Raw genomic sequence first — 50694 nt, 5'->3', positions numbered from 1 at the left:
ACTTCAGGCGTTCCTGAATGATCAATGAACCAAGTGCCAAACGAACCGAAAAGGCCTTGTGTCCTTGCCTGACGTCTCCCAGTGACTTGACATATTCTTTTTCAGCTTTTGACCAGGGGATGAGGTTAGACAAGACCACCCAACGGTTATTGGGATTTAATTGTCCACCAAACGGCAGGAAAAATTCATGTGGCAGGATGAGTTGATCGGCATGATGTTCGTACAAAGTTAGTCCCTCCAAGTGCAAGGTTTTTGATGAGTTTCCGAATCATACCCTTGCATATAAATTCGACAAAAAAGTGAAAAACCCTTGTTAAATCAACATTTTTTTGTTATTCAGTAGACCCTAATTATTGAAGATGACAAGAGCATCGGGGAATTGGAACGCGATTATTTGGAAATTGAAGGCTTCGTGGTTGAAACGGAAACGGACGGGCTTTTGGGGCTGTCCAAGGCCCAATCGGAACCTTTTGACCTCATCATCCTTGATGTGATGCTGCCGGGCATCAATGGGTTTGAACTATGCAAAAATATTCGCCAAACGAAAGATATTCCGATTTTTTTGGTCACAGCAAAGCATGAAGATATTGATAAAATACGCGGCTTAGGGTTAGGCGCAGATGACTATATTACTAAACCCTTCAGTCCCAGTGAATTAGTGGCGAGAGTCAAAGCTCATTTGGCAAGGTATGAACGACTCACAAGTAAACCGTCACAAAAGGATATCATCCATATTCGCGGGCTCCGTATCAATAAAACTTCCCGCCAAGTTTTTCTTGGTGACCGTGAAATTGTATTAACAACAAAGGAATTTGACTTGCTCACTTTCCTAGCTGAACATCCAAACCAAGTCTTCAGTAAAGATCACCTGTTTGAACGCATCTGGGGCTATGACTCTGTCGGCGATACGACCACTGTAACAGTTCACATCCGAAAAATAAGGGAAAAAATCGAAAGCAACCCCGCCGAGCCTCATTATATCGAAACGGTATGGGGTGCCGGGTATCGCTTCAGGGGTTCTTTTTAGCTGTACGGTTCATTTTAGGAAAACTCAGAAACGGCAACAAAACTGTTTAATAAAGAGCCATATTATGTTTAATTTAATCTATCCGGAATGAAGATTGGCTGCTGGTATCAGTCAATCTTTTATTTTTTTTTTTGAGGCATCCATGTGGTGTCCGTGAATGACTGAATGAATTAAGAAAGTTTTAAGGTTTCCTTAAGGGGCAGTTTAGATCTTAGGGTTAGACTGAAAACAGTCAGGAGGTGAGGATTTGAAGCTGTCACTCAAGGCGAAAAGAGGGTTATTGGTTATTCACTGTATATTTGCCGCAATTATGCTCGGAAATATGGTCGTCTTTTTGATTTTTAGCTTTACGATTTCCGCATCGAACCAGCAAACGATCATTGAGGCATGTCAGCAGAGCATGCATCTATTATCGAGAACTTCGGTAAAAGCTTCAACGATTGGAACGACCGTCACAGGCATTTTGCTATCAGTTTGGTCAAAATGGGGACTGTTTAAGTTCTATTGGATTATTGCCAAAGAAGGTCTCACGGTACTCTGTATAGCCATAAATTTTTGGGGCATGTATGCATGGACGCTCGCATCGTTGCAACAGAAATCGGCAGACGAACTTTTTATCGTTCATGCGGAATTATGGACGGGCATCATCATTCAAATCCTATCCCTTGTCCTCATGTATGTTCTATCCGTTTTTAAACCGTGGGGAAGACGGGTCGCCTGAACATCCATTGAGGAGGTGAAGCTGTCAAAGCCTCATCTTGTGTATTAACACCGTTTGTAAATCAATTATTTTAAGGAGTTGAAAAGACATGCATCATTGGGTTTTCTTTCCGTTCTGCGGGATATTTTTCTTTTTGCTGTTAATGGGGTTACTCGTCGCTAATATTGTGTCGTGGAGAAGAAATAGGTGGCGCGGTTACTCAAGCTCACATACTAATACGCCGGAGCTAATTTTGGATAAGAGACTGGCATCTGGCGAAATCACCATTGACGAATATCGAGCTTTAAAAGCCGCGTTACTCGAAAGAAAATAGTCATGGGAGAGGTTGGTCCTTGTGATCAACCTCTTTTAACTGTTTATCAATGTTATTCAGCAAAGTAAGATTGTGTCCAAATACCTTCCTTTCAACACCATTCCAGCACCGAGTACATTAGTCATCCACTTGTAAAAAAAGCTGCCTCGCACAGCCCAATCATACAGGCTTGTGAGGCAGCGTTTTTGTGAATCCTTTATACCCCGCCTGTTGGTCCAACAGGCGGATTTGGGAGATGAAACGTGCGTTAACCTTTCATGCCAGTATAAATGTGTATGGCATCTCTGAAAAACTCGGTTGTCCCTGGCCGGCCTTCGTCGTAATAGGCTTTAAACCTTTCATCTTCGACATACATATCGGCCAGTCTGGCGTGAGCTTCTTTGCTATAATCGTTCCAAAAAAACGTGAGCCACTGCCTGTGCAAATCGGCTGCTTTTTGAGCGAGATCGCCGCTAGGGTCTCCTTCAGCAAACGCCGCAGCTAGCGTTTCCTTAATCTCCTTATCCAGGCGGGTCACCTTTTCATAGTCTTCCCTAGACATGTTTTTAAAGTTGGCATTGGAACGATCAACGACATCATCCCCGTATTTTTCCCGAATTTCCTTTCCGTAACGCGCTTCATTTTCGTTAATGAGCTTTTCCTTAAAAGCCTCAAATTTTTCTTCGTCAGACATCTCTTGACCTCCTGTCTTGGCGGCAATCGTCTTTTCCACATTTAACAAAAGCAAATCGATTTGACGCCGTTTTTCGAGGAGTTTTTGGCGATGGTCTTTCAGCGCTTCGATCTCATTGAAAGTATCCGATGACATGATTTTCTTAATGACTTCCAAACCGATGCCCAATTCCTTGTAAAAAATGATTTGTTGAAGCCGATCGACTTCCCTCGGGCCATAAATGCGATATCCTGACGAATTGATCCTTACCGGCTTAAGGAGTCCGATTTCGTCGTAATATCTAAGGGTTCGGGGACTCACCCTGACAGTTTGGCAAGTTTCTGGACGGTGTACTCCATCACGTTTTCCTCCTCGTAACTCGACCATACACCTTAACGTAACGTAAAGGTCAAGGGCAAAAAAAATTTCTTTTTGTGATCCCAATTTTAAACCTTGGCAGGATTTAATCCTTCATGTACATGTTTTTCTTAACACCCTATGTTCCTTAGTAAATTGTAACAAAAGCTTGTATGCTCTTTGACCCGCGCGATACTTAGTGGTAAATGGATTCATCTTCCACTTTTTTTAATATATTTTCGAATAGGGAATTAAACTGAGAAACAGCAGAAAAAGCCTTTGATTTTCAAACATATTTGTGATTTCAGTCATACGAATACCATGGGTAGCTCATGTATAATGGAGCGAGGGATATGGTGCTATGGTTATTCATAGAGGGATTTCTTTTTTGAAAACGATTTTCTACAGGAAGGTCAAACCTGAAGCGCGGCCGTTTGTGTGTATGCCGATTCTAACAGGAAGGTATTCCGTTATTTTTCATAGGCCGTTCCGATCTCAAGTTTTCCATCATGTGTTTTGACTTCAGCGAAATCAGCTTTTTCGGTCATAGAACGTTTCGTTAATACCCATATTAACAGTAAAGATTCGGTTGCCGTTGACACTATTTTTCAAACATTCCCACTTTGCGTTTTTTGACAGATATCATTAGTATGTCACGAAAAATAGGAGTATACTTACAGATAGTGAGCCATACCTTACGTGCGGCGGCTACATCGAACAAGGGTGTGAAGCGGAATATAGCCTTTTTGCGGGAATGATTGTAAAATTCTTCACAATCTCTATCTTTTAAAATGTGGCCACCTTAAAATTTTGAAAAGGAGAATCCGTATGTCAGAAGAAAAAACTTTACAGGCGGAAACCCAGACGCTTGACAAGCATGACGTCATCGATCAACTGTTGAAACCGGAAGTTCAAGATTCCATCAACCAACTGGTGGATCAACTCCCGAAATTAACCGAACTTATGACCTTATTAACCAAAGCATACGACTTTATGCAATCGGTGGCAACCGATGAAGTATTAAAAAATGACACGGTCGGCGCGGTAAAAGAAGTCGCCACCCCCGTCATCGAATCCGTGAAAACAATGGCGCAGAACGTCATTGAAGCCAAAGAACGCGCCGAAAATAGCCATGAAGTCATCGGTTTGTTCGGCCTTTTGAGAATGCTCAAAGACCCGCAAGCCCAAAAATTATTCCGTTTTCTCAATGCCTTGCTCCAAGTCATTAACGAAAAAGAAAAGAATCAATAATTTGGATAAGGATGGTCGATAAACAATGTCAAAACATATAGTGATCCTTGGCGCCGGCTATGGCGGCGTTTTGGCAGCACAGACCGTGCGCAAATACTTAGACCGCGACCAAGCTTATGTGACGGTCGTCAACCAAACCCCAACACATCAAATCATTACCGAACTTCACCGCTTGTCCGCGGGTAACGTGGAAGAAAGAGCCGTCAGCATTCCTCTGGATAAGCTGTTTAAAGGCTTGGACATTGACATCAAAGTTGCCAAAGTCGAATCTTTTAACGTCGACAAAAAAGAAGTCGTGCTTTCCGACCGTTCAACGCTGACATATGATGCCCTTGTTGTTGGCTTAGGTAGCGTGACGAATTACTTTGGCATTCCCGGTCTTGAAGAAAACAGCTTAGTTTTAAAATCGGTTGACGACGCCAACCGAATTCGCCAACATATCCAAAGCCACTTAAAAGCCTACGCCCAAACCAAAAACAAAGCGGATGCCACCATCGTCATCGGCGGCGGCGGCTTAACCGGCGTGGAACTTGTCGGTGAGATCGTTGATGAAATGCCTGGATGGGTGAAAAAATACGGCATTGCCCGTGAAGACATTCAAATTAAACTTGTCGAAGCTGGCCCGAAAATTTTACCGGTATTGCCCGACAACTTAATTGAACGCGCAACAAAAAGCCTTGAAGAGCGCGGCGTTGAATTTTTGACCGGGCTGCCTGTCACAAAAGTCGAAGGCAATGTCATCGAATTGAAAGACGGACAAAAGATTGAAGCCAATACCTTCATTTGGACCGGCGGCGTTGCTGGTCATCCACTTGTCGGTCAATCCGGCCTTGCCGTAGACCGCGGCCGTGCAACTGTCAATGAACATTTACAATCCACATCCCATCCGGATGTCTTTGTTGTCGGTGACAGCGCTGTGGCCTTCCCACCTGAAGGCGGCCGTCCATACCCGCCGACAGCGCAAAACGCATGGCAAATGGGTGAACTCGTTGGCTATAACCTGTTCGCATACTTAGAAAACAAAGCGATGTTGAACTTCAGCCCGACCGACTCTGGTACATTAGCCAGCTTGGGTCGCAGAGACGCCGTTGCTAAAATCGGCGCCAACGAAACACCGCTCTTGGGCATGCCAGCCTCATTGATGAAACGGGCAAGCAACTTGCGCTATCTCTCACACATTCATGCCCTCTCGACACTGGCTTACTAAGAGAATAATAAAAGAGGTCGTCACATCATGGTGACGGCCTCTTTTTTTAGGACATGGGGACAGGTTTCTTGTCCCATTTAGAAATGGAGTAGTTATTAAATACTGCGTACTCTGCATTAACCACTAAAGATATACACACTACTTAAACTTTTGGAATCCTCATTTTTTATACCTCCAACAAGATTATCGATGTTTGATGGCCGTAGGTTCTGCTATTTACCAAAAAATCATTAATAATATAACACTTATCCAAAAGCAACGAGTTGAGTGTCCATTTAACTTCATTGTCTTTATGAAACAAATAAAGGATCGAATGTCAACAATAAAGGCGGGGGCAAAATCATTTAATTAATGTTAATCTTTAACCTTTATACAACAGATGTCCCCATTCAGCTTTTTCTGAACAAAAAACAATCGTTATCTAACCAGTTTAGAAAGTTTTTTCTTTGCTCTAGGGTATAAAGTATGACAAGAGCTAGTAAATATATAGGTCTTAAGTATCAATTTTAAATATTATGAATATTATATTGCGTATTTTCCGTATATCCCATATAATGGTTCTTGAGGTACAAAATACTTTGGGGGGAATTATTATGAAGAGGAGAATACGTTTCACAGGTTTCTTGTTTATCTTATTCTTTTCCATGATTTTACCGAGCAATTTTGCAAACGCTAAGGGTTCTACTGAGGATCCGGTTGATAATCCGAAAACAGCTTTGAATTTAACTTCGGAGCAAATTAAAAATCTTGAATCATTAGGTTTTACAGAAGATGAAATAAAAAATATGAGTCAAGACGAGTTTGACTTAAATAAGAATTTAAAAGGTGAAATTAATTCCAAAACCACTAAATATTATAAAGTTATTGAAACAGTTACTTCTCCTAGTGATAATCTCATGTTTTCTTCAAATTCAAATCAGGCATATACTGCAAAAGAAGTGGAATTAACTCGAGAAGAATATTATAATGAGCTTTCAAGGATTGGTGCTAATGACCAAAAATCACCGTTATTACTTTCTGCATCATCATCAAAAAGTACTTCGTATAAAACCATGACTACAACGGTATCTAAACTGTCAAGTGAACAATACAGAGTCAAATGTTCGGTGAATTGGGATAAGAAAATGCCGATAAACCGCAAAATTGATGTCCTTGGTGTTGGAATCAATAATGCTATATGGAGACCTGCACACGGTGAATACGGTAAGCAAACTTGGAAGATTTTTAACACAAGTACGCGTCAAAACACTACAGGCAGTGCGACCTATACTAGTTCAAGTACCAAATGGAAATACGGCAAGGATGCCTATGCATTAAGAATGAACTTAAAGAACGATCCAAGTGGGCATGAATATGTAACAAATATTCAGCTATACATGTATTATACAGTTACACCGGTATCCAGCCTACCAACTTGGTTGGATGCCTACGGAGAATACAGCCATCAAGAAACGCAGGTTGAAATATCACCAACAATCAATTTCGATGGAACAGGTGGATTTACTATCACGAATAGTACGAAATTCACTTATTCCTATGTAACAGCTTCATTAAAAACAAAGTAAGATTAATCCAACCGTGTGATGTCGATCTGCAATTACCCAGGCATCCTTGTTATCGGTACTGTCCATCTCGGTATAAACTTTTTTGGAATTTCTAACCAGATTTGGATTCAGGGTGAACACCTCTGCCTGACACAGTTTCAGACCATTATCCGGGAACATAACAAAGCGCCCATGTCCGAAACTTTGTATTCACTTGTCAATGTTCAAAAATGAACTGGAATTTGACATCAACTTTGTATTTGAAACTTATTATACGAGGGGAATGATAATGAGAAAAATCTTACTTCCATTACTCGCGATATGTTTAATCAGCGGCTTCCTGTATTTTAATCATGAAGGAAAAGCTAAGGGTTTGACAAACACGACCAATTTAAAAGGAAAAATTGAACGCTTTAGCGCGCTGAGTGAAGCCGACCAAGTGAAAGTGAATACGATCGAAAAAAGGGTAAGATTCAATAAGAATATGGAAGCCATACTTTTCACAGGTCGCTCGAAAGGCATAGGGTATGCGGTATTAAGAGAAGGTAAACCGGTATCTGTCGTTTATCAAGATACGATGCAGGGCTACGATCAATTTAAAAGCTATTCAATTATATTCGGGAAAAAGCCAAGGGCTGGTGACACTCATTTAAATCTAATCATTAACACGGACGCCAACCATAAAGACATCCGAAAAACTATCAAGCTTGGTAGTGGAGACTTTTACCTTATCGTTCAAAAGCTTCCTGCAAATATTAAACGAACCAAAGTTTCAATGAACAATTATACATTTAAGTAAATGGGACGCGAGAACAGGTTCCTTGTCCCATTTAAAGCGGAATTACTTTAGAAATGAGCAATAACAGCATTTATGCGCATTACTCAGCAGGAATAAGCACGAAAATGAGCACACGCCCCAGATAATGGAAAATCAGGCACTAAAAATGTAAAATGCTGGAGTATATGCGCACTTTTATGGCAGTACGGCCATCGAAATGCGCAAGAAACGAATTTATGCGCATTTTTCAGCAGAGAAAGACACGAAATTGAGCACACGCTCCATAATATGGAAAAACATAAACTAATAATGTAAAAATCTATGTCTCGATAAGCTGCCTCTTTGCTCCATCAATAAGATCCATTGGCAGCACGCCGTAATGAGACAGTACCTTCGCTTGTTCTTCCCCCGCTTTCACATGTAGAAAGCTCGCGGAAATGAGGGCGTCAAGAGGCGAAGCACCCTGTGCAATAAAACTCGCAATCATTCCCGTCAGCACATCGCCGCTGCCGCCCTTTCCGAGGGCATCGTGCCCCAACGGATTGATGTAAACCGAGCCATCGGGTGCGGCAATAACGGAGCGATGGCCTTTCAAAAGCAAAAACACATTGTAATTCCGGGCAAATTCCGTTGCCGTACCGATGCGGTCCGATTCAATTTCTTTCACCGTTTTATTAAGCAAATGGGCCATTTCACCCGGATGCGGCGTAAAAATGACAGGCCCTGAATATTCATTGACCAAATCCAAGTCGTTTCGCAAAAGATATAACGCATCGGCATCCACAACAAGTGGTATGTCTTCTTTTATATCTTTTATGAAGGATGTCATCCAGCGTTCGCCATTTGGAAACCGGCCCATGCCTGGTCCAATAGCCACACAGTCAAATTTGGATAGTTCCGGGTTAAGGCATGCAAACGCTTCGTCCGCAAAATGGCCATCTTTTTCCGGTAAAGGAAAAAATAAGGATTCAGGGTTAAGACTTGCCGCGATGGGATACATCGTTTCGGGAACGGCGAGAGTCACAAGACCTGCCCCGAGATTCAGCGCCGCTTTTGCTGTAAAGACAGGAGCACCGACAAAATGCTTTGACCCGCCAATGACAAGGACATGGCCGAATGTTCCTTTATGCCCATGCGACAGCCGTTTCGGTATGGATGACTTGGCGAGAGACTCCGTCATTAATATCGGCAACTGAAAGCCTAATTCTTTTACAATACCCGGCGGAACGGAAATATCAACGGCTTTCCATTCCCCAATATATTGCGGGCCTTCATTGAGAAAAAAGCCCTTTTTCGGGAAAACAAAAGTGATGGTTCTTGAAGCTTTGACGGCCTCGCCCTCCACTTTTCCGGTCTCGTTATCCACTCCCGACGGGATGTCCACCGAAATGACGGGCTTGTCTTCAGCAAGCGCGTTCACTAGAGCAATCGCTTGAGCATAAGGATCCCGGACAGGGCCGTGCACGCCCGTACCCAAAATAGCATCAACGATGATGTCAGCGCGGCGGATTTCTACTTCCAATTCCGCAAACGTATGGTCTTTTAAATGATAGAGGGGAAGTTTTCGATTCTTATAAACATCAAAATGGATCTTGGCGTCCCCTCTGACCCGCGTCTCGTCGGCTAACAGCCAAACGGCCGCATCAACTCCCATATCAATGAGCCTCCGGGCGATGACAAACCCATCCCCGCCGTTATTGCCACCGCCAGCGAGGACGAGAACGCGTGACCGTTCAAGAGGATAATGTGCAGCCATTTCCTCCACAACTTTCGCTCCGGCATTTTCCATTAACACAACGCCCGGTAGCCCGAGCGTCTCCATGGTATAGCGGTCCATTTCCTGCATTTCCTTTTGTCCGGCTATGTACATCAACATCCCCCCTGAATGATCAGGATCATATCGTTCTTACCAAACCGCTGTGCAATTAAATTATAATTCAAGATAATCACGTGTTATTGAAAAAAGCCATCCCTTTTGCGGTTCGCAAGGAGGATTAGCGCTTGTTACCATTATTTTTTATGATCCACTTCACGGCTTCGAGCAAGTTTTCGGCTATGTAATCCGGTTCGACGTCTGCCCAAGTGTCGCGGTATTCATGACAAGAAGTTTTCCCCCAGCCGGTCAAAACTAATATTTTTTTTGCCCCGACGGCGTCGGCCGCGAGCATATCGGTTCCCCCAACATCGCCAATAAACACGGTCCTTTTCAAATCCAAGTGATGCTTTTTCGCTGCTTCAATGAGAAGCCCCGGTTTCGGTTTCCGGCAATCACAGCCGTCATCGGGACCGTGCGGACAAATGAAGGCATCGTCGAATCCAAAGGACTTAAATTCATTATAAAAATCATCCATGGTTGCCTGTCCCAGGCTTATTCTCCATTGATTTGTACAAGCAAACATTTTAATATTATGGCTCTTTAATAATTGGAAAGCTTCGCGGCTGAAGGGATAAAGTTGAAAATCTTTCGGGTGAATAAAATGTCCGGTCCCCCCAATCGTTCCATCCCTGTCAATAAATACGGCATCGAATTTACCCACGCATTTTCACCCTTCGTTATTTATCAATAATAATCCTACCATTTTTACATTATAGTCTTCCCAAGAAAAAGAAAAAGGAAGGTGCCGGTGAGCATCCTTCTCGTGATTCTTATGCCAACGCTTCTTCCACAATATACTTATCATGGTCGATATTGCAGGCGGAAAGGCAATTGCCGTCCGGATCTTTAAAACCGAATCCTCCCAAACTTTTCGGATTATCCTGATCCGCATTGTAAGTGCCGACTTCCACACTCTTCTCTTTAAGGTACTCATAAAATCCTTTTAAGTCGGGCGTATAAAAGTCAATGACGCTGTGGGTGATGCCGGTGTTGGTGTTTAAAAAGGAAAGCCTTCTGTTCTCATTGGTTTCCACCAGAAAAATTGTCGGACTGCCTTTTGTATGAAAAAGCAGCATCGCTTCTTTTTCGCCTTTGTAGTTCAATTTCAGTTTTAAAACATCCGTGTACCATTGGATGGAACGCTCCAAATTGGAAACGGGAATTTCCACGGTCGCTATTTTGGTAATCTGCGGTATGGCCATTTGATCATTCTCCTTTTTTATCCATTACTCCGGAAATGTGACAGCGCTTAGTTCATTGCCATCCGGATCATAAAATTCAAAGAAGCGCGTGTTATCATCTTCATGGATTTCACTCACTTTAACATTTTGCTCTTTCAGAAAATGGTGGTAGCCGTCGATATCTTCCGCGTAAAAATTAAACGACGGATGCCCATTTCTTTCCACTTTATCGGTTTTGTAAATACACAGCCCCGTTTGCAGCGGATGATGATCCTTAAAACTAAAACCGATATAACTGCCGTCAGCGCTTCGGAACGTGACTTTAAATGGGAACACCTTCAGATACCATTCTTCCGACCGCCTCAAATCGGTCACTGGAACAAAGACCGTGTCAATCCTTTTGATAAAAGCCATTTAATCCAACTCCTTTAAAATAGTCAGTTCACCCTATTAACGTTGAATAACTGAAAAAGGATACGGTCAATGCAAAAGAAATTTTAAGTTTTCGTCACAACTGTAAAAACATTGCCGTCCGGGTCCTCGAATTGGAAAGACACCGCACCGCGGCTTGCCACTCGCATCACATCCACACCATGGTGTTTGAGAGAATAGTAGGCTCGGCTCACCGCAACCGGGTCATGCCTCTGAAAAGCGGCAAGAAAAATATCAACCAGTTCCGGCACGCTTTTTAATTTCAAGCTTGAACGCACTTGACCTTCCTCTTGTTTTACTTGTTTCAAAGTCGTTCTCGCCCGGTGCAGCGCCGCCTTTAACGCGCCTTCTGTCATGTCCATCAATACTGAGGCCGAGCGGACATCAAATTCGAATACATCAATTAACAGAAGGATGGACAATTGGCGCGGTGGTAAATGGCATAACAATTCTTCCATGGCCTCGCGAATGTCAAACGCCAAGTTTTGTGTTTTTACGGCGTAATGCTCGTCTTCATATGTATCCAAAGAGTATTTGTTTTTCCGGCATTGATCAATCCAAGCATTCGTCGCAATCCTAAATAAATACGCTTTCGGCGCTGGGTGCTCGCCAAAAGATATTGATGCTTGGTAGGCCTTCATCAATGTTTCTTGATAGAGATCATCCGCATCCCAAGGCGTTCCTGTCATCATCCGACAATATCTGTACAAATCAGAGCTAAAAGGCTCAAGGGTTCTCATAAAACTATCATTAATATGGTTCATTTGAAATGGCTTTTTCGCTCCTTGTGAACAAGAAAATAAAAGTCTGAAATGTTTTTTCGGTGAACTACCACCACGAACATAACCTGTCACCTTTAACAAGTCCATAACAGCAAGCATTTCTACTCATTTTCTGGAACAAATGGAGATGTAAAACCGTACTCAAGCGCCGTACTCTTTTCGCAGATCAGCGACTAATTCGGAAATTAAGCCTTCCTGATAGCCCGCTCTCTTTGTTTTTTTCAACTCGGCTATAACAGGAGCCAACTCAGGGATCTGGATGCCCTCCAATTTTATCAGGCGGTCGGAGATGTCTTCATCGGAACGGGAGCGTTGGTAGGCGGCCACATCCATCCGCCAAAATCGGACGCGCCCCGCTGCCCGCCGATGCAAGCGAGCCGCCATCTGCAGCCCTTCTGGGTCAAGGTCGCCAGAGTAGTGCAATTCGACGTCAGATTCAAGGAGTCGATCGATAAGGATCCATGCCGCCGTGCGAAACTGACCGTGGGTGCAAATGATCGGCACACCAGGCACTTCATCCATTAAAGTTGAGCAAACACTTGAATTTTCGAGAATCCAAACTTTATTTCCCACCGCTGGTGAGATTCTTCGCAGCTTAACCAGTTCCCGCATCGGCACATTTAATGCCGCCCCATCTTCGAGAGCCGCTTGAAACACACGGGATGCGCCACTCGCTGTTTCTGCAATCAAACCGCAACAAGTCACAAAACTCCAAAGATCATCTTTAAGCAAACCATACTTCGCCAAAAGGTCGTTGATTTCTTCTGATGTCTTTGGCATGGTTTCAATGGCATCTTGTTGGAATTGACCGACATGCAGGCAATGTAGAAACAGTTTGCCTTCTGTTCGATCTTGGTCAAAATAATGGGGTTGACCCGTCACGCGTTGGCTAAATAATGGCAACCGCTCATACGCACCAGCCGCGGGAAGTGCTTGATACGCAGAAAAAACAGTCAAAAGCTTAGCCTTTAAAGCCTCGGCATCTTCGTGATATAAAGCCCAAATCCACCGCGCATCCGGTGCTTTCGAGCGAATATGCTCCCACCACCAACGACCTTCCGGACATTCCTCGACCAATTGCGCCCAAAACGCCGCTTCTTTTGTTTCGCTTTCCCGTATTTCTTCAGCTTTCGTGATGAGTTTTTCTCCGAGCACGGTTTCGATCAATTCCGGCAAGCGATATTGAGCAAAAGCCGTCTGCTTTAAGGCTTTTTCAAAGGCGATAAGCCCTACTTTGCCTTTTTCCGCCAGCTCCTCAGGTGGAATGGCTAAAAATCCAGCGATGGACTCCAGTTCCTGGCGGGTAAAGCCCGACAGTTTGACGGACCCGCCGAGGCGCCCGAGCGAGCGGTATTTTTCCTTAAATAAATTGAAAAGCTTGTAGAATCCCGGCTCTGTCCGAAAAAGATCCACGGTTTTATTCATGACTGACCAACTCCGGCTGTGCGGCATGCGATTCTTTTACTTGTGAATCAGACGTTTCCGTAGCCTCTGTGACCAACATGCGCTCACGGCCATTCCAGTGATAGCGAATGACGGTGACATAATCGGCATTTTTGGGACGGACAAGCTCACAGATCGAAAGCGATGAAATCGTATCATAATCGCCCCATAAAGCTTGCGAATTCATGATGTAATTAAAGCCGAGTTGCTCAACGACTTCAAACATATCACGGATGTTGTTTTCATCGACTCCGGCAAAAGCTTCGTCGAGTGAGATGATGTATGGGGCCATTTTGCCGGCTTCCCCATAACGGGAATAAGCGGCTGTAAACAGCGGGATGTACATGGCCATCGCTTTTTCCCCGCCGCTGAATTTGTAAAACGCCGTGTTCGTTAATTCCCGTTTCGGCTCGTTCACTCGCTGATAGGATAGGACGAACGCAAACCATTTCCGGTAGTCGAGCACTTCTTTTAAAACTTGGTGGAGGGTTGCGCCTTCACTTCGCAATTGAATGAGCTCTTTGGCCCGTTCTATTTTCGATTGAAAGTGTTTCGTAATTTTATTTAAATCTTCTTCACTTAAAAACTTGCTGTTGCGTTGCAGTAATTTCACAAGGTCTTTCGTATCGAGTTCTTCTTCCGTCTCGGCCGTGAGCGGCTTCCACGCAATGGAAAATGTCAACCCGCTTGAACTGTCGCGGCTCCTCATGATTTTGTCCATCTCTTGAACCCATTTTTCTGCGCGTTGTATGCGGCGCCTCAAAATGACACCGACAGAATTGACGACAATGTCTTCGTAAAGCCTCCGGTCTTGTTCATCAAGCCAAATTTTTTGGTCTTCGATTTCCTTTGCTAGTGTTGACTGGACAAAGTACGGGCTGACGCGTTGACCAAGGTATTCCATTTGGATTAGGCGACGGCTTTTCATCTGCTCCCATGCTCTTTTAAACGGGTCAAACTCGCCGCCATCATCTTCATCAAACCAATCCGGGCGCTCCGTATCAACGGCATATTCAAACATGCGGTATTCGGTTAAAAATTGTTGTTCATTGATGAAGGCCTTTGAAAGCTGTTCACTCACTTTGGCGCGATCGTATTTTTCCGCATGGCGAAGTTGGTTTAAAATGGCTTCCGGTTCAATGGCCTCAATTTCGATAAAGCCAAGTGCTGCTTCCGCCTTCACCATCTTCTCCCAAACATCGGCCATTCTTGACCAAAATTGGCATTTGACTTCCGCCAGAGCTTTTTTTTCTTCATGATTCCGCTTTTCGGTCATCTTTTCCGGAAGCGTGTGGTTGATCGCCTCCATTTGATGCTCCGCCTCATTCAACGCGCGTTGCACGTCCTGAATGCGCCGCCGCACGTCATCAATTCCTTGCAGTTTCAGCTGTTTTTCAATGGAGGCGACTTCTAATTGTGCTAGGCTGAGCTGATCGGTTTTTATGTTCGCATTGCCTTTGATTTCATCAAGATCGGCTTCAATTTCCCGCAGGCGGTGTCTGAGATCATCCAAGCGCCTTTTCGCAAATCGAAAAACTTGCGTCGCTGTTTCTAATTGATGGATATTTTTTCTGTAATGCTTAAAAGCCTTTTGGGCTAAACCAAGCGCCTCATCGGTCAATGTCAGATTCAAATGCCCGCCTTTCGCCTGAAGCTCAGAGCGCACAAGCCGGAACTGTTGGTGAACAGCCTTATACTCCTGATCTAAAGCCGTTAAAGTCTCTTGTAAATCTTTCATGCGTCGTGTCGTACTTTCGATTTGATAAAACAAGTCACTTAAATCCTTATCAGATGGCAGCGTTTGCCGTAAGCCGTCTGCTTCTTCCAGAGCAGCTTCAAGCTGAATAACCTCTTGATGGAGCGCTTCCCACTCTGCGCGCAAAGCTTCAAGTTGGGCGAGGCATTCATCTATTTTTTCCTTTTGATAGCGCTTGCGCGACGAGCGCCCGATATACTTCGATGACCCTTCAATCGGAGCATGTCCGCTGAGGCAACCAATGGTATAGCGGCCGTCAGCATCGATGTGGAATAGGCCGTCATCCGGGGTGAGTGGAATGCTGCGCAGGACCTCATCGATCACATCAGCGGATACCGGACTATCGCCATCGACATCGGGACGTAAAAAATCAGCTAGCGTCGGCTCAAGCAGCCGTGGTTTTCGGCCGATGACGCTGTCATGTTGCGGGATGACAGGCTCTGCTGTGATCAAGCTGTCCAGGATACCTGTTTTCTTTAGGGCCGCTTCTAGGCGTTCTTTTTGTTCGTCCGTGACATGATCTTGGAACTCTACCGCCGCATAAAATGGAAGATATGGGGTCGCCTTTTCTTCGAGTTCTTGACGAAAACGCTCGGTTTCTTCTGGACGTTCAGGCTGAGGAATCTTCAGCGTCCTCCAATAGTTAAGGTCCGCTTCGGCTGCCTGGATGGCTTCTTCTTTTGCCCGCTTTTCGTTTTCTTTTAAACGGATTTTCGTTTTTAATTCTGCCGTATAATCATTGATCGCATCAACCAACGGTCCCCGAACGTCGTCATAGCGGTGCGTGTCATATAAACCTTGCATGGCACGCATCACCTCTTGGAGGCGGTCTTGGGGGATCGTTAATTCGGGATGGTGTTTGATCCATTGAAAAATATTTTCCTCAAGCACCTGCTTTTGTTCATTAAACCATTGCTTTAAATGGTCAAGTTCTTGCCGGCATTCATCTAGCTCCCTTTTCTTCTCGGAAGATTGCCGTTCCAAGCGTTCATGCTCCGCTTTAAGGCGATCGGCATCTTCGGCAAGCTGTTTAAGCATTGCTAGAAGCGCATCATGGTCCTCGACTTCTTTATGCCAGACCGAAAAATCGAAGTCATCCTCTTTAAGTCGCGCGTAATCTTGGGCATTTGTCTCATGCGCCGAAAAAGCCGTATCCTCGGCGTCATAAGCTAATTCTTCCAGTATTTCCTGCTGACTTTTTTCTGCTTGATGAAGGGTATCTTCTTCCCGTTCGCACGCTTTTTGTGTTTCCCTATATTGCGCCTTTTTTTGATCCCATTTGGCTTCAAGCGCCTTAATTTCCTTAGATAGCTCAAGCGCTCGCTCCTGAATTTTCGTTTTTTCCGATTCTAACCGCCACACTTCATGATTCTGCAGTCGTTCGCTCTCAGCCTTCGCCAGCTCCTTCTGCTTGCGGTAGCGAATTTTATCTTTTTCAAGGCCTTCGATGTCCGTAGTCAATTGTTCAATCGCTTCTGCGAGCCGATTCCTTTCACTTTCTGCGTCATCGCGTTTTTTCAAGGCAAATTGCCATTCTCTCGCTCTCTCATACATCATCAGTTCGTTATAGGCGTGATATTGTTTGACGAGCCGCTTTGTCGATTCATATTCCCGCTCAAGCTGGTCGAGTTGTTGTTTAGCTTGATCTAGGCTTTCGATCGTGTCCGATAAATGCCTGAGCTCATCATCTGTTAAAGGCGGTAAGGCCGATTCCAAAATTTCATAAATAACCGTCGGCTTAAAATCTTTGGAAAGCTTCGGACTGCGCAGTTGAATGAGCAGTTTAATAAGGTCTTCGTAAGCCTCAATCGACTGAAAACCAAAGACATAACGATTGACGAGCTCCATGTATTCACTTTGGCTATGGACGACATAACCGCCTGTACTGATGCGATTTTCCAGTTCTTTTGCGGAAAGCGGCACCCTGTCCCCGCCATGCGTATGGGCTAATTCAAAGTCGATACCGATCCGGCGATTATCGGTAATCAAAAAATACCAAGATTTAATGCCCTTATGCCGCTTCGCCTGCATCCCAATGCCGGTGGTAAGGTATTGTTCGGTGTTTTGCTTTTTATATTCCAAGAAAAGATACCCTGTCCGCTCATCACGGTCTACCACATCTTTTTCCCCTAATAAATAATCTTCCATTTTTCGCGCTTTGGATCCGAATGGGTCTAAACGATCCGGAGTTTTCTTGCCGTCGAGTAAAACCGGAATAAAGCTTTGCATCGTCACGGATTTCCCCGACCCGTTCGTCCCGCGAAGCAGCAGTTTTCCATTAGAAAAAGTGAAAATTTCATCGTCATAATACCAAAAATTCAATAGCCCAGCTCGGTTCATCATCCAACGGTCGAAACTCATAGGGTCTCCTCCTTCCTGAAGTCATCGGGATATTTTCCGGTCATGACGCCCAATAACGATTTGATCCGGATGAATGATCCCGCATCCTCTTCAGCCATCATCCATTCTTTCATGACGGCGCACAACTCCGCACGAATCATAGGCGTGCTTTTTTCCCGGAATGTTTTCGCCCATCCTTCTTCATAAAGCGCGCGCAACCGGTCAATGACTTGTTCCAATTCGCCTTCCGTCATTAAAATTTCGCCTTTTTCATTCGGAACGTAGGCTTCCGAGTGTTCATGCAAAAAATGCGATAACTGCAGCAAAAGGTCCGTGGAGGCCTTCTGGTCAGGAAAAACGTGATGGTATTGTTTCGGATTCTCAATCGACAAAAAAGCGGTATTTTTATAGACGTGGAGCCGATAATCGCTATGGCTTTCAATATCTTCAGTGAGCCGATTTCGAAATTGACGGATGTACATAAAGTCCGGGTCGTCACGCTCTTTTCTTTGTATCCCCGGTGAAAAGAAGAGCTTTCTATAAACGCGCTTACGCCTTTCATCTTCCGTATTCAGCTTCCAATCATCTGCCAAAAGTTCTTGCCAATTACGGTAAGAAGAAAAGTCTTCAGGGTATGATCGCATAAAATATCGGCTATAGACCGTCGCTTCATACAGCACTTCTTCGTTTTCATCGCGGTCGAATCGCTCGATTTCTCCGTCGACCGTCCGGATGAGATGAAAGGCCATCAACTGTTTAACAGCTCGAATCAGCGATTTTCGGTGGGTATAGACGGTCCAATCCAATGGGAATGGGCCGGGATAGACGCTTTGGATCTCCTGACACAATTCCGAGAGTAAAAACTGTTCGTCAACAGCTTTTCCTTCCAAAAAGGACAGTGCGCAGCAGAAGATCGCATAATCCATCGGTTCTTGGAATTCGCGAATACCCATCCACGCTTCCGGATCCACCGGCACTTTTTCCAGCTTTATAAAATGTTGATGGACGATCAGACGCATACCAAATTTTTCGTTAATATAGCGGCGCAGTACTTTTTCGCGCTCGCGGATGAGCCGGTAGGCTTCTGGATTGTCATCGCGTAAGATCCAGTAATGGTGAAACAACAATTCGAGCCCAAGCATCGCTTTTTCATCAAACGGATGTGAGGGTTCCAAACTGTTCGCCTCCATTCTTTATGACAAAAACCGTCTCCGGCATTTTTAAAACCCCATCTTCAGCCGTAAGCGTGATCATCTTTTCTCTGTTTAACCGGACTTCAACGATTAACCCGTCATCGGTTCTGATGGTATGGTTTTTCGCCACCGCACTTTTCGCAATCCAACTAAGGAACACTTTACGGACAAACGGATCAATATTTCCAATTTCCGAAAGCTTGATCACTCCTTGGGAAATATGCTTGGCAATCATCGCCCGCTCCTTCAATCTCTCTTCCAAATATTTCTTCCTTTGCTTTTGTTTCTTTTCTTTATTCGATTGAAAAGCACCCGGCTTCGTTTTTTCTCGGTAATGGATCGTTCGCGGTTTAATCGGCCATTCCACCGGCTCCAATTCCCAAGTGTCTGCATAAAGATTATCTGATAACGCATCCTCCATGTGTAAATGTTCAACCGTCATCGCACCGAAAACGACCGATGATATTTTATGCGCCTCTTCAAGATCATCGGTTTCTGCAAACCATTGGGCAAGATGCAAATAATCTTTTTTGCGGCTGCGAAAATGCTGCTGTCTTTCTCCAAGGCGTTGCACATATCTCGAGATGCGCCGGATCATTTCATTCGTCTGCCATTGCAACATCTCCAACTCGCTTTCTCGGTTCGGCGCCCCTAAAAACCATAAACGCAGAGAATCCCAGTATTCCTCGTATTCCTTGAGCCAATCCTCACTGGATGTCGAGATATCCTCTAATCGGGGAATCGAAAGGCGATGTTGAACAAGTTTTTGGAAGAAGGGAGAGAGGCGGTCAGCAGTCAGTTCCCGAAGGCGTTCTTGGATTTGCAAAGATGTTTTTTGTAGCGAAAGGATGAAGTCACGAAGGTATGTGGTAAACTGGTTTTTAAAAACGAGAAAAGCTTCCGTCTGCATGCGTTGATTCGTTTCTTCACTGTTGATATAAGCAATGTAGTCCGCCGTCCTCGTCCGGATCGTTTGAAAATAACGAAAGACATCTTCCCACAGCCGCATGTATTCTTCGGAAGGCTTATCCAGTCCCTTGTCCATTTCCTCCTGAAGTGTCGCGATCGCTTGAAGTAGCCGGTCAAATTGGGAGCGTTCCAGCGACCCTTGGAAAGTATCGCCAATCTTCTCAAGTTGAATCAGCATTCTTTCAATTTCTACGGTATACGGCGTACACTGGTAGCGGAAGCGCTTTTTCTTATATTCCTCAACGGTTTTTGCATTGGTCATATCTTGACGGGCAACTAAATTATTCCATTTCACGAGCTGCGCCAAATGTTGGTGGAGTTGCTCTTCTTGGTAATCATAAAAAGCCGGGATGGTGCGCATATGCTCCAGAATTTCCTCTGGCGCGATAAAATCTCGCATTCTCTCATGCTGTTTAAAGAAATACCTCAGTATGGAGCGATAATATTCGGCGGACTCTGCGGTTAAGTAACTTGCTTCAACCACTTTCCTCATGGAAGCGTCCAAAAAACCACCACCCTGTTCAAATTTCTTATCTACTATTGTAAATGAAAAACAAAAAGATGAAAACTCGCACACTAGTGGAGTTTTCCCGCGTTTTCCTTTATAAATGAAAAGCTTTCTTTTTTGTAATAATTTGTGCCTATCATCATCCTCTTAATTTCGTTTCATCATTGATGACAACACGTTTTTTTGATGCGATCATAATAATCCTCATCATCAATGACATCATTTGCTTGGAAATTGCTCATTTGCACTTAAGATTTTATCGATTGTATTTATTACATCTAGTTTTTGCACCGTTTTTTTCCCTAAACAAAACAAACCGCCCAATTGTCTCCGGCGGCCATAAACTTGTTAAAACTCATATTGAATTCTCCTAAAAAACTCTAAAACAACTATGTACTCGATTCCCTCCCATATATGAATTCCATACTTGTTAGGCGGAGGGAAATCGTTCGTGTTTAGCGACACAATGTATTGCGCCTCTGCGTATTTGGCTGTCGACCAGATTGGTAAATCATCTTTATCGGTTAATGATGGCCACGCTTTAATCCATGGTGGTTTTGGGTCAACACAACGAAAAGAGCCTGTAAGAATGGACATCATTTCTTTGTATCTTCTTGAAAACTTCTCCTTCTCACTGACACCTTTGTTTTTGATCCAATTCCAGGTCATAACCCGATTTAATTCAGCGATAATCCATGGAGACCAAATGGGTACATAAAGGCCCTCTTGTGCAGCAGTCACTAAGTGCTCTCTGTGACTATTAGAAACCAGGCAAGATGTATCAATGACAGCCAAGATCGTCATTTATCTTTCAGATTCTCCCAAGGTAATTTTCCCATATTTCGATCCGACATTTGGGATAAATCCTCTTCAGTTAACTCAAAATCAAGATCAGACATTGAATCAAATTGTTTTTTGAGCCTTCTAAATGCCTGGACGTTTTTGTCACCAGATTGCAATAATCGACGGATTGAATCTGATGAGATTCTCATCCAGTTGTTCTGTCCTATCTTCCGGGCTTCTAACTTACCTTCGGCTACCCACCGTTTAACGGTATTTACAGAACTCACGCCCAGGATTTCTTTTGCTTGCCCCGTCGTCAACCATTCGGTCTGACTCACTTTCTCTAAAGGTTTAACTGCTTCCATGTCTTGATCGCCGCCCTTTCCTTTATCTTCATTATCTTCCTTACTATCAAAAGTGTCAATAGTGTTCATTATATCACCTCACAGACAGTATATCCAGTGAATGTTTGTCTTACCCCAAGTTTTTCATCAAAAGGGTATATGTATGGTATAGGTAGCACTGTCTGTGATTGGGTGTTAACTATCATCCACCTGCTTCTGTTACTTTTATTTTGTTTTTATTAAGTTCTCGCAAATTTTATGAAAACATGCGGGTTAAAAAGGCCAAGTTGGCTATAGATCGTGTGAGGCAAAGGTTACAAAAACATTCAATGTGTACTGGCCACCAAGTGAAACGCGATAGGATGTAGATGAACAATGCAGAGTGCCAAAAATTGATAGAGGATACCGCCAAATTGTGATTTATACTAGGCAAGCATTTTCCTTGTAGCCTTCAATCCGCCGTCCTATAATTAATTTGCACGGGGCATTAGCTTAGTTGGTAGAGCAGGTGACTCTTAATCATCAGGTCGTAGGTTCGAGTCCTACATGCCCCATTTTCATTGAAATATTTACCCCGCGGGAAATCCTCGCGGGGTTTTACTTTGATGCCTCATATTTATGAAGAATTTCTAGAACCGTTCTAACCTCTGATACCGGCAATTGCCCGGGTGCGGAAGCGTTTAGACCGACGCCGAATGTCGCCGCTGAACCGAAAAGTCCACCAGCAAGCCGCGTAATGATGCCGAAATCCCCCATCGCCAAGGCAATAAAAGGGCGGTCAGCAAGCTTTTCTTTCATGGTATTAGCGGCATCCCACAGCGTTAAAACATCCGTCATGCTATTTGCCATCACCGCTATTTTCGGCACATCCGCACCAAGTGCCTGCATTTTGGAAAGGCGATCAATAATCTCCGACTTTGGCGGTGTTTTGTGGAAATCGTGGTTGGACATGACGACTTTGACACCATGAGCTCGAGCACAAGCGACGAGTGAACGGACTATGCTTTCACCTGACAAAAGCTCAATATCCACCATGTCCGGCTTCTTTGTTTTGATGACGGTTTCAATCAAGTTTTGGTAGACATCCGCCGAGACCTCTTTTTGCCCCCCTTCTAGCTTCCTTCGAAATGTGAATAAAAGGATCTCGTCATCCAATGCGCGCCTGACTCTATCCAGTGTAGAGAGTAGCACCTCTACGTCCTCAACTTTTTCATAGTAATCGGCACGCCATTCGATAATGTCCGGGCGCATCGGGCGAAGCCACTGAATTTCCTTTATAATTTCTTCATCATTTTTCCCTGTCATGGGAACAATCAGTTTCGGCATGCCTTCACCAATCACTGTATTTTTGATCGTGATGGTTTTCAAGTTGAACCCGCCCCTCTTTAAAAGACTATAGGTCTATTTTAATGAAAAAGATTATGGTTTTCCTTAAAATGGTGATGAAAATTTGTGGGTCCATTGAAACATAACGCCCGTCCTTTACGTATTTATTGTAACAGGAACGCATAACGGAGGTTTGACCATGACTTTTATCGGCTTGGTTATCATTATAGTATTAGCGTATTTCTTAATCATCCGGCCGTTGACACACCGGCATCAGCCCCCTGTCTACGGACCGCAAAGACGCGTCTATCCTGACCCGTATGATTATTATGAGCCACCCATCGGGCGAGGTGGTTTCGGTCGTTTCGGCACCTTTGCCGGCGGTTTAGCGGCAGGGGCTTTATTAACTTATCTTCTTGAAGAGGGCCGCATCGGGTATGACCAATTCATGGCGATGCAAAATATGGAAGATCATGAACTCCTGCGGGAATTGCAAGAACAAAACATTCTGCAACAGCAAGAAATTGACCAACTCCGCCACGGCGTGGACGGTGATTACGATCCTAGCGGTGACTCGGATTGGAATGCCGATGGGGACAACGGCCTAAACACAAACGATGTCGACTTTGACCCCGGTTGGCAGCAGAATGATATCGATTTTGGCGGTTGGGATGGCGGCTCCGATGACAACTGGCTCTAGCACAGAGCTAGTTGTCTTTTAAATTATATTAAATTCACCCGACCCTTTTTATGCTAAAGGGCCAGGTGAAAATCATTAAAGGCAAGTTTTTCTATACCATACACTTTTCAATTCGCGGGAAAATTACAGCTATTATCCAACACGGCATCCGCATGCGAACTTTGAGTTAAACATTATTTATCAGGGATGCCACACAAAAGGTCACCATTTTTTGGCGTTTTCAAGATAGGAATATACAAAGGCATTAGAAAGGCCTAAAAAAACGTATTTACCTATAAAGTGGATCTTTTCATTAATGCCACTCTATAAGGAAATAATTCTGCCTTCATGATACCTTCTGCTACTGTAGGGTCGTTCTCCATAATTGATCTTGCTTCCTCTTCTGAATCAACCTCTAAAATAACGATGTTCTTTATATCTCAACCCTTGACAGCAATGCCACGCACTCCACATGCACCGTATGCGGGAATAGGTCGACGGGTTGGACTTTCTTAAGTTCATAGCCGAATGGAACGAGCTCCTTGATGTCCTCGGCAAAAGTGTCCGGATTGCAGGAGACATAAACGATTCGCTCAGTTTGGGCGCGGCCGATTTTACGCATCACTTTGCCACCGGCGCCGGAGCGGGGCGGGTCTAGCAATAACAGTTCCGGTGTGCCAAAGGTTTCGAGCACTTCATCGATGCCGTGGCGGGCATCTTTAGCCAAAAAGAATGTATTCGAAATACCGTTATCGGCGGCATTTCGCTTCGCGGAGGCAATCGATGTCTCGACGATTTCGATGCCGGCAAGCTGCTCAACTCGTTTAGCAAATGGTAGCGAAAACGTCCCTACCCCGCAAAACAAGTCAATCATTTTTTCACTTTTCTTTGGTTCTCCCATTTCCAAAGCCAATTCAACGAGTTTTTCAGCCTGGGTCGGGTTCGTTTGGAAAAACGTATCAAACCAGAGACGATAACGAAATCCCGCTAGTTCATCATAAATAAAGTCGCGTCCGGATAAAACATGCGACTTCTCCGATTGCGTTCGGTCGGCCCATTGCGTGTTTTCGAGCCACAAGAGGCTTTTGACTTGAGGGAACTTTTCGCCAATCCTTGTTTTCAAATCAAGAACGGCCTTTTCGTGAGCTTCCGGTCCTTCCGTGGCAAACAAAGCGAGCATCATTTCACCGGTCGCAAATGATTGACGGACCATTAAATGACGAAGCAATCCTTCATGACTTTTCTTATCATAACCGGACAAGGCATGGGTTTTCGCCCAATGCGCCACTTCCATGGCAACCGCTGTCATTTCTTCGCGGCAAATCAAACACGTCTCAAGCGCAATAATGTTTCGGAAATTTCCTTGTTCGTGTAAACCGAGCGTGCCATCCGGGGCAAAAGTAAACTCCATTTTATTCCGATAATGCCACGGATCATCCATGCCCATTGTCTCACGCACGAGGCTCGGATCAAAACCTGCCCGTTCAATCGCCTGCTTGACATGGGCGGTTTTCTGCCTTAATTGCCCGGCATATTGCCAATGTTGAAAGACGCATCCGCCGCAAAGGTCAAAATGCGGACAAGCCGGTACAATCCGTTCTTCATGAGCTTGTAAAATTTCTTCAGGTACCGCGATGCGTCGTCTTCGTTTGGGGCGGTCCACCGTTACCCGCACTTTCTCTCCCGGAAGTGTACGGGGGATCGTTAACTTGAGTTTTTTTGGCGGTTGACCAGGTTCATGTTCATGCCAAATGACCGACTGACCCGAACCTTTGGCATCGAGACGGTCGATGTCAACGATGAACGTTTGTCCGTTTTCCCTAGCCACAGTCTTTCACCTTTCTATTTCATATGACTTTTATCTCAAGTGGCCTAAAAGGCGCGCTTCATCTGTATACATACTTCACTATTATAACGAATCTGAATGGAATGCCAAGCGCTGAGCCCCCTAGATTTCTGATTTTTGAAGCTGTTACAGCCCCAAGAACACCATCTCTCTCATAAAGCGTGTACATTGCATCGCTCAAGAACTTTTATAATCCTTCGCCTTCGGTAAAAAATAATATTGGGTAAAAATTCACTCGGAGGCATCTTATGGTCATAAGACTGAAAAATGTCACTAAAACGTATGGTGAAAAAAATACGCAAGTTGTGGCACTGAACCACGTCAACCTAACGATTGGAAAAGGCGAGTTTGCTGCGGTAATCGGAAAATCGGGGAGTGGGAAATCGACGCTGCTTAATATGATCACAGGGATTGACCAGCCGACGTCTGGGACAGTTGAAATTCTCGGGAAGAACATCCACCGCTTTCGTCGGTCGCGGTTAGCGAAATGGCGCGGCAAAAACATCGGGATCGTTTTTCAATTTTTTCAATTAATGCCGACATTGACCGCGCTTGAAAACATCATGCTTCCAATGGATTTTTGTCGAACGTATACGAGGCAAAAGCAAATGGAAAGAGCTTTTGAGCTTTTACAGCAGGTCGGTATGGCCGATGCCGCAAGAAAATTCCCGGCGGAACTCTCGGGCGGAGAGCAACAGCGGGTGGCCATTGCGCGGGCACTGGCCAATGATCCGCCCATCATCGTCGCCGATGAACCGACGGGGAGCCTCGATTCCAAAACCGCGGACCAAATTATCTTCCTGTTCGAACAGTTGGCGGCTCGTGGAAAGACCGTTGTCATTGTTACACATGATCACACTTTAGCGGATAGAGCGGATCGGCTGATCACGGTTGTCGATGGCAAGGTCACCGGCAGCAGTTTATCGGCAAAGCGCAAAAAACTTAGGCAAAAGGAATCGATTTCACGATGATATTCCGTCCGAGACAGAAAAAAGTGCTAAGAGATTTGGGGCTCTTTAAATTCCGAACCTTTTTGGCCATCACAGTCATTGCCATGAGCATGACCGGAATCGGCACCATCGCCCAAGCCCGTTATATTTTAACAGAAGGCATGAACCAAAGTTTTCACATCACAAAACCAGCGAGCGGTACCCTTTATCTTAAATCTATCAACCCAGAACGGCTTTCGGAAATTCAAACGGTAAAAGGCGTCGAACGCGCCGAAGGTCGTACGATGTTAAATGCCAAAATTCAACCGGCAACTCCCGGGACAAAGCCGGATTTCCGCCGCTGGAAGGCACTTCGTCTCTATGCCATGGACTATCATCAGCAGTCCATGGAACGTGTGCTATCCCAATCCGGGCATTGGCCGCACCCAGGCGGCGGCCTGTATTTAGAAGAAAATACGTTAAAAAGCTTCCATTTGCATATTGGAGACACCGTTTGGGTCGAAACATCGAATGGTAAAAGACGAAAAATGACCATTACCGGCACGCTTCAAGCACCGGGAGAAGAAACGACCTTTTTGACAAAAACCGGCATCGGCTATATCCACCCGGATGATTTGAAGCTGTTTGGATACTCCAAGCGGTGGAACTGGCTGTCGTTTACGATCTCCGGCAATAAAAATGACACGCAAAAAGCACAGGATACGGCCATCCGTATAAAAAAATTTTTGGAAGACCGCGGGATCCGCGTCTACTCCACGCATGTTCCGGAGAAAAGGCAGCATTGGGCGTTTGACATTGTCCAATCGATGACCATTATTTTAGAACAACTCGGCATCCTTGTTTTTCTCGCAGCTTGCGGCATCGTCGTCAACGCCATACAATCCGTTTTAAACCATCAAACGCGGGAAATCGGGGTGATGCAATCGATCGGCGCTACCCCGCGTGAACTTTCAGTCATGTATTTCTCAAGCGTGTTGATTTACAGTGCCGCATCCCTCGTCATCGGCATCCCGCTCGGACTCTTTGGGGCGAGATGCCTCACAAGTTTTTCGATGGAAATGCTAGGCTTTGATGCTTCAACGATTGGTTTTTCCTGGCGCATCATTGTCTTTCAAGTTCTTGCAGGCATCGTGCTTCCACAAGCCGCTTGTCTTTGGATCATTTTAAAGGGGACGCGAATGTCCATTCGTGAGGCCATAAACGGCTCCAGAGAACAGAGGAAGGCACTTTTCCGGACGCTCAGAGGCGGGTCTTGTTCCTTACGTCTCTCTTTTCGCAACGCCTTTCGCAAAAAAGCTCGGACAGCCTTATGTCTCTTCGCTTTAACGTTAAGCGGCACCGTCATCTTGTCGGTGTTCAGCATTCGCAGTTCCATGGAAAAAACCAATCAAAATGCCTTGAAATATAATCAATACGATATTCAAATTCATTTAAAAAAACCCGCATCGGTTCAGCAAATCGCTTTGGCTTTAAAAACCGTCCCTGAAGTCAAGACTTTTGAAGTTTGGAACCAAGTTTACGGGAATCGCCTTCGTCCTGACGGCACATACAGCCAGGATTTGAAAATATATGTGCCCAAAATCCATTCCGCGTTCGTTAAGCCTGATGTCATTAAAGGGCGTTGGCTTCAGCCTGAAGATAAAAATGCGATCGTTTTGGATACATCTCTTCTCCAATCCGAAAAGGGGATCGATATTGGTGACGTCATAACAGTGGATGTCAACGGTAGCCACAAAAAATTGACAGTGGTCGGATTAATCAGAAAGGTTAGCGGTGAAGCGGCAGCCTATGCCGATCCACATGTGCTCGATTCAACCGGTCTTGATGCCAATAGAGGTAGCCTGATCAACATTGTCACAACCCAACATAGTCGTAACGAAGTCATGATGTTGATGAAAAAAATCATTAAAGCTTTTACAGCTCACAAACAATCGGTTTCCTCCTATCGCCTCACGAGCGATATGGCCGATGAGCAAGAAGCCCGCACCGACGTCCTTTTAATCTTTTTAACCGCCATGGCCCTTTTGATCTTAACGGTTTCCGCCATCGGTCTGACTGGCAACACGAGTTTGAATATCATGGAAAGGATGAGGGAAATGGGCGTGTTGCGCGCGATCGGAGCTAATGATATCCAGATCTTTCGGATCATCACATCAGAAAGCCTTGTGATCAGCTTTACTGCTTGGTTTTTTTCGGTTTTATTGTCTGTTCCCGCAAGCCTCGCACTCACTTACGAAATCGGTGAAGCATTGTTTCGGGCCCCATTGGACTTTGCCTATGCTTATTCGGGAATAACCCTTTGGTTTTTAATCTCAGCAGCTGTGGGCATCATTGCTGGTTGGGTTCCAATTCGGAATTGCCTGAAGCAGCCCATTCGGAATGTGATCGCCTCGGAGTAGGGGATGCTGGACATCCCCAGGCCTTTGCCGGAAAAAATGATATATTATCTAGCCAGTATAAAGAAAACTTGGCTCTGCCAAGCCTTTTAGGTGTAGGCCGATCCTTAGTTGTAATTAGGCTGGCGTGGAAAAATTTTATACTCTCATAGCAATATAAAAAAGCATCCCCCCGCGATGGGATGCTTCATTATACTTCTGAACTTACCAGGCTCCAATATCTGATTGAAGGTTTTCGATTCGATCGATAAACCCATCTATGGTTTTAAATTCGGGCAATGCGTTGAGTTTCGCTTCGAGTTGATGAAGGGAGGTTTTCAACGATTTCAATTCAGCCAAGTTTGATTTTAGTGTCTGTAAATCTTTACTGCTTATCCCGAGTTGTTTTTCTAGTTCAGCCGCCTTAGAAATAGAAGTCTTTAAGGCCGAAACTTGCCCGTCAAGGTGTTCCATATGCGTTTCTAGGGCATCCAAATGACTGTCAAATGCCTTAGCCTTCTTCGGATCCAATCTATTTAATATGATGAGCAAGCTGTGGGTTAATTCATCCGCCAAATGGTCCATTGTCTCTATTTCATCTTTGGCTTTGTCAAGGTTTGGTTTGATGGCAGCCCAATTCGCCATCCCATTCTGCAGCGCTTCTTGCCATTGTTTTTTAAGTTCGGCTTTGCTATCGGGTTGACCCTGACTGGTATCGTTCGTCGTCCCTTGATCCGAAGGTTTACTGCTCGTTGTATCTGTAGGCGACGTATTCTGATCGGTTTGGTTGGTGTCTTGCTTTTGATCCTTGGCGCTAGAATCTTCATTTATTGACCCGGAACCCTTGTTTTTCTGTAGATTACCGGGTGCTTGATCTAAAATACCGACTGAAAGAGCATCAAGAATGGTTTGCAACAGTGCCTCATCGTACACGTTCTTATGACTTAAAATCAGTTGCCTTAAGGCTTCAATCTGTTTGGTTGTTGCATCGAGACGATCTTGATACTGTTTTTGCTGTTTAGATAATTTTTCGGCGTTATCCATTAGGTCCTCAAGCTGTTTTTTCAGCGTTGCCAAATTTTTGCTTAATGCCTCGAGCTGCGGCATGTTTTTTACGACCTTTTCATCTTGCTCGATTTGCTGACCAACTTGATCGAGGAGCTGATTTGCCTCATCCAAATTTGCTCCCCAGTCGCCAGAAGCTTTCAGTAATTGGTCATAGGTGTTGCCAATTTGATCGGCAACCGGCTTTAATTGATTCGGTGATGTGACAAGCTTTTTAGCCTTTTCTATCGATTGGTTTACAGCATCGATGGCATTGTCTTTTTCGATTTGATCCGCAAGATCTTTCGCTTGCTCAATCAAGTCAGCCGCTTTCTCTAAGTCCTTTTGCAAACTGGGCAGTTCCTTTTTAATTTCCTCAGGGGTCTTGGTCGCAAGAAGAGCCTTTGCCAGATTGGATACGTCCTGACATTGGTCATTTAAACAGGTTTCAACGGTCGCATTCGGCAAGTCAATGGCATCTGCCGTTTGATCGCTGAGTGTCATTTTTACATCGGTCATGCAAGCCCAACCGACCTTGCTCGGTGTGCAAACTCCGCCCAACACCGGCAAACCGATTAACTTTCCTACTAAGTTTTCCACATTAATAGGGCCCGGTGATTTAATTTTAATAGTTAGATTCCCTTTGTCTGTGGCCAAAGTTTTTGTCATCGTTAAGCCGTAAATTATCCCTTCTCCGATAGCCGCTTCGCCTTCAGTGATGATTTTTAGAACATCCATTGTCCCTTCCACTTTGTCGGCTTCGACTAAAAACCCGCCACTATTACCCGAATCGCCTGTTTCACCTTCCGCAACTACTTTATTAGGGGAATAAATCGAAAAACAAAGGCTGAGAATCAGTACACCAACCCATCCGATGAAGAAAAACTTTTTATGTGTCTTAATCCAACTTTTCATATCAAAATCCCCTTGCCCGCGAATCTCCGTCACTCGAAGTTACGTCGTTGATTTTGTGCTCGCCACCTCGCTGTGATCAATCAAATGATTGCTTTCCTTACTTTCTTTGGATTGATCCGGCAAATGCGGAATCTCTTGTTCCTTCCAAGCAATGCAAAGGGCGCCACCGACGATTCCAAAAATCGTGCCAAACAGAAAACCGCCTAACGCCCCCATAATAGAGAGAATCGATAAAAACATAATGATCACGCCGAGCACGGTTGAAAATTGCGGATAGAGATATGCCAAAACGCCTAGAATAAGCACGAGTCCGCCGAACAAGAATCCAACAAATGCAAAGCTTCCTGGGACAAAAGCGATGGCATAAAGCTGGATCGGTATATAAAGAATCAAAAGGCCGGCCAATACAGATAAAGTCGCTCCCCAAAAGGGGCGGTGGTTCCGCCAAAGTTTAAATTTGCCGGCATTCTCCAACTTTTGGTGTTTTTTCTGAAGTTTTGCTTCTAATTTTTCCGCCTTGATCCGTTTTCGCTCGGCTTTGTCCTTACCCATGGTGACTTCCACCTCCGTTCGTGGTGTCACGCTACCATTTAATTGATCGTTTCTGGTTTGTCGATGCTTTCTATGGAAATCTTAGCGCCTTGCAACTTAACCATGGTTTGGAACAAATAATCCGTCACGATTTTGGCGTTGGTAATGGTTACTTTCTCCGCGGATTGCGACCAGTTTTTGGTATAATCATCCGTGTTTTTTTCATGGATGCCTAAATTGCTAAATTGCAAATTCGCCTCAATATATCTCGCATCTTGGATCAAACCATGAATCTCCGTAGGTTGTGTGCCCTTAATATTAACCCTAATCCATTTACCATCCGGGAGTTTTAAATCCTTATAAATAAGCAAATTGTAAACGGTCGCCTCTTCAATTTTGTTTCGCACCATCGGCGAGGCATCCGAATTCCCCGTTTCGCCAATTTGCGGTAGCATTTCAAAACCTTTGCCTTCTAACTTGTCGAATTGCACGTAGAAGTCACCCATGCCACCAAGAGGCAAAGCTAAAGCCGTTCCGGTCATGCCGAAGACACCGACCATGGCACCAAGTACGATCAAGCCACAAATCAACGCAGCCACGAATTTTTTCTTGACAGTAAATCCCACAGACATTTTCGTTTCCACTAGATTCACCCCGCGTGCCGCAAGATTTTTCAAGCATCCTTAAATTCCTTTAAACATGCGCTTACGTAAAATAATCGCGGTGCCAAGAACAATCAAAAATGAACTTATCGCAATAAACATAAAAGTATTGCTAGCGGTATCCGGCAACCTTCCGCCTAAATCCGAATCGCCATTGTCACCGCCAGACCCAGATTGAGCGATACCAGATGAGTGATCAGAATCGGCCACTTCACCGGGTTTGTCAATGCTTTGTATGGAAATTTTTGCACCTTGTAAATTAACCATGTTCTGGAATAAGTAATCGGTTACAATTTTGCCATCCGTAATCGTTACGGTATCTGCCGATTGCCCCCAATTGTTTTTGAAAGCTTCTTCAGCCGACATTTTCGCCGTGTTATGCTCCTCAACGGCTAGTTCATTAAATTGCAAGTTAGCACTGATGTAACGGGCATCCTGTATTAAACCTTTAATGGTCGTAGGCTGTGTGCCTTCAATGTTTATTCGGATCCATTTGCCAGTTGGTAATTTTAAATCCTTGTAGATTAATAGCCCGTAAACCGTTGCGCTGTCTATCTTGTTTCGAACTAAAGGGGCTTGATTGGAATCTCCGGTCTCGCCGATCTGCGGCATAAGGGAAAAGCCTTTTCCTTCCAACTTCTCAAACTGTACATGGAAATCACCCATCCCTCCTAATGGCAAGGCAAAGGCGGTACCAGTGATACCGAAAATCCCTCCCATTGCGGCAAGCACGAGCAATCCAGCAAAAAGAGCCGCGAAAAATTTCTTTTTCATCGTATAGCCAATAACGACGGAGCCACTCATATGTCTTTTAAACCTCCTCTCTTATAACGATTTCGAGATACCTCGCGTTATATTTGTAGACTATTCAGAATGATGTCACTTAATGATATTATAAGATAAATGTTTAGTTATACACACCCCGATAAAAATCGGATGACAGCGCTTAAACATGATGAGACCCCGACTTTTGTACAAGGTACTTTGTCACATAACGTCGAAAGATTCTGTCTATAAACAGTTGGTGAAATATGGTATATTTTAAGTTGATAGATTTTATTATTAATTCCGTCATAAAAGCAAAAAACTCACCGCTTAGTCCTGATGGCCATCGGATGTCCTCGGGGATGCTGGCATCGCTCTAGAGGGGGATCGGAGTAGTCCGAGGGATTAGGCGCTGAGCCTGGCATGACATCATGGCGCTATGCTTTTTATCCGTTCATACCTATGAAAAAAAGCAGGGGGATTATCGTCATGGAATCGCTGAGTCAGGAAATGACGCAAATTATTGAAACCGGTTTCCAAATGCTCAAGCACTATCGGGGGGCTATCGAAAAAGAATGGCAAGCCATTCTCACCCATCTGCAGCGGCTCAATGACCATAATGCTAAAGAAAATATCGACTTGATCTGAGGAATATTTACCGGTATCATACCCCATGGTCAAGGTAAAGGTACCTTTTGGTGCTTGACCATTTGGATAAGTGAAGTCAAATTGATACACATGCCCGGCAAGCTCTAAACCTTCCGCTTTCGACACAGCGTCGGAGTTGCTTACGTCCGTTACGGTCAACGTCGTACCGAGCGGCAGGTCTTCCGGCATGGTCAATACGATATTGGTCCCGTCAATCGTGACCTGTTCTCCTGGATAAACAACCGTTTCTTCACCCGGAGTGATGGTACCCTTTGACTTCACGACGTTGACTGTCCGAGTGGCCGTTGCCGTGTTTCCGGCGCTATCCGTGACCGAGTATGTCAACGTGTACGTGCCGAACTGGCTCGTATCGACACTGCCTGTCACTTGAATTTGTCTCGTCAAGTCACCATCAACATTATCAGTTGCCGTTGCGCCGGGGTCTTCGAATGTGCTTCCCATCTCTACCGTCATCGGATTGTCGCCATTAAGCGTGATGACCGGTTTTTCGTTATCAACAACTTTCACTGTTCGCTCTGCCGTAGCGGTATTCCCAGCGCGGTCGCTTACCGTATAAGTAAGGGTATAGCTTCCAACTTTATGCGTGTCTACTTCACCGGTTACGACGATTTGGTCGCTGATGTCGCCATCCAAATTGTCATTAGCCTTAGCGCCTGGATCATTAAAAGTGCTTCCATAATCAACCGTCATCGGGTTTTCCCCGTTTAAGGTGATGACCGGTGCTTCCCCATCGATTTTGATGGTATTAGCTGTTGTATCTTCACCGTCCATCGGGTTACATACGGCAACGGTTGTCGAAAGAATGTCAGGAACGCCATTAAGCTTCATCGTCGTTTTAATTTCACCAGCTTTAATGGTGAGAACCCCTTCATCACCAGCCGTAAATCCGGTGACTTCCATTCCTTGATCCGGAACGGTCAGTGTTATCGGGCCTTCGGTTGGTACTGGCGTTTCAGGAATTTGGATGGCGCCGCCTTGTTGTTTAGCGACGTCAACGGTTGCATCCTTATTTGTCGCATGGAGTAAAAATTCATCTGTCGTTCCTGTTACAGATGTCGCATGTAACAGACGCATGACATCGACCGTAGAAGACGGAATTTTAACGATGGATTGGGACTCGGTAATTTTAATAGCCGCACCTGGTTTCACCGTTTCAGGCGCCTTTCCTTTTACAATGACTGGCATCGTGAAAGTTAAAGGAATGGGTTGGGTGACGTTACAACTGTATAAAATGCTTCCTTCCGGTTTCACGACATTAACCGTTCTGTCAACGGTAGTGGTATGCCCTGCGCTATCGGTGACAGAATAGGTCACCTTATAAGTACCGAGTTTATCAGGATCGACTTTATCCCCAGAAACTTTAATCTGAGCGGTCAAATCCCCATCGACATCATCACTCGCCGTTGCCCCCGGATCCTTCCAAGCATCACCGAGTTCAACCTTCATGGGATTGTCACCATTTAAGGTGATTTGCGGGGCTTCATCAACGGCTTTTTCTTGGATGGTAATGGTGGCAATTGTTGTATCCTTGTCCGTTGGCACACAGGAAGCTTCAACCGCAACCTCTTGTGCACCTCCAGTAATATCTAAGTGAGTATCAATTTCACCGGCTTTTAATGTCAGAGTTCCTTCTTTCCCTGCCTTAAATCCGCTGACACTAATAGCCGGATCAGGCACGGTCAGTTCCATATCCTTAGTTGGGTCAATTGTCGTCTCGGGAATCTCAAGATCCGCTTGGTCAGCAACATTGATCGTTTTATCCGTATTCAACGACTGGATTTCAAACTTCGTCGTTTTCCCCGATACATAGTTCCCAAGCAGTTTCATAACACCAACTTGTACCATAGGAATAGTAACTGTCGTCTGTGAATTATTGATCGTTACCTCTTCCCCCGGCTCTACAACTGTGGGGACCGTTCCTTTAATCGTGACCGGCATGTCAAATTCTTGCTCAATTGGTTGTTTAACCGTACAATGGTACGTCAAATGGGTTTCTTTAGAAACAGTCTCATCGGCGGCACTGGCTGCGAGTGGTCTAACATTGGAATATAGTAGAGTTAAAGAAAAAGCCAAAGTAAGGGTGGCCGCCTTTTTCAATACCCTTTTAATGTTACATTCCTCCTTTTTTAAGATCTTGTCCTGCTTGATGATGGGAATTTTCTACCTCCTGTGACCCCCACACCACCTCCTTCGAGCTTGGTGCAACCATTGACTTCAGCATCTTTAACTATTTCTATAAAACTTTGTAAGCCTTTACATTTTTATAAAACGAGAGAAGGATAAAGAATTGAGGTTCAGAGATGGCATCACATTTGATTCCGGACGATTTTTCATTTTTATAGTAAATCCTTACTAGGTTGTAGCCTATCCCGAAAAATATAGGAAATGGTTGAGCATAGGCTGGAGCATCCCGACATTTGTACGACTATTCCGTCTCTTCTACAAAGTGCGACAAACATTGCAAAGGCAACTGAATAAAATCAAAACCTCTTCACCCATCCTCATTTTCATCGCTAAACAAAAATGAAAAATACCACGCTCTTCAAGCAAAAATGTGCACATAAATCCCGTTTTTGCGCACTTTTACCTAGGATCTGGCTTAGAAATGCGCATATGCTCCAGTTATTACCATTTTTAGCTGCGGTTCTTCCATATTATGGAGTGTCTGCTCATTTTCGTGGCTGTTTCAGCTGAAAAATGAGCATAAATTTGTTTTTTGCGCATTTTTGCCTAGGATCTGGCTTGGAAACGCGTATACGCTCCAGTTATTACCATTTTTAGCTACGATTCTTCCATATTATGGAGCGTCTGCTCATTTTCGCGGCTGTTTCAGCTGAAAAATGAGCATAAATTTGTTTTTTGCGCATTTTTGCCCAGGATCTGGCTTAGAAACGCGCATACGCTCCAGTTATTACCATTTTTAGCTACGATTCTTCCATATTATGGAGCGTCTGCTCATTTTCTTGCGCTTTACGTCCAAAAAGTGAGCATAAATTCGTTTTTTGCGCATTTTTGCCCAGGATCTGGCTTAGAAACGTGCATATGCTCCAGTTATTACCATTTTTAGCTGCGATTCTTCCATATTATGGAGCGTCTGCTCATTTTCGCGGCTGTTTCAGCTGAAAAATGAGCATAAATTTGTTTTTTGCGCACTTTTACCCAGGATCAGGCATAGAAATGCGCATATGCTCCAGTTTTTTACAAATATTACTGCAATTATTCCATATTATGGAATATCCCTGTATTTTTAATAACTTTTCCAGCAGTAAAATGCGCATTAATGCCGTTTTGGCAAACTTTTTTGTATCGTGAGCTATAAAAGTCGCGCAAGGGTGGCTAGGCACAAGAATTACGCACGACATACAGCCTGATAGTAGTGCTAGATTAAGCCAATTCTCTATACTTTTTAACGAAAAAAAGGACCCTTTCGGCCGATCCCCAAAATGAGATCTGCCGATAGGATCCTAGCTTTCCGCTCGGTCTGATTTTTATCTATACAAATGTTATGCTTTTTGAAGAACATGACTCTGTGCCTTTTGTGTCGATTGCTTCCATTTTTTATTGAGTTCATTAAACACTTCGTTGTGTGAGGACACCATGGCAAAGGCTTCTGCATCAGGTTCAATATATTTTTTGGCTTGGTTGACAGCGTTCGCGGCGTCTTGAAAGCAGCCGGCGAGCAAGTTTAATTTACCATCATAATGAAGAATGTCACCAGCAGCAAATAAACCGGGCACTGTGGATTCGCATTTCGCTGTTCCTTTTATAAAATAATCATCCACCAGCTCTAGGCCTAGTTCAGCATTTTTGAGGAGTTCGGTATCCATGTCAAAACCGTGATTGACGATGACCGCATCCACGTCTACACGAAAAACATCGCTGCCGTTCCTTGTTAATTCTACCTGTTGGATTCTGTCTTCATTTACCGCAGGGATCAGATTCGTAATAGTTGTTTGCGGTAAACATTCCACCGAACTGTTCATGATATGTGTGATTTGCGCTTCGTGGCCGCAAAGCTCCTCACCGCGACAGACGATATACACTTTTTTCGCATAAGGCTCCAATTCGACGGCCCAATCAATCGCGGAATTGCCGCCGCCCGAGATTAAAACCGTTTGATCCCTGAAGTCTTCAAGTGATGTCACGGTGTAGTGTAAATTGCTATGTTCAAAACGCTCCGCCCCAGCAACATCCAGTTTGGTATGTTTTAAAATGCCGCTGCCGACAGCGACGATGACGGTTTTGGAGTAATGCTTACGCCCAGATGCCGCTTCGAGCACAAATAGACCATCCTGTTTTTGAATCGCAACAATCTTTTCATTTAAAACGACTTCCGGTTGAAATGTCAGCCCTTGTGCGACTAGATTATCAATAAGATCGGCGCCCGTAACGGGAGGAAGCCCACCGACATCCCAAATCGTTTTTTCCGGATAAAGGCGGACTTTCCCGCCGAGATATGGATGGTACTCGATAACTTTTGTTTTCATTTTCCTTAAACCGCTGTAAAAGGCCGAGAATAACCCCGCTGGTCCCCCGCCGATCACCGTCACGTCAAAAACGTTCATTTCGTTCATTGTCGATCCCCCAAGCCGTATAAAAAAATCAATTGACAAATGAGAAACATTCTCACTATAATCATATTATAAATGATATTGATAATTGTTATCAATATTTTTTTATGATTTGAGGGAAAAACATGGTTCAAATATATACGGAAAATCTACATATTGGTTACGGTGAGCGCACCATCGTCGAGGATTTAACGGTTCAAATACCGGAAAATCGCATCACAGCGATCATCGGCGCGAATGGCTGCGGAAAATCTACGCTTTTAAAAGCCATGACGCGGATCATTGCTGCTCAATCCGGATCCGTTATCATTGACGGAAAGCGCATCACGGAAATTAAAACCAAAGAGCTTGCCAAAAAAATGGCCATCCTCCCTCAATCACCAGAGTGTCCGGCAGGATTAACCGTCGGCGAGCTCGTTTCTTACGGGCGCTATCCTTATCAAAAAGGTTTTGGTCATCTGACACAAAAGGACCGCGACGTCATTCACTGGGCGCTCGAAGTGACAGGTGTTTCTGCCTTCAAAAATCATCCGGTCGATGCTCTTTCCGGGGGGCAGCGGCAAAGGGTCTGGATTGCTTTAGCACTCGCTCAAGAAACCGATGTCATTTTTCTTGATGAACCAACGACTTATTTGGATATTGCTCACCAGTTAGAAGTCTTGGAGCTGTTAAAGCGGCTGAATGACGAACAGCAACGGACGATCGTCATGGTTCTGCACGATATTAATCAAGCGGCGCGCTTTTGCGATTACATTATCGCTTTAAAAAACGGCCGCATCGTCAAAGCCGGGACATGTGAAGACGTCATTCAGGCAGATGTTCTAAGAGAAGTTTTTCACATTGAAGCTGTGATTGGCACTGACCCATTGACGGGAAAACCGCTCTGCACGACTTACAATCTAATTAAAGGAGAAACCGCTTATGTATAGAAAACTGATGCTTTTACTCCTCTTGCCGGCAGTGCTGTTATTTAGCGCTTGTGGTCAAAACAATGATTCCAAATCCGAAAGTACCGCTCCGAAAACGGTCACATACCAATCGGAAAACGGCCCGGTGGAAGTGCCGGCCCATCCGAAACGCGTCATTGTTTTATCAACCTTTACCGGTGACGTTCTAAAATTAGGCGTCCCGCTCGTTGGTGTTGACTCATACGCGAAAGACAACCCTAATTTTAAAGAGGCTTTAAAAGGGGTTGAAGCCGTTTCTGAAAATGACATTGAAAAAATTATTGCGCTGAAACCCGATTTGATCATCGGCCTGTCCACGACAAAAAATATTGATAAGCTCAAAAAAATTGCACCGACCGTGACCTATACGTACGGCAAATTGGACTATTTGAACCAATTCATTGAAATCGGCAAGCTTTTAAATAAAGAAAAACAAGCCAAAGCTTGGGTCGCCGATTATAAAAAACGCGCCGAAGCACTTGGGAAAGAAATCAAAGCGAAAATTGGTGAGGATGCAACGGTTTCCGTTATTGAAAATTCCGGAAAACAGCTCTATGTCTTCGGGAATAACTGGGCGCGCGGCACCGAGCCTCTCTATCAAGAAATGAAGTTGAACATGCCCAAAGCCGTGAAAAGGGATGCGCTAAAACCCGGCTGGTTTGCCATCTCGCCTGAAGTTTTGCCGGAGTACTGCGGAGATTACGTCATTTTCAGCAAAGACCCAAACGCGGATGCTTCCTTTATGACGACCGACACCTATAAAAATATCCCTGCCGTGAAAAACGGTCATGTTTACACCGTCAATGCCAAAGCGTTTTACTTTAACGATCCCATTTCATTGGAATACCAACTGGATTTTTTCAAAAAAGCTTTTCTCGGTGAATAATAGAAAAGAGGAATTCTTAAAATGGAATTCCTCTTTTTAACAAAAATCAAGAAAAAGATGAGTGGTTTCATGCATGCATTTTCTTTTACATATAAACTCTTCATCGCTTTAATCCTTCTTATCGTTACCTTTATTTTGGCGTTAACATTCGGCGCAGCGGATTTGGACATGGCTAAAGTGTTCCATGCCTTTTTCTCCCATAAAACGAATGAAACCTTTAATATTTTTCGGGAAATTCGGCTGCCGCGGGAAATTGGTGCTATTCTTGTCGGGGCGGCCCTATCTGTCTCCGGTGCCATCATTCAAGGATTAACGCGTAACCCGCTCGCCGACCCTGGGTTACTCGGGTTGACAGCCGGTGCGAATGCCGCACTTGCAGTCACCATGGCCTTTGTTCCGACCGCATCATATCTATGGTTGACGGTCGCCTGTTTCATCGGGGCAGCGGCCGGCGGTCTCATGGTTTTTGGCATCGGTGCCGTGAAAAAGAGCCTCTTTTCCCCTGTGCGCATGGTTTTAGCAGGGGTAGCCATCACGGCTTTTCTTGAAGCCATCGCCCAAGGTGTCGCGCTCACATTTAAAATTTCTAAAGACGTCTCCATGTGGACGGCAGGGGGTCTCGTCGGTACTACTTGGCATCAACTTCAGATCATTACGCCGATTATTTTGATCGGGCTTTTTTTGGCGGTCGCCTTGTCGAGGCAGCTCACTATACTAAGCCTGAATGAAGAAGTAGCGATTGCCGTCGGGCAAAAGACGCTTCAAATAAAAATTTTACTGCTGATTATTGTCATTATCCTAACCGGTTGTGCTGTTGCGCTCGTTGGCAATATGGCTTTTATCGGGTTAATGATTCCGCACCTCGTCCGGCCGTTTGTCGGTACGGATTATCGGTTTGTCATTCCTATCTCCGCATTATTCGGGGCAAGTTTCATGTCGCTCGCGGACCTTTTGGGGCGAACCATCCACGCTCCTTATGAGACTCCCGTTGCCGCCATTATCACGATTTTAGGATTGCCTTTCTTTTTATATGTCGTGCGCAAAGGGGGTCAGCTTCGCTCATGATGGCAACTTCTTTGTTAAAAAAGCAGAGGCGGATCATTTTATTATTGGTGCTTTTAATTTTATTGACCGGTTTAACCGGTTTAAGCATTGGCAGCGCATCGCTTTCGTATGCCCAAACGCTTTTGGCCTTGATCGGCCACGGAAACCCTATGGACGAATTTGTCATTTTTGACATTCGCCTGCCGCGACTTCTCATTACGCTGCTTTCTGGCATGGCGCTTGCTGCTTCAGGGGCTATTTTGCAAAATCTGTCAAGAAACGACCTGGCAGACCCCGGCGTGATTGGCATTAATTCTGGAGCAGGGGTAGCGGTTGCCGTTTATTTTCTTTTCGCACCTGTCAATCACGATAGTTTTACCTATATTTTGCCTATCGCCGCCTTTATCGGCGCCTTTATCACGGCTTGTCTGATTTACGGTTTTTCTTATACAAAAAATGCGGCCTTAGAGCCCGTTCGCTTTATTCTTGTCGGGGTTGGATTTAGCTTGGCCCTTTCCGGGTTAATGATCGTCATCATTAGTTCATCCGACAAGCAAAAGGTGAATTTCATCGCTTCATGGCTCGCCGGATCGATTTGGGGTGACGGCTGGCCGTTTATTCTGGCAGTGCTTCCATGGCTCGTGGTCCTTATCCCTTTTACCTTGTATAAAGCCCAAAGCTTAAACTTACTTAGCCTGCATGATACCACGAGCATCGGGCTCGGCTTACCGATTCAAAAAGAGCGGCTCATTTTGCTCGCGGCTGCGGTGGGCTTAGCTGCCTCTAGTGTCTCGGTTACCGGCAGTATATCATTCATCGGACTCATGGCTCCGCACTTAGCCAAAGCACTTGTCGGTCCGCGCAGCCAATTATATATACCGATTGCCGTTTTAATCGGCGGCTGGCTACTGATGACAGCCGACCTTATCGGTCACAATATCGTACCGCCGGACGGCATCCCCGCCGGCATTATCGTCTCGCTCATCGGCGCCCCATATTTTATTTATCTGTTTTTCCGGCAGAAAACGTAAACATTCACCGTTAGAATAAAAAACCGGGTTAATGCCCGGTTTTTTAAGTATGCCAACCCTTATGAAAGGGCACTTAAATTTTTTCTTAATCAACCCCCACAGCATCTCGACTTTTTTAATCAAAAATATTCCACCAGATTGCGGGCGGGGGTGTCACTGAGCCACTCCAATTGGCGCTGGCGCAGTTCGAACAGGGTAAGCGGGTCGCGGAACTCTTCGGGATTTTTTTGCAAGTCCTTCAATGCATCCCGGCGGGCGGCGACTTCAGCCTGTGCTTCCTCCAACGCTTTCGTAAGCGCAGCGGAAGGCGGGTCAAAGAACATTTTGATATCTCGTGAAAGCGAACGTTCAAACAAATCAAATTGCTGTATGAATTGGTTTGCGACGGATTCGGCCGTCTCTGTATAATCTTTGCTTGCAATAAATTGTTTGTATTTATTAAGGATTAAGTCTTTGTTTTTCGAAACGGCTCCGAATAGTTTCCCGGCACTCTTTAAAAGGAGGCGGGAAGGCGTGAGGCGCAATAAAATATTGGTTTTCTCAAGCGGTATGCCGCCTTGTGTCATTCGATAGATGTCGCGGCGCCAGTCTTCCAAAACCTTAAAATCACCATTTAGCGCCAATTTTTCTTCACCATATAAAGCATTCAGCTTGTTACCACATTCATTCAATTGTGACTGACTGTCCCCAAACTCTTCCTCGCAGACTTCCATCCACTCCTCTACCGCTTTGCGGAAATTTGGAAGAGCCGTATCCTCGATAAATGTTGTAAGACGCCGATTCATTTCGTCATTTATGAACACGTGGATTTTGGATATGTCCATGCTGAAAGTAATGAGTTCCGAACATTTTTTTAACAAGTCGGGAATGGTCGTCAATAAATCCTTGTGCCATTCATTTTTAATAAAACCAAATGCCTGCTTCACGGTTTGCGTTTTTTCCTCTTCCAACTCTTGGACCCGATTGATCGCTTCTTCCAGTGTCGCAATGAGCTCTTCATACCATTCGATATGTTCCATCATGGCCCGTTCCGCCTCAACCCGTTTATCGAGAAGCGACCTTAGGGACAATTTTATAAAATGAAGAAGCTTGGACGGTCGCAATTTCTCTAAACGGACGGTGTCAATGGCTGCCCGTGCCGATTTAAGAAGCTCCGCGGCCAATTTTTCAGGATCGCGCGTGGTCGACAATGCCGTCACTTCTGCATGCGGGAAATGGCGTTCGATCTCGGTAACGATTTGATCCACCCATTGCAACGCTTTTTCTTTGTCCATCCATTCAAAATTCCACAGAACAAAATGAATCGGTAACTCGGGTAAGTAAGCCTTGATCTGGAGCACCAGGTCAAAATCCCTTTCATTGCTGACAACATAGATTAGCCCATCGCAAAACTCAAGATCTTGTAAAACCTCATCCGTTATACGGTTGGAATCAAGCGTGAAGGGAGCGGCCATTAAATCAAGCCCCGTACCATCTTCCTTAAATTGCGGTGCCGAAAACCGGCATGGAAAGACAAGACGCATCACCGCGTCTTTCGCATCAGGTTCAGCCATCATAGCCATTTCGCTTTCTGCAAAAGCCACTTCCATGTCTTGATCCATAAACAATCGACTGAAAGCCGTTCGGCAGGTTGCGGATGCTGGGGAGGCAATCATCAAGTGATAATGATTAAAATCGAACAGTTCGCCGACCTTCCATTGTATGTCATCGTCGGGTAAAATCCCCTCATTTTTCCCCCAAGTTAAAACGGCTTCAAAAAGTTGGCTGCACGCATCCATCACATTTTTTGGACGCTGGCCGTCGTTCAACATGGACTCGGCCGAAAGGACTGAATGTTCAGGAAGCGTTTCCGGAAACAACTCTTCCCAGGCAAGTACTAGAGAAGCCGCCAATGGCCGATCTTCCAATGTCGCCGTCCTCAGCCAATGGGTCAAGAGCCTCGGCATTAAATCAGAAATTTCCCGTAAAAGATACTTCCCACCCACTAATTCAGCGCAAGTCGTTCTAAAAAGTGGTGATAGCTTATGCCAAGTATAAGATTCTTCCAGGGATTGCGTATCAAGAAAATCACAAAATGTCGTAAGCCACCTGAAATAATATCCGCTTTGTTTATACGTCACCCAAAGCGCCGCAGAAAGCTCTTCCAAGCGGGCACGGTTTACCTCATAAAGTTTATCTAAAACCGGGCGGAAATAATTCGGTGGAAAACGCAAAATATGTTTTTGCTCGATATAGTTTTCAAGAAGGGAAAACCAAGATGGGCCTCCTGTTCGTATCGCTTCATTGACTGCCAACTCGACAGCATTGTCCCAATCATTCTGTTCTTCAAAATAGGTCCGGGCCATCTCCGTCACATTTGGATAATCGGGATTTAACTGAACGGCCTTTTTGATCGTGGCGACCGCCTCTTCATGCCGATCCAACAGTTCATACAAAGAGAGAAGCTGCAGGAGCACTTCTGTTTTCAAGACGTCCGAATCGGGATCGACCTGTTTATAAAAATCTTCCGCCAAAGCGAGCCAGCCGAGCTCAAAGTGGGCATCACCGATGTTTTTCAAAGCCCAGGGCTTTAATTCATTATCCACCTTTTCCCACTTAAAGATGGCCGCTTCATAGTCCTTATGATGAAAATACACTTCCCCTTGGGCAAAGCGAATGTACGCGAGCTCAGGCACATCTTTATGCTGTTCCTGCGCGTACATATTTCCCAAAAATTTTGCCGGCTCCTCGTGGCTTTTTTCTCCCATTAAACTTTTATAAAAGGTTTTATTGATGAGGTTTTTTTCAACTGTCATCTTGATCCCCCGTCCCCATAAAATCACGTCTTAAATGCCACCAACTTTTCGGAGTCTCACCGTGCATCAAAATTAAAACCCGAATAGAGTGGCTTTAAAGGCGTTTGCTCCCAAATGTTACCCATCTCGGGATTTGGACATCGTGGTGATATGCATCCAACCCTCAGATCTTACCGCCTTAATCATGATTATGTGCATGACTTTTAAAGTCCGCATCCCATTTGTTACGGACTTAAAGACTTATGAAGCTTTACCCATTTAAAAGTCCGAGCCCTCTCGTCTTTTTATTTATATGAACATCCATGGATGTTTAAAACATCAGCTTGTTTCTCCGCACAATATTTTTTGTCCACTTATTTATTATTCGACACATTCCGACCGTTTCAGTCCCTTGGCAAAAGAAAAAAGAACGCCGAAACGTCCTTTCATCAACTTGGGGCTTGCTTTTATTAAATTTTTTTGGGCGATTGAACTTTTTCCTCACTTACTTGAAGAAAGTGGTTACCGGACTAGTCAGCACCGCACGCACACGCGCCGCCACCGCCACAAGCACAACCGCCACCGAGGTCAGCTTCTGTTGGCACTTTTTCCAGTTCAATCGTTTTCATGACATACTGCACGATCAAGTTCTGGAGTTTATCGACTTCTTCATAAGCAGAAAGAAAGTCCCGCGCAACAGGATTGGCATACAGTTTTTCCCGGCTTGCTTGAAAATCGGCAAACTCATCTTCATCAAATGGCAAGCCTTGTTGTTGTTTTTCTTGTAGCGCCCGCTGTTTCTCAATGGCTTCATCATAAACCGCTTGAGCTTCTTTATCCATGAGAAAACTATTGATCTTTGCTTTAATATCTGGAAACGCCGGTTGTTCCAAAATCAGCCGGCAAAGTTCTTCCGTTTTTTCCCTGATTTTATCCATCTCGAACGTTGTATTCATGCTTATCCTCCCTCACTAGGTTAATTATAGTTTATAACAAAAGGCCATGTACCACAAAAATTTCAATCGTTTGGATTCCTTTTATTGGAATCAAACAATGTGCTAAAATAAAAGCGTGTTAATAAAGGAGAGTCATGCCGATGGAAACCGTCTTATCCGTTTTTAAAAGAACCTATCATGTCGACCTTCGAGATGTAGATTTTACAAAAAAACTTAAGCTAAGCGCTTTATTTGGATATTTACAAGACATTGCAAGCCTCGCTTCCATCGACCTCGGTTATGGGATTGAAACCCTTGAGAAGAAATATGGGGTCGCCTGGATTTTAACACGCATCCGCGTCGACATCGATCGTTTGCCGAAATGGGATGAAGAGATCCTGATTGAAACCTGGCCGCTGGAACCGGGCAAGATTGAGTTTGACCGGGATTTTCTTGTGAAAGATGCAAACGGCAAGACGATCATTCGGGCCATCTCCAAATGGGTGATCATGGACATTAAAGAAAGAAAAATTAAGCGGAGTGAGCTCATCAACATTCGTTATCCGGAAAACATGACAGAACGGGCAATCGAGGCAAAATTAGGGAGGATGAAAGATTTCGGCCAATTAGAAGTCGCTTATAAAAAGGTCATCGGCTACAGCGATATTGATTTTAACGGCCATCTCAATAATTCTAAATACGTGGACTACATTATGGACTGTTTCCCCGTTGCGGAGCATAAAAAACATTCCCTCCGTTCTGTGGATCTGAATTTCATGCACGAAGCATTGCCGGGTGACACACTCATCCTTTTAAAAGACGTGTCCAAAGCGGGTGAAGGCATCATTTACATCGAAGGCGTCAACGAAAAGGACAACCATGCCGTCTTCAGATCACGCCTCACCATAGATTGAGCCGTTTTTAAAAACATGCGGCTCTTTTTTGATCCTCCCAATCCTTCACCTGAACGGGTCACATAATAAAAAAATAGGCGAATTATTGATCGCCTTCTAAAAACGAACGCCACCGCTTCTGGTATTCGGTTTCGTTCACAGCTTGAAAATGGACGGTCTCACCTGTTTTCCAATATGTCAATTCCAGATCTTTTGCTACATTGCGGAATTTCCCCTCAAGAGTAACAGATTTTCCGTCTACCGTCGTATAGAGTTTTGCCATCAAACCATCCGTAATTCCATTTAAGTGATACGTCGTTGTTCGATGAGGTTTTTTTTCAACAACTTGGAGTGTGCATGACCATTCCCCTTCGCGTAGCGCTTCTTCAACCTTTAGAAATAACCATTCTTGACTGTTGTCCGGGGCATAGAGATAGCCATAAACTTTGCGCAGGTCGCTAAAAAAACGGTCGAGCCGTTCATTTTCCTTTTGTTCTGCCACATAGACGGTTTGTTCCCAATCTTCTTTAAATGCTTGTTGATATGACTTAAGCTTAGATTGGGAAACGGGTGTCAACGGGAAACCTTTTACCATAAGCTTTCCATCCACATACTTAGCAGAAAATGTTTCTTTCGTCCCGTTACGATTCATTAACAATTGATAACCATCATCTGTCACCTTGCCGGTCACAGAATCTGCTTGTTTCTGCCAAGTTGGCGGACTCCCCGCTTTCTCCTGTATCGTCCAACGATAATACTCTCCGGACACGTCATGACTGCGACCAGTGAGGCTGAGCCACCACAATTGGTGGTCATCCCGATAAATAAAAATCTTAGCCTGTGAGCCTGCTGTTTTTGAAAAATAAGACTCGCCGATGAACCAGAATACCGAGATCGTCACGATCAATCCAATGACGATCCAAAAAAGTCGTTTCATCCTTTTCCCCTCTTTCGCCGGGCGGGTTAATGAACGCTGTTAAGGTAATGTTTTCCCAGCTGCTTTATATAGGTCATACCATTCCTTGCGAGTCAAAGAAACCTGTGAGGCTCGGCAAATATCCCTTAGCCTTGCCGGATTCGTTGTTCCAACAATGGGTTGGATGCGCGCCGGATGCCTTAAAATCCATGCGATGGCCACTGCCGATTTTGTCACCCCGTTCTTCTCCGCCATTTCACCTAACTTTTCATTCAGCTCCGGAAAACGTTCATGATCTAAAAACACACCTTCAAAAAACCCAAATTGCAACGGGGACCATGCCTGAATCGTGATCCCTTTTAACCGGCAATATTCCAGCACTCCGCCATCACGATTCACGGCCTGAGCATTTTCCATGTTGACATTCAGCCCAGCATCGATCATCGTCGTATTTGTCAGGCTGAGCTGCAATTGATTAATGATAAGTTTCTGATGAAGATATTTGGAAAGAAGTTCAATTTGCATCGGATGATGATTGCTGACGCCGAACGTTCTCACCTTACCGGCTGCATGCAACCGATCGAAAGCTTCAGCTACCTCTTCCGGTTCCATAAGCGTATCCGGCCGGTGTAAAAGCAAGACATCAATATAGTCCGTCTTTAAGCGTTTCAAGCTGCCATCCACCGAACGAAGAATGTGTTCTTTGGAAAAATCATAGTATCCTTCTCGGATGGCGCATTTCGTTTGAATAAACATTTTCTCCCTTAAACCCGGCGACTGTGTAAGGACTTCCGCAAAAACGGCTTCGCTTTGTCCCCCGCCGTAAATATCCGCATGATCGAAAAAGTCGATTCCTTCATCCAACGCTGTACGGATGAGCCGTTCGGCTTCATCCCGCGACAAATCCGCGATTCTCATGCATCCCAAAGCAATTTCCGACACAGTCATTTCATTGGCGATATCCAATTTCTTCATCCCTGTAACCTTCTTTCAATTTTCAGTGCAATCTTGTGAAATCTTCTGAAGTTTTGGTCCGTTCTTTTCATTGTCAGTTTAGCAAATATTTCTGACCGTTGACTATACCTAAAAACAGAATGCCTAAAATGATACGTCACCGCTTTGCCATGATCAAGGCGTCAAGGATTAAAAAAACCGCTCCATGGCCGGTCATGGAAATCATTCGAAAGGTGGCTTTAAGCAGCCGTTGCCCGGCTTTCCGACAGATGCGGTCGATTTTGCATCCAACATTTCACCCAACAAACATTTCTTTAGACGGCCGATTTGAAAATCATCCCATATAAAAAAAGTGCCAAATGCATCAGCATGATGCTTCGGAATACGTGCTGTCTCATAAGTCCCATTCCTTCCGTAAAAAAGCCAATCCTGCCCAGCCATCGGAAAGCAAACGTGACACGTGTCACATTTTTTCGCCTAGAAAAAAGAATATGTGATGTATATCAATATTTAAGGTAAATGGCTTTTTTAAAATAGTATTAGTCATCTGAAACTTATGAATAGGGGGCGCCAAGATGGGCTTTCGCCTACATCCGCTTTTTTTATTTTTCCATATCCTTTTTGCCATCGTGTGGGTAGGTGGTCTATTTTTTATCGGATGGAGTGCCGTCTCCGCCTATAAACATATGCCCTATAAGGAACAACGCCTCCTTTTACGGCGTTTAATGAAGTGGTTTCATCTGCCTTTGCTGTGTGCTGGTATTGGCGTCATCGTCACGGGTATTCTCCTCGGTACGCTTTCCGGCCCTATCCGCGACTGGAAAAGCATTTGGCACTCGACTTTCGGCCATCTTTGGGCCACCGCGTTCATTATAGGTGCGCTTTCCCTTACATGGGGTGCATGGATTGGCTACCGCCACGCACTGAAACTCCTCGGTAATGAACCGTTGTGGGCCAATGCCGACCACGGCGCGAAAAAACCTTTGCACAAGGCGCTCCTCCGCCTGCTTCTCATCGAAGCCATTGAACCGGCCGGTATTTTGGCGCTGATCATCATCATGGTTTTTCTGTGATTTTCCGTTGCCAACCGAAAAACATTCATTTTAGCAAAATAAACCGACGCAGCCCCCTTTTTTAAAAACCTCGTTTTTAAACGGATGGCGCTTTACCGCTGTACATTTCGGCAGCCTGGATCTGGCTGAAAGTTGGTTCTCGAATCGAAAGGCGGAAGACGGTGCCAACGAAAAACGTTTATTCAGAAGCCGGCTATTGATGTACGGAACTGAGAATACAGGAGGCTTTATCATGAGCATCATCCAACAAAAGCCTGTCCGTCATGCCTTTTTATATTACCGATTTTCATGGCTTCACCTGATTCGCCCGTTGACGTTTACCGCAACCATTAGCCCAGCCGCATTTGGCAGCGCTTTAGCTGCATGGTACGGCCCATTTCATGTTGATCGTTTTGTGATCGTTTTGGTCGTCGGGGTGCTCGTACAATCTGCTGTTAATATGCTGAACGATTACTTTGATTATCAAAAAGGACAGGATCAGGAAAAATGGATCTTCTCAGAAAATTTAAATGCCGTACTCCACCCACCCTACCGTTTGATTCCAGCGGTCGCCACGTTGCTTTTCGCTTTGGCAGGATTAGGCGGTTTATGGGTGGGAGCCCGCAGCCACCAGTTTTGGATTTTATGGATGGGTGCACTCGGCGTTTTCTGCGGCTATAAATATTCAGCCGGCCGCCGTTCATTATCAAGTCTCGGGTTAGCTGAAATCATTGCCTTTCTCTTTCTCGGAGTATTCCCGACAACCGCCGGTTTTGTTGTTCAAGGCCGCCTACTTGATGCAGCGGTTTTTGCCCTATCGCTTCCCCTGTCGCTCGCTTCGGCAACGATGCTTTTGACGAATAATCTGCGCGACATCGATAAAGATCAAGGCGTACGCCTGACGATTGCCATGAGACTGGGAAGAAAGCGGGGGGCGCGCGTTCTGAATGCGCTTTTGGGAGCGGCATACCTTTCCGTTTTTCTTTTGAGCGTGCTTGGACTGCTTTCGGCACTCTCACTCCTCACGGTCTGCGCCGTACCAGCCGCCATTAAGCTTTGCTATTTATTAAGATCGGGGGCAAGCCCCACGGAAGAACGACTAGCCATGAAGTGGGCTGCCCTCCACCATTGGCTTTTCGGCATCACATTGTACGGTTCCGTTTTTATCGCCAATATTTAATTTTTGTGGACAGGAAGAGGTGAAATGAAGCGCGCTTAATCATGAGATAGGTCACTTTTTGGATAAAACAGAAGGCGTATAATAGCCTTTGAAAAAATATTTTTACAAGGAGCATTCCTGTATTGAAGAAAAATGAGGCAAAATAGCGGTTTTTCGGGTTGTACAAAAATAGAGCCCTCTTGGTATAGTACGGAGTGTCAACGGATGTTGACCTCTAATTTAGGAACCAAGGAGGACTCATACATGAATTATAACCAAAATCGCAAAATCTCTCAAATCACAGAGAACACAT

41 protein-coding genes, 1 tRNA gene and 1 pseudogene are annotated in these 50694 nt (G+C 44.8%); 18 read left to right on the top strand and 25 right to left on the bottom strand.

Annotation, left to right across the window (positions count from 1 at the left end; all coding sequences use genetic code 11):
• Positions 1–226: pseudogene (locus tag H532_RS0108725) on the bottom strand (IS5/IS1182 family transposase); the annotation flags it as partial.
• Positions 227–349: 123 nt separating this feature from the next.
• On the opposite strand from H532_RS0108725, the gene H532_RS0108720 reads away from it, so the two are divergent.
• The 3 genes from H532_RS0108720 (at position 350) to H532_RS21075 (ending at position 2061) form a co-directional block, all read left to right on the top strand.
• A complete protein-coding gene (locus tag H532_RS0108720) occupies positions 350–1027 on the top strand; it encodes a response regulator transcription factor (RefSeq protein WP_027725168.1) in 678 nt (225 codons plus the stop codon).
• A gap of 247 nt (positions 1028–1274) precedes the next feature.
• Entirely contained in the window at positions 1275–1748 is a 474-nt protein-coding gene (locus tag H532_RS0108715; RefSeq protein WP_027725167.1) for a hypothetical protein, read from the top strand.
• A gap of 88 nt (positions 1749–1836) precedes the next feature.
• Positions 1837–2061, top strand: coding sequence for an SHOCT domain-containing protein (locus H532_RS21075; RefSeq protein ID WP_027725166.1), 225 nt, complete (start codon positions 1837–1839; stop codon positions 2059–2061).
• Positions 2062–2308: 247 nt separating this feature from the next.
• On the opposite strand, the gene H532_RS18330 is transcribed toward H532_RS21075, so the two are convergent.
• On the bottom strand, positions 2309–3100 hold the full coding sequence (locus H532_RS18330; RefSeq protein WP_155995018.1) for a TipAS antibiotic-recognition domain-containing protein: 792 nt from the start codon (positions 3098–3100) through the stop codon (positions 2309–2311).
• Positions 3101–3898: 798 nt separating this feature from the next.
• On the opposite strand from H532_RS18330, the gene H532_RS0108695 reads away from it, so the two are divergent.
• The 4 genes from H532_RS0108695 (at position 3899) to H532_RS0108680 (ending at position 7871) form a co-directional block, all read left to right on the top strand.
• Positions 3899–4321, top strand: a complete 423-nt coding sequence (locus H532_RS0108695) for a helical membrane plugin domain-containing protein (RefSeq protein ID WP_027725165.1) — start codon at positions 3899–3901, stop codon at positions 4319–4321.
• A gap of 25 nt (positions 4322–4346) precedes the next feature.
• Positions 4347–5528, top strand: a complete 1182-nt coding sequence (locus tag H532_RS0108690) for an NAD(P)/FAD-dependent oxidoreductase (RefSeq protein WP_027725164.1) — start codon at positions 4347–4349, stop codon at positions 5526–5528.
• A gap of 593 nt (positions 5529–6121) precedes the next feature.
• The gene (locus H532_RS0108685; RefSeq protein ID WP_027725163.1) at positions 6122–7093 is read left to right on the top strand and encodes a hypothetical protein; all 972 of its coding nucleotides are present in this window, start codon (positions 6122–6124) and stop codon (positions 7091–7093) included.
• A gap of 268 nt (positions 7094–7361) precedes the next feature.
• Positions 7362–7871, top strand: coding sequence for a hypothetical protein (locus H532_RS0108680; RefSeq protein ID WP_027725162.1), 510 nt, complete (start codon positions 7362–7364; stop codon positions 7869–7871).
• 298 nt (positions 7872–8169) lie between these two features.
• On the opposite strand, the gene H532_RS0108675 is transcribed toward H532_RS0108680, so the two are convergent.
• The 11 genes from H532_RS0108675 to H532_RS0108625 all read right to left on the bottom strand — a co-directional run bounded on the left by H532_RS0108675 (position 8170) and on the right by H532_RS0108625 (position 21547).
• Positions 8170–9720: a bifunctional ADP-dependent NAD(P)H-hydrate dehydratase/NAD(P)H-hydrate epimerase gene (locus H532_RS0108675; protein WP_027725161.1), complete on the bottom strand. Its 1551-nt coding sequence runs from the start codon at positions 9718–9720 to the stop codon at positions 8170–8172.
• A gap of 124 nt (positions 9721–9844) precedes the next feature.
• Positions 9845–10387 (bottom strand): HAD-IIIA family hydrolase, encoded by a 543-nt coding sequence (locus H532_RS0108670; protein ID WP_027725160.1) that lies wholly within the window; start codon positions 10385–10387, stop codon positions 9845–9847.
• A gap of 109 nt (positions 10388–10496) precedes the next feature.
• On the bottom strand, positions 10497–10928 hold the full coding sequence (locus tag H532_RS0108665) for a VOC family protein (protein WP_038111900.1): 432 nt from the start codon (positions 10926–10928) through the stop codon (positions 10497–10499).
• Positions 10929–10952: 24 nt separating this feature from the next.
• Positions 10953–11321: a VOC family protein gene (locus H532_RS0108660; protein WP_027725158.1), complete on the bottom strand. Its 369-nt coding sequence runs from the start codon at positions 11319–11321 to the stop codon at positions 10953–10955.
• Positions 11322–11404: 83 nt separating this feature from the next.
• Entirely contained in the window at positions 11405–12079 is a 675-nt protein-coding gene (locus H532_RS0108655) for an RNA polymerase sigma factor (protein WP_281169035.1), read from the bottom strand.
• Between the two features lie 183 nt (positions 12080–12262).
• The gene (locus H532_RS0108650; protein WP_027725156.1) at positions 12263–13546 is read right to left on the bottom strand and encodes a TIGR02679 family protein; all 1284 of its coding nucleotides are present in this window, start codon (positions 13544–13546) and stop codon (positions 12263–12265) included.
• On the bottom strand, positions 13539–17681 hold the full coding sequence (locus H532_RS0108645; RefSeq protein ID WP_027725155.1) for a TIGR02680 family protein: 4143 nt from the start codon (positions 17679–17681) through the stop codon (positions 13539–13541). Before H532_RS0108645 ends, H532_RS0108650 begins: the two co-directional genes overlap by 8 nt.
• On the bottom strand, positions 17678–18802 hold the full coding sequence (locus H532_RS0108640; protein ID WP_425426252.1) for a TIGR02678 family protein: 1125 nt from the start codon (positions 18800–18802) through the stop codon (positions 17678–17680). Before H532_RS0108640 ends, H532_RS0108645 begins: the two co-directional genes overlap by 4 nt.
• A 10-nt stretch (positions 18803–18812) precedes the next feature.
• Positions 18813–20327: a TIGR02677 family protein gene (locus tag H532_RS0108635; RefSeq protein ID WP_027725153.1), complete on the bottom strand. Its 1515-nt coding sequence runs from the start codon at positions 20325–20327 to the stop codon at positions 18813–18815.
• Between the two features lie 351 nt (positions 20328–20678).
• On the bottom strand, positions 20679–21125 hold the full coding sequence (locus tag H532_RS0108630) for a PIN domain-containing protein (protein ID WP_162142922.1): 447 nt from the start codon (positions 21123–21125) through the stop codon (positions 20679–20681).
• A 5-nt stretch (positions 21126–21130) separates the two neighbouring features.
• Positions 21131–21547, bottom strand: coding sequence for a helix-turn-helix domain-containing protein (locus H532_RS0108625; RefSeq protein ID WP_027725151.1), 417 nt, complete (start codon positions 21545–21547; stop codon positions 21131–21133).
• Between the two features lie 391 nt (positions 21548–21938).
• Here H532_RS0108625 and H532_RS0108620 point away from each other — a divergent pair.
• Positions 21939–22011, top strand: a tRNA-Lys gene (locus H532_RS0108620).
• Between the two features lie 43 nt (positions 22012–22054).
• On the opposite strand, the gene aroD is transcribed toward H532_RS0108620, so the two are convergent.
• Positions 22055–22825 (bottom strand): type I 3-dehydroquinate dehydratase, encoded by a 771-nt coding sequence (aroD, locus tag H532_RS0108615; protein WP_027725150.1) that lies wholly within the window; start codon positions 22823–22825, stop codon positions 22055–22057.
• Between the two features lie 157 nt (positions 22826–22982).
• On the opposite strand from aroD, the gene H532_RS0108610 reads away from it, so the two are divergent.
• Positions 22983–23483, top strand: coding sequence for a preprotein translocase subunit YajC (locus H532_RS0108610; protein ID WP_038111897.1), 501 nt, complete (start codon positions 22983–22985; stop codon positions 23481–23483).
• A 412-nt stretch (positions 23484–23895) separates the two neighbouring features.
• Here the strand turns inward: H532_RS0108610 and rlmD are convergent, their stop codons facing one another.
• The gene (rlmD, locus tag H532_RS0108605; RefSeq protein WP_027725148.1) at positions 23896–25290 is read right to left on the bottom strand and encodes a 23S rRNA (uracil(1939)-C(5))-methyltransferase RlmD; all 1395 of its coding nucleotides are present in this window, start codon (positions 25288–25290) and stop codon (positions 23896–23898) included.
• A 266-nt stretch (positions 25291–25556) separates the two neighbouring features.
• Here rlmD and H532_RS18325 point away from each other — a divergent pair, with 266 nt between their 5' ends.
• Positions 25557–26279: an ABC transporter ATP-binding protein gene (locus H532_RS18325; RefSeq protein ID WP_051263227.1), complete on the top strand. Its 723-nt coding sequence runs from the start codon at positions 25557–25559 to the stop codon at positions 26277–26279.
• Positions 26276–28657 carry an FtsX-like permease family protein gene (locus H532_RS0108595; protein WP_027725147.1) on the top strand — a complete coding sequence of 794 codons (2382 nt, stop codon included), beginning with the start codon at positions 26276–26278 and terminating at the stop codon, positions 28655–28657. Before H532_RS18325 ends, H532_RS0108595 begins: the two co-directional genes overlap by 4 nt.
• 201 nt (positions 28658–28858) lie before the next feature.
• On the opposite strand, the gene H532_RS0108590 is transcribed toward H532_RS0108595, so the two are convergent.
• The 6 genes from H532_RS0108590 to H532_RS18305 form a co-directional block, all read right to left on the bottom strand.
• A complete protein-coding gene (locus H532_RS0108590; RefSeq protein ID WP_155995016.1) occupies positions 28859–30592 on the bottom strand; it encodes a coiled-coil domain-containing protein in 1734 nt (577 codons plus the stop codon).
• A 39-nt stretch (positions 30593–30631) separates the two neighbouring features.
• Complete coding sequence (locus H532_RS18320; RefSeq protein WP_051263226.1) at positions 30632–31144, bottom strand: DUF6114 domain-containing protein; 513 nt, start codon at positions 31142–31144, stop codon at positions 30632–30634.
• Positions 31145–31182: 38 nt separating this feature from the next.
• Positions 31183–31767 carry a DUF6230 family protein gene (locus tag H532_RS0108580; protein WP_245566437.1) on the bottom strand — a complete coding sequence of 195 codons (585 nt, stop codon included), beginning with the start codon at positions 31765–31767 and terminating at the stop codon, positions 31183–31185.
• Between the two features lie 39 nt (positions 31768–31806).
• Complete coding sequence (locus tag H532_RS18315) at positions 31807–32589, bottom strand: DUF6230 family protein (RefSeq protein WP_051263225.1); 783 nt, start codon at positions 32587–32589, stop codon at positions 31807–31809.
• Between the two features lie 390 nt (positions 32590–32979).
• Positions 32980–35292, bottom strand: coding sequence for a DUF5011 domain-containing protein (locus tag H532_RS19565; RefSeq protein WP_155995015.1), 2313 nt, complete (start codon positions 35290–35292; stop codon positions 32980–32982).
• A gap of 1430 nt (positions 35293–36722) precedes the next feature.
• On the bottom strand, positions 36723–37793 hold the full coding sequence (locus H532_RS18305; protein ID WP_051263224.1) for an NAD(P)/FAD-dependent oxidoreductase: 1071 nt from the start codon (positions 37791–37793) through the stop codon (positions 36723–36725).
• Positions 37794–37915: 122 nt separating this feature from the next.
• Here H532_RS18305 and H532_RS0108560 point away from each other — a divergent pair, with 122 nt between their 5' ends.
• Genes H532_RS0108560 through H532_RS0108545 form a run of 4 tightly spaced genes read left to right on the top strand, consistent with a single transcriptional unit; the run spans position 37916 to position 41698 of the window.
• Positions 37916–38719, top strand: a complete 804-nt coding sequence (locus H532_RS0108560) for an ABC transporter ATP-binding protein (RefSeq protein ID WP_027725143.1) — start codon at positions 37916–37918, stop codon at positions 38717–38719.
• Complete coding sequence (locus tag H532_RS0108555) at positions 38712–39623, top strand: iron-hydroxamate ABC transporter substrate-binding protein (RefSeq protein WP_027725142.1); 912 nt, start codon at positions 38712–38714, stop codon at positions 39621–39623. The genes H532_RS0108560 and H532_RS0108555 overlap by 8 nt, the downstream gene beginning before the upstream one ends.
• A 57-nt stretch (positions 39624–39680) precedes the next feature.
• Positions 39681–40688: a FecCD family ABC transporter permease gene (locus tag H532_RS0108550; RefSeq protein ID WP_027725141.1), complete on the top strand. Its 1008-nt coding sequence runs from the start codon at positions 39681–39683 to the stop codon at positions 40686–40688.
• Positions 40685–41698 (top strand): FecCD family ABC transporter permease, encoded by a 1014-nt coding sequence (locus tag H532_RS0108545; protein ID WP_027725140.1) that lies wholly within the window; start codon positions 40685–40687, stop codon positions 41696–41698. Before H532_RS0108550 ends, H532_RS0108545 begins: the two co-directional genes overlap by 4 nt.
• Positions 41699–41817: 119 nt before the next feature.
• On the opposite strand, the gene H532_RS0108540 is transcribed toward H532_RS0108545, so the two are convergent.
• The gene (locus tag H532_RS0108540; RefSeq protein WP_027725139.1) at positions 41818–44493 is read right to left on the bottom strand and encodes a tetratricopeptide repeat protein; all 2676 of its coding nucleotides are present in this window, start codon (positions 44491–44493) and stop codon (positions 41818–41820) included.
• A gap of 509 nt (positions 44494–45002) precedes the next feature.
• Positions 45003–45428 carry a YlbF/YmcA family competence regulator gene (locus tag H532_RS0108535; protein ID WP_027725138.1) on the bottom strand — a complete coding sequence of 142 codons (426 nt, stop codon included), beginning with the start codon at positions 45426–45428 and terminating at the stop codon, positions 45003–45005.
• Positions 45429–45568: 140 nt separating this feature from the next.
• Here H532_RS0108535 and H532_RS0108530 point away from each other — a divergent pair, with 140 nt between their 5' ends.
• Positions 45569–46321: an acyl-[acyl-carrier-protein] thioesterase gene (locus H532_RS0108530; protein ID WP_027725137.1), complete on the top strand. Its 753-nt coding sequence runs from the start codon at positions 45569–45571 to the stop codon at positions 46319–46321.
• Positions 46322–46403: 82 nt separating this feature from the next.
• Here H532_RS0108530 and H532_RS0108525 read toward each other — a convergent pair whose 3' ends face one another.
• Both H532_RS0108525 and H532_RS0108520 read right to left on the bottom strand, forming a co-directional pair.
• Positions 46404–47237: a hypothetical protein gene (locus H532_RS0108525; RefSeq protein ID WP_027725136.1), complete on the bottom strand. Its 834-nt coding sequence runs from the start codon at positions 47235–47237 to the stop codon at positions 46404–46406.
• Between the two features lie 39 nt (positions 47238–47276).
• Positions 47277–48191 (bottom strand): aldo/keto reductase, encoded by a 915-nt coding sequence (locus tag H532_RS0108520; RefSeq protein ID WP_027725135.1) that lies wholly within the window; start codon positions 48189–48191, stop codon positions 47277–47279.
• Positions 48192–48745: 554 nt separating this feature from the next.
• Between H532_RS0108520 and H532_RS18300 the strand changes: the two genes are divergently transcribed.
• Entirely contained in the window at positions 48746–49243 is a 498-nt protein-coding gene (locus tag H532_RS18300; protein WP_051263223.1) for a hypothetical protein, read from the top strand.
• A gap of 232 nt (positions 49244–49475) precedes the next feature.
• Entirely contained in the window at positions 49476–50402 is a 927-nt protein-coding gene (menA, locus tag H532_RS0108505) for a 1,4-dihydroxy-2-naphthoate octaprenyltransferase (RefSeq protein ID WP_027725133.1), read from the top strand.
• Positions 50403–50694: the final 292 nt, after the last annotated feature.

Source organism: Tuberibacillus calidus DSM 17572 (genome assembly GCF_000430685.1).
GTDB classification, from domain to species: Bacteria; Bacillota; Bacilli; order Bacillales; family Sporolactobacillaceae; genus Tuberibacillus; species Tuberibacillus calidus.
This window is presented reverse-complemented; position numbering and strand designations above follow the sequence as displayed.

What these genes read in the sequence shown, in the direction of transcription:
- H532_RS21075 (WP_027725166.1), top strand. Translation starts at nt 1,837, where the DNA reads ATGCATCATTGGGTTTTCTTTCCGTTCTGCGGGATATTTTTCTTTTTG.
- H532_RS18330 (WP_155995018.1), bottom strand. Translation starts at nt 3,100, where the DNA reads ATGGTCGAGTTACGAGGAGGAAAACGTGATGGAGTACACCGTCCAGAA.
- H532_RS0108695 (WP_027725165.1), top strand. Translation starts at nt 3,899, where the DNA reads ATGTCAGAAGAAAAAACTTTACAGGCGGAAACCCAGACGCTTGACAAG.
- H532_RS0108690 (WP_027725164.1), top strand. Translation starts at nt 4,347, where the DNA reads ATGTCAAAACATATAGTGATCCTTGGCGCCGGCTATGGCGGCGTTTTG.
- H532_RS0108685 (WP_027725163.1), top strand. Translation starts at nt 6,122, where the DNA reads ATGAAGAGGAGAATACGTTTCACAGGTTTCTTGTTTATCTTATTCTTT.
- H532_RS0108680 (WP_027725162.1), top strand. Translation starts at nt 7,362, where the DNA reads ATGAGAAAAATCTTACTTCCATTACTCGCGATATGTTTAATCAGCGGC.
- H532_RS0108675 (WP_027725161.1), bottom strand. Translation starts at nt 9,720, where the DNA reads ATGTACATAGCCGGACAAAAGGAAATGCAGGAAATGGACCGCTATACC.
- H532_RS0108665 (WP_038111900.1), bottom strand. Translation starts at nt 10,928, where the DNA reads ATGGCCATACCGCAGATTACCAAAATAGCGACCGTGGAAATTCCCGTT.
- H532_RS0108660 (WP_027725158.1), bottom strand. Translation starts at nt 11,321, where the DNA reads ATGGCTTTTATCAAAAGGATTGACACGGTCTTTGTTCCAGTGACCGAT.
- H532_RS0108655 (WP_281169035.1), bottom strand. Translation starts at nt 12,079, where the DNA reads ATGAGAACCCTTGAGCCTTTTAGCTCTGATTTGTACAGATATTGTCGG.
- H532_RS0108650 (WP_027725156.1), bottom strand. Translation starts at nt 13,546, where the DNA reads ATGAATAAAACCGTGGATCTTTTTCGGACAGAGCCGGGATTCTACAAG.
- H532_RS0108645 (WP_027725155.1), bottom strand. Translation starts at nt 17,681, where the DNA reads ATGAGTTTCGACCGTTGGATGATGAACCGAGCTGGGCTATTGAATTTT.
- H532_RS0108640 (WP_425426252.1), bottom strand. Translation starts at nt 18,802, where the DNA reads ATGCTTGGGCTCGAATTGTTGTTTCACCATTACTGGATCTTACGCGAT.
- H532_RS0108625 (WP_027725151.1), bottom strand. Translation starts at nt 21,547, where the DNA reads ATGAACACTATTGACACTTTTGATAGTAAGGAAGATAATGAAGATAAA.
- H532_RS0108610 (WP_038111897.1), top strand. Translation starts at nt 22,983, where the DNA reads ATGACTTTTATCGGCTTGGTTATCATTATAGTATTAGCGTATTTCTTA.
- H532_RS18325 (WP_051263227.1), top strand. Translation starts at nt 25,557, where the DNA reads ATGGTCATAAGACTGAAAAATGTCACTAAAACGTATGGTGAAAAAAAT.
- H532_RS0108595 (WP_027725147.1), top strand. Translation starts at nt 26,276, where the DNA reads ATGATATTCCGTCCGAGACAGAAAAAAGTGCTAAGAGATTTGGGGCTC.
- H532_RS0108590 (WP_155995016.1), bottom strand. Translation starts at nt 30,592, where the DNA reads ATGAAAAGTTGGATTAAGACACATAAAAAGTTTTTCTTCATCGGATGG.
- H532_RS18320 (WP_051263226.1), bottom strand. Translation starts at nt 31,144, where the DNA reads ATGGGTAAGGACAAAGCCGAGCGAAAACGGATCAAGGCGGAAAAATTA.
- H532_RS18315 (WP_051263225.1), bottom strand. Translation starts at nt 32,589, where the DNA reads ATGAGTGGCTCCGTCGTTATTGGCTATACGATGAAAAAGAAATTTTTC.
- H532_RS18305 (WP_051263224.1), bottom strand. Translation starts at nt 37,793, where the DNA reads ATGAACGAAATGAACGTTTTTGACGTGACGGTGATCGGCGGGGGACCA.
- H532_RS0108560 (WP_027725143.1), top strand. Translation starts at nt 37,916, where the DNA reads ATGGTTCAAATATATACGGAAAATCTACATATTGGTTACGGTGAGCGC.
- H532_RS0108555 (WP_027725142.1), top strand. Translation starts at nt 38,712, where the DNA reads ATGTATAGAAAACTGATGCTTTTACTCCTCTTGCCGGCAGTGCTGTTA.
- H532_RS0108550 (WP_027725141.1), top strand. Translation starts at nt 39,681, where the DNA reads ATGAGTGGTTTCATGCATGCATTTTCTTTTACATATAAACTCTTCATC.
- H532_RS0108545 (WP_027725140.1), top strand. Translation starts at nt 40,685, where the DNA reads ATGATGGCAACTTCTTTGTTAAAAAAGCAGAGGCGGATCATTTTATTA.
- H532_RS0108540 (WP_027725139.1), bottom strand. Translation starts at nt 44,493, where the DNA reads ATGACAGTTGAAAAAAACCTCATCAATAAAACCTTTTATAAAAGTTTA.
- H532_RS0108535 (WP_027725138.1), bottom strand. Translation starts at nt 45,428, where the DNA reads ATGAATACAACGTTCGAGATGGATAAAATCAGGGAAAAAACGGAAGAA.
- H532_RS0108530 (WP_027725137.1), top strand. Translation starts at nt 45,569, where the DNA reads ATGGAAACCGTCTTATCCGTTTTTAAAAGAACCTATCATGTCGACCTT.
- H532_RS0108525 (WP_027725136.1), bottom strand. Translation starts at nt 47,237, where the DNA reads ATGAAACGACTTTTTTGGATCGTCATTGGATTGATCGTGACGATCTCG.
- H532_RS0108520 (WP_027725135.1), bottom strand. Translation starts at nt 48,191, where the DNA reads ATGAAGAAATTGGATATCGCCAATGAAATGACTGTGTCGGAAATTGCT.
- H532_RS18300 (WP_051263223.1), top strand. Translation starts at nt 48,746, where the DNA reads ATGGGCTTTCGCCTACATCCGCTTTTTTTATTTTTCCATATCCTTTTT.
- menA (WP_027725133.1), top strand. Translation starts at nt 49,476, where the DNA reads ATGAGCATCATCCAACAAAAGCCTGTCCGTCATGCCTTTTTATATTAC.